The following is a 57,671-nucleotide window of genomic DNA, read 5'->3' as shown; positions in this document are numbered from 1 at the left end:
TTAAACCACCACTGACTGAACGAATACGGTTAGGTGTACCCAAATCATAATCAGGATGCGCAGTTAAAACTTGAATGCTTTCAGCTGTCGCTTTTGGATGTGAAGCTTGCACCATAAACCATTGATCAAGTGCTAAAGCTTCATCTTTAAAACGTGTATAAAAATCTTCCAAAGCTGCTTTGGCTTGCGGTGCATCATTCCATACCAAGACACGCAATGCCCCTAAACGCTCAGACATATTTCGAGTTGTTTGATATTGCTGCTGTGCCAGCTCAAACGCTTCGGCATCGCCCTGACGCGCAATTAATGCCAACATGATATTTTTTAACGCACGTACACCCATCGCCTGAGAGAACTCTGGCTGCATATCAGGGTCTAACGCCAAATAGCTTTCTTTGCAGAATGTTCCCAATTCACGCGCTAAGGTATCTAACAGTGCATTACGTTGTTCCTGAATTTTTTCAGGCTGATAGTCCTGATCAATACGGCTGCCTAAGTAACCTTCTGATGGTACATCAAAAAGCCGTGAAGCTAACAACGGATCTTTTTCAATCAATGCAGGCATCGTATTTTTCATAGCTTGCAAATAAGTATCTGCCGCATAGCCATTTAACAAAATACGTTCCAACAGTGTCTGTGCCGCTTGCCACTGGTTAAAACCATTGGTTTCATATTGCATCAGGAATGCCAATTCTTCATTGGAATAATTAAATTCCAAATTCACAGGTGCTGAGAAGTTTCGTAGCAAAGAGACAATCGGTTTTGCTGTTACGCCGCTAAACTCAATATTTGCTTGCATCTGATCAAATAAATACACGCCATCTTGTACATCATTTTCAACCAAAGCATCTGAGTGCAAAGTATATCGCTCACCAGTTTCAGCATTAAATAAGGCTAACGCTACAGGAATAGGCAATGCTTTTAAGTTTGGATATTTAGCATTGCTTTTAAGACTTTGTTTCAGGTTTAAACGATAGACTTGTTTGGTTGCATCATATTCGCCTTGAACTTCTAACTTTGGTGTGCCCGGCTGATTGTACCAAGTCAAGAAATTGGATAAATCCACACCTGAACCTGCACTTAGAGCATTTACCCAATCTTCAACCGTGACCGCCTGACCATCGTGACGACGGAAATATTCATCACTACCTTTACGGAATTTTTCTTTGCCTAACAAAGTAGACATCATGCGATTAATTTCCGCGCCTTTTTCATACACGGTTGCCGTATAGAAGTTATTAATTTCCACAAAATGGTCTGGACGTGGTGGATGTGAAAGTGGGCTAGAATCTTCAGGGAATTGATGCGCTTTTAGTACTGCTACATCATCAATACGCTGTACTGCCGCAGACTGTAAATCTTCAGAGAAAGATTGATCACGGAAAACGGTTAAACCTTCTTTCAAACATAGTTGGAACCAGTCACGACAAGTAATACGGTTCCCTGTCCAGTTATGAAAATATTCATGTGCAATGACAGACTGCACACGCATAATTGCGGCATCTGTGGTGTATTCTTCATCTGCCAACACACATGAGGTATTGAAAATATTCAGACCTTTATTTTCCATTGCGCCCATATTAAAAGCACTGGTCGCCACGATCATATAATTGTCTAAATCATACGGTAGGCCATAATGCTCTTCATCCCAACGCATCGAATGTTTTAACGCTTGCATGGCAATTTTGCATTTTGGAATGTCTTTTTCTTCTGCATAAATTTCCAATGCAACATTACGGCCTTCTGAGGTCACATAATGGTCTTTCAATACAGCTAAGTCACCAATCACGCAGGCAAACAAATAACTCGGTTTTTTGGTAGGATCTTGCCATACCGCATAATGGCGTCCCTCGCCCGCTTCACCTGTTTCGAGCAAGTTACCATTGGCCAGTAATACAGGAAATTTTTTGTCAGCTTCGACACGTGTAGTAAATACCGACAACACATCTGGACGGTCAGGGTAAAAGGTAATTTTACGAAAACCTTCTGGCTCATTTTGGGTCACAAATAAATCTGAGCTCGCCTGATACAAACCTTCAAGTTGCGTATTACTTTCAGGGTGAATAATAACCACTGTTTCCAAAGTGAGCTGATCCGGTGCATGACTAATGGTTAATTGCTCACTATCTAACTCATAGTCACTATCAGTAAGTAACTTTCCATTTATACGAATTGATTGTAATTCAAGATCACGACCAAGTAAGACTAAATCACCCGCTGTTTGGCGTTGCATCACTAATTTAGCACTCACTTGAGTGTGTGCATCATAGACCTGAATATCTAATTCAACTGAATCGACCAAGAATGAAGGCTTTTGATAATCTTTTAAATAAATGGTCTGGTTGGCTTCCACGACTGGATTTGCTGCAATATTCATTCTGTCCTCATTCTTTGTCGCAATGCGCTTGTTTTTGTGAAGTTTGTTCGATCATACGACAACTTTCAGCATCTGTCTGTGCATAATCGCTCTAAATCATATCTGCTTATATGGGCACACACGCTGAACTTTTCAATCTTGAATGGATTAATGCTGAGCAATCAATAAAGGATCATGCAGTCACTTAAACTGAATAGCTCAGAATGATACAAACGGCATATTTGTTTACAGTGGCTTAAGAGCTTATAGAAAGAAAAAAACATACATTTTTTGCATATCACTACATTTTGTGCACAGTTCTTGCTTTGATAAATATCAAACTTGGCAGCATACTTATTTCTTACTTTATGCTTGAGTTCAAGTTTGAACACAGATCAACATGACCTGTAAATCAAACAAACCACAATGCAGAGGTGTATCATGTATTTGAAAGAACAATTGATTCGTGTAGAAAACATCAAAACCATTCACGCACTTGCACAGGCAGATATTGATCCTAAAGTTATTGCCCTTTTTATGTGCAGTGAAGGTATTGACATGCAAGCCCATGAAGTCACAGCCATTACAAATACCTACGATGCTTTGGGTACACGTAAAATTCCATCTAAAAAAGTCAAAGCGCTGATTGCAGCCAAAGCCTTAGGCGAGCAAGATGAAAGCCTACCTTGCCCTGTTTAAATTTCTTAGCTTTGCCTAATCACCTACTCACCTTTCTCCTCTATAAAAAATACGGCTAAAAAGCCGTAATTTTTATGCATTAGAAAGGCAAAGACAAGCAGCAACTTTCGTGTAGCAAGCGATGTATAATGAAGTATATTCTATACAATGAGTGTACACATCATAATGCTACAAATTCTTCAAAAACAATTAGATGAAAGCACACTATGCCCTTTGTGTCAGGCATCTATGTATTGGATTGAAGCAGAACAGTATGATCAGGAACTACATTTCCATGAATGTAGCCATTGTGAACACCGCATTTATCAAAATAGCCAGCAAAACTGCCATTGCCCGAGTTGTACCCAACAGCGCAAAAAAATCATGGCAGAAACCCGCTTACAGGAACAGCAAAAGTTTAAAAAGCAGGATGTGCCTGAGCGTGAATTAAACCAATTACGTTTTATTGATAAATTATTTTTACTCAGTATTTTAGATCAGCATGCACAAGAACATATACCGCATGAAGAATTTATAGATTGGGAAAAAATTAAGTATTTGAATATTACACCTAACTATTTTTTTCAGCACGGCATGATCAAACACTTGCTGAAAGAACAAATTCTGATTGCTAAAGATTTTGCCGAAAATGCACAACAATATTACATTAATGTCCGATTAGATGGATATTCAGAACCCAGTTTGTTCAGTATCGCCCAGCAACTCCGCAACTGGTTTTATGAAAACCTAAGCATGGGCACACCGTTTAAAACGGCAGATGAAGTTAAAGATGCGCTGTACTTATTATTGTATCAAGAAATTGTGCAGTTCATGCAGTTTTATTGTCGGACTTGGGGCATACAAATTGCGGGAAACCATAGTTTTCAAACTTTTTGCTACCGCTTACTAGACGTTCTTGCGGTTGGACAAATTTATTACTTAATCCAAACTGCACTGGAATATTTGTACCAACAAAAAGCACTTAAACCGCGCAACGAAAACTTTATTAATACCAACTTGCTAAAAAAAACCTTACAGCAGTATCGTGAACGTGCAGTAAATGAAAAATGGGAAACCTCGACACTGCCACGTCCACCTAATTTACCGTTCAGTTATATGAGCGAAATTTTGTTCTTCCGATTTTTAGGATATGACGAGCGAATTTTCTTCCAACCCGTTTGGCGTTCATGGAAAAAAATTGAAGCGCGACTTAAATTTTATTCACTCAAACGCTGCATGCATTGTGGTTCTGATGAACTGACAGTCGATTATGACGCAGAAAATTACGTGTCATTATTTTGTCGTAACTGTAAACACCAAGACCATTACTTTACGCAATAAGTTGCAGCTATAAACGAGAAAGAAATGTCATCATGTGATGTCAGATTACTGCATGGCATTGAATGTTGTGTTTGTTTATAGATGCTGTTCCTTAAAATGTAGTCAAACATAGTAAAGGACTAATTCGCACTCTGTTAATGTCTTGTTGCCAAGCGTGTAACTAGAGCCTGAGTCGGTCAGTTCCGACTTGTAGCGGTCAGTCCGTTCTTGCAATATACGCTTTACAGTTTTGTAAGGCGTATAACGACTTATCTCATTGTCGTTTAATCTTGCAAGCACGTTTCTCGCAGCATTCCAATCAGCTTGCACAACTTCCCCATTGAAACGGTGAAAACGATCTCCCTTACGTGTACCTATTAAAAGGCCATGCAAGAAAGAATCACTTTGCGAAGTATATGCAGAATTGACTAGATGCACCGTAGAACCTCTACGGTGAGATATAGAAGTTAGGGCATTAGCTAACAAACCTTTAGCCCATGTATTTAAGCGTCTATTGGTGTTTTTGCCATAGTTGCGTTTACTTTGAATTGGGGATGTTAAATCTTCCGCAACAATCACTTTGGCTTTATCAACCAACTTGTGAGTTGCTGTAAATATTAATGTTTTGAGCTTTGCTTTTTGAGTATCTTGTCGCTTATCTAGTTTTTTTCGACCTAGATTATTTAACTCAATTTTCTGTTTCTTGTGTGGTTTGGCTTTAGCAATCGCTCTGAGCTTGTTTCTGTGCTTGTACTTTTGATTTAAATAATCTGATTCACTTGAGATCAGCTTGCCTAGACCACTCCCATATACATCGCCATCAGAGTCCACAAAAGCTTCTGAGTACCCTTTATCAACACCTACTGTTTCCTGACCACAATCTTGTGTTTCAACTGCATCATAGGTTGAATGAACTTCAATATTGCCATTTTTTAGAATAATTCTTAATGTGCCTTGCGGTGCAAAATCAACAGTCGTATTTAATGGGATTTTAATGGTTTGTCGAGGGATTAGGCTTGGTACTTTAAGCCAACATTGACCATTTAACTCAAAGGTTTTACACATATCCGCACGAACAATAATTTGATTATGTGTGTGATTAACACCATGCTTAAAGTGATTACGCATTTGACGATGGAGGAAATTATCTGTTGTCCATTCATCTTTTTTTAGCAGCGTATAGAGTCTTTTACGTTCATTGTCGCAAGTCGTACGTTTGCGAATAGCTTGTTTGACCTTTTCCTTGGCAGCTTCACGATAGGCTTTAATATCACCCATACAGTCACGCAGGGTTTCTTTCCACGCATTTGCAGATACACCGAAGTTGCGACCTTCTTTCATCCACGCATCACGAATAGCCCTGTCACTGATATTTAAGCCTGCAACAGCACCATATTTAGCCCAAACTTCACTGCGAACACGACCAAGTAAAACAGCTTGTTTTTCAAGTTGCTTATACTTTTCTCGATTCAAGTTTTTACAGTGATGAATGCGTGTTAATTTCACAAAGTCATGCCTAGGTTAAGGGATTGGATAATCAATAGATATGGATGCTAATATACCAAGACACTCACCTAAAATACAAAAGATAATCATTTAAATCTCTAATAAATACCCACCTTGCCACTACTGAATCGACATAGACAAAATGAGCACTTATGCAAATATTTGTCTATATTTTTAGTTATAGTTAATTACTCTTTTACTTTAGATGCTACACCAGTTGAGCAATATGCAAACCTTCAAATTTTATATTTTCTAGCAATTAACTAACTTTACGATTTAGCGCTAAATTCATAGCCGTTTCTGATAATGTGCGACTGTCTAACTTACAAATGCACATAATCCCCCAACCATCAAAATAGTCAGGTGCATGTTGTAAAAAGAAATTGCAGTGCACATCTTGATGCGCTCTTAAGCTCTCCAATTGCGCTACATTTCGCATTGGAGACGTAGTTTCATGCACATAAACACCATTGCAGCGTTTTTGCACTTCTGGATAACGCGCCGCCATAATCTTTAAGATTTCACAGTATTCTTTAGGTGTACTTTTCCCCACCCTTGGGAAAAAATTTTGTGAACGTGAGGCAAATAAAGAATATATTTTAGGCTGATTAATCGTAATGACGAACCATAAAGGAATAAATGGATGTTTAAAACGTCTATTCAACATCGCTTTAACCGCACTTTGAATAGTGAGATTTTGCTTTTGGTATTCTGGCAAAAAACCTGCACGTGAATTCACGACATGCATAGTTTGGTTATTACACTGAATCTGAAGAATAGGAATGACGTTTTGCCCAACTAACTCTCCCTTACAGTGATAATGAATAATCGTTACTGCAATCGCATCTGGCGCATAAACGAATGCTTTGAATTCATCTAAGCTAGAATTAGGGAAAATGATTTGGTCAAATTGATATATTTTTTCAAAAAAATAGTGCTGTTGCTGCGTTGAAAGCGCTTTAAAATCAAAAACTGTTTCAATTATATTCATGTGAACATCTCAGTTTTATATTTTGGCGTCTGAAATCTTAAAAGCTGCGTACAGATGAGAAGTTAACTAAAAATTTCAAAAAACATACAATTTCTTATTTTATTATAGTAAGTTACTAAAAAATAAACAATTTTTTAAAAAATTAAAAATAAATGTTTAATTTAATTGATTTTTTTACCAAAAATTATATTTATTCTTTAATTATATATCAAAATTTATATATTTTGTGAGGTACATCTCATTATTTTAAGATGAGTGGTAATTTTACAAAAAAAAATAAGGGCTGAATCATCAGCCCTTACCTTACTTATTGCTCAACACTCAAGCAAATCATAAATTTGCTCTTGTGTTAAAGCAAAGCTTATTCAGCTTTGCTTTTTCTGACTTAGGTCAACTGAGCAGCAGCAATTTTTTTAGTGTCTACATTCGAAGCAGCGTCTGTGTAGCTTTCCATCTTGTCAAAGTTCAAGTACTTGTAGATGTCAGCAGACATGCTGTCGATTTGAGAAGCGTACTGTTGGTATTCTTCTGGTGTTGGTAACTTACCAAGTACCGCAGCAACAGATGCAAGCTCAGCAGAAGCTAAGTATACGTTTGCACCTTGACCTAAACGGTTCGGGAAGTTACGTGTAGAAGTTGATACGACAGTTGTGTTCGGCGCTACACGTGCTTGGTTACCCATACACAATGAACAACCTGGCATTTCTGTACGTGCACCAGCTTTACCATAAGTGTTGTAGAAGCCTTCTTCCATCAATTGACGCTCATCCATACGAGTTGGAGGCGCTAACCATAGACGAGTAGATAAAGAACCACCAGGAACTTTGTCTAATAACTTACCAGCAGCACGGAAGTGACCGATGTTTGTCATACAAGAACCGATGAATACTTCATCAATTTTGTCGCCTTGAACGTCAGAAAGAAGTTTTGCATCATCTGGATCGTTCGGGCAGCAAAGGATAGGTTCTTTGATGTCTGCAAGGTCAATTTCATACACTTTCGTGTATTCAGCGTCAGCATCAGCTTTAAGAAGTGATGGGTTCGCTAACCATTTTTCCATGTTCTCAACACGACGAGCCATAGTACGCGCATCGCCATAACCTTCAGAAATCATCCACTTAAGCATAGTGATGTTTGAACGAAGGTATTCAGCAACTTTCTCTTCAGAAAGTGTGATAGAACAACCAGCAGCTGAACGTTCAGCAGAAGCATCAGATAATTCAAATGCTTGCTCAACAGTCAAGTCAGTTTCCATTTCTGTTAAGTCGATTTCTAAGATACGACCAGAGAAGATGTTTTTCTTACCTTTCTTCTCTACAGTTAAGTCACCTTCTTTAATTGCGTAGTAAGGAATCGCATGTACAAGGTCACGAAGCGTGATACCAGGCTGCATTTTACCTTTGAACTTCACAAGTACAGACTCAGGCATGTCAAGTGGCATAACACCAGTTGCTGCAGCAAACGCTACAAGACCAGAACCCGCTGGGAATGAAATACCAATTGGGAAACGAGTATGCGAGTCACCACCAGTACCTACTGTATCTGGAAGAAGCATACGGTTTAACCAAGAGTGGATAATACCGTCACCTGGACGTAAAGAAACACCACCACGGTTCATGATGAAGTCAGGAAGCGAGTGTTGCATTTGTACGTCAACTGGTTTTGGATACGCAGCTGTGTGACAGAAAGATTGCATAACGAGGTCTGCAGAGAAACCTAAGCATGCTAAGTCTTTTAATTCGTCACGCGTCATCGGACCTGTTGTATCTTGAGAACCAACAGTTGTCATCTTAGGTTCGCAGTAAGTACCTGGACGAACACCTTGACCTTCTGGAAGACCACAAGCGCGACCTACCATTTTTTGAGCTTGAGTGAAGCCTTTACCTGTGTTTTCAGGTTGTACTGGCGTACGGAACAATGTAGATGGTGTAAGACCTAAAGCTTCACGCGCTTTAGCAGTCAAACCACGACCAACGATCAAGTTAATACGACCACCAGCACGTACTTCGTCTAGAAGCACTGGAGTTTTAAGTTCAGATTCAGCGATTTGCGCGCCGTCTTTGAACGCTGTTACTTTAGCAGCAGCATGGTCGATCTTAAGAGTGATTTCATCACCCATGTTCATGTTAGAAACGTCGATTTCTACAGGTAAAGCACCCGCATCTTCCATTGTGTTAAAGAAGATTGGCGCGATTTTACCGCCTAAGCAGTAGCCGCCATCTTTTTTGTTTGGAATGTGCGCAATTTCGTCACCGAAGAACCAAAGTACAGAGTTAGTTGCAGACTTACGAGAAGAACCTGTACCTACAACGTCACCCACGTAAGCAACTTGGTTGCCTTTCGCGATTAAGTCTTTGATTTGGTTTAATGGACCAACTTCACCAGGAACTTCTGGGTTGATACCATCACGTACGTTTTTCAACATTGCATTTGCGTGCAATGGAATGTCTGGACGGCTCCATGCGTCTTGTGCAGGTGACAAGTCGTCAGTGTTAGTTTCGCCAGTTACTTTGAAAACTGTAAGTTTGATTTCTTCAGGTACATCTTTACGGCTAGTGAACCATTCAGCATCAGCCCAAGATTGTAAAACTGCTTTCGCGTTTTCGTTACCTGCTTTTGCTTTGTCTGCTACGTCATGGAACGCATCAAATACAAGCAAAGTGTTTTTCAATGCATCAGCAGCTAAGCCAGATAATTCTGCATTGTCTAAAAGCTCAACTAAAGGTGCTACGTTGTAACCACCAAGCATAGTACCTAGTAAGTAAACAGCACGCTCTTTAGACACGAGTGGAGAGGTTGCTTCACCTTTTGCTACAGCAGCTAAGAAAGCAGCTTTAACGTATGCCGCTTGGTCAACACCTGCTGGTACGCGGTTTTCAAGCAAATCAACTAAATAAGCTTCTTCGCCTGCTGGTGGATTTTTTAATAATTCAACTAATGCAGCTGTTTGCACATCATCAAGTGGCTTCGGTGGGACTCCGAGTGCGGCACGTTCTTCAACGTGTTGGCGGTAAGCTTCTAGCACGGTGTTATTCCTCTTTTTTAAAAAATTATTTGCGAATTCCTGCTTTTGCAAAGCATCACAAATAATATGGACTGCAAAATTTTACTAAACTTCCAGTTAAAAGTTAATGCAACTAAAGTGTTTCTTTGTGATGCCCATTATTTTATAACTAAATGATGCGCATATTGTTCAATTTACAGGCAAAACATGACTTAATTTTGACTTAAACTGCATTCACTTTAACTTTTGCCTAAAGTTTAACTCGTAAAAAAGGCAACCCAATGTTGCCTTCTATCTAAAATGAAAGATATTCCACCTTAGTGTACTGTAGTAGCTTGAAGATAGTGCTGTAATTGTTCACGGCTACCTTCAAACTTGAGCTGAATTTCATCTTCATGCAGCATACAATGCGCTGCACTAGCAAATGAAATCTGTACTTGATAAATCTTTGCGGGCTCATCTATTTGCTGACGTAAAAAAACCCGATCACCTAAACTTAAAACATAGTGACTACCACCAACAATGGCGACACCCTGTTCATCTTCTAAGAGCAAATCTGCATTATGCAGGTAAGCAACCACTTCCATTTCCATTATGCGCTCCTACTGTTTTTGTTATAAATTCATTATTCAGTAAAAAGATAAGTATTGCTAGTTTTAAGATTAAGAACTTGTCACAATTTATTTGTGGGAAATTTTAATGGCCTGACAACGAATACTAGACACTGTTTAGGCTATTTAAGTTTTGAAATTACTGTTGGTAGAATAATAAATATTCATAAAAAAACCGTTCTTTTAGAACGGTTTGTAATCTGGCATTTTATCATGCGGTGTAGCAATACATTTTTCAGTAAACTGAGCACGGATTTTTTCACGTGCGGCATCTGCATCGCCCTTAATTTCATCTATTGGCAAAGCATAAATTTGCTCAATAATCTCTAAAATAAAAGTACGGGTCGTATCATCTTCAATTTTGTTGGCATGCTCAATAGCTCGTTCTTTTTCAATTGCATTTTGACGATCTAGCATAATGGTACGTGCTGCATTTCCAACACTTCTGCAGTAACCTTGCCATTGCTCTTCTGGGGTTAGAGGTTTTTTTTCTGCACAGCCCATTAATGCAAGCACGGCAGTAACAACCAAAATCTTTTTCATTCACGCTCTCCTATTAGGCTTATGATAATCAATGTTCAACAAAATAAGAAATTTCATTGAAAAAATGCGCTCATGTAGAGCGCATTTTTTATCTGACTTAGCTGCGGTTAGAAACGCCAATTATAAAAAATATCCACCGCACGTTCTAAAGCCTGACTGGCTTCCAAATACAAGCGCTTATTCATTTGATAACGCAAGGTCAGTTTATTCACTGGGGTAAATACGCCCACACCATAACGAATAAATAAGTCTGGAGTAATGTAACCCGTCACACTAACTTGCGTGTCATCCCCCGTACCTTGGGCATCAAGCGCTAAACCACTTAAACCGAATGTACGTCCAATTTGGTTGGTCAAGGCACGTGTGCCACCCAAGCCCATACTGATCCCTGCTGCTGCAATGGTATTGTTTACATCCGACTTAAAGCTTTCAGTTTGACTCAGACCGCTAGTACCTTCATTGATACGTCCTGTAATCAAAGCATTTAATGCTTCCTGTTCAGATAAACCCGCATCGTTATAAACCTGAATATTTGGGCTGCTGGCTGTACCTGTAACCCTAAAGCCCACCATACTGCCTTGTACGTTTTTATTGGCATCCATATCTAGAGTTGGGTTTGAAATCGGGCCATTAAAACGTGCAATCGCACGGTTTAAGTCCAGACTCTGTCCGTATGCTTCAATTTTTACACGCTGACTAACACCAATTGCACCATTGGCACGCATGGCAGTTTCCAAACCACGTTGAGAAAGATACAAACGTCCAATAAGTGGAATACGGCTGTCAAAACCTTGGAAAATCACTTGATCACCCAAGTTTAGCTCTAAATCTGCTCGGATATCCCATGGACGTGCTGAACGTAGTAATGCGAGCTGATCTTGACCTTCATGTACTACACGTACATCAGAAGACACATTCACCACGGGTGCAGAAACTTCAGGCATAGAAATTAACGCACGTGGTACATCTACTTTCCCTTTTAAACTCAGTTTTTTCTGGAACGGTAAAACATCCAAAGAGACATCAGGCGTAATCATTGCAGTAATTAACGGCGCCTGACGTATTAATAAATCTTTACCATTTAAATTTAACTGAATTCGAGGATCATTTTTCCAATCCACACTACCTGTTAAACGTCCTACACCACCACCGCTATTAAATGCACCATTAATAGAGGCTTGATCTTGCCGAATTGATGAGTACAGCTGCACATTGGTCAAATTCACAGGTAAGGAAATCATGCTAATTGCGCCATCTTTCAGTCGCATTTCACCAGTGACCAAAGGTGAGGTTAAAGTGCCATTGACCTTACCAGCAAAAGATAGAGTGCCCGCCATGGAACGCACATCGGCAATAAACGGTTTAAAGACTTTTAGTTGCACTTGATCGAAGGCGATTTCACCACGCATTGGCATATTTTTGCTGTAAGGATCTATCACCACATTGGCATAACCTGCACCAATTTCAGGCGTTTTGACATCCATGCGTAACTGTAAACCATCGGCAATGCTTTTCGCCACCAAAGCGACTTGTTCATAGCGTAAAGTAGAGCCAATATCTTGCGGGTCATCTGCTGCAATACCTATCACACCATTACGTGTAATCAGATGCGCATCAATTTTAGGTTTCTGCCCTTTGGCCCAAGCTGCTTTGGCATGACCATTGACCTTACCTGTAATGGCAAGACCTTCAGGCATAAAGGCAGCAAAATCGTTTAAGTCTAGGTTTTGTGTCACAAACGATGCATTGGCTTTGGTTTTACTGACTCGAATCGGCTGATCAAAACACAACTGACTTTGTTGGCTCATCCAGCAATGTGCACCCACATACAGCTCACTGTTTTTATGCTGATAAATTACCGCTGCATTTTGACGCTGCGCCAAATGGGTTCTTAATGAGTCAAAATCACCTTTCTGGATTTGTCCAATCCAATCGTTTTGCGCATTCAAGCCACCTGCGAGTTGCACATAAAACTTACTCAGTTTATTTTCTGCTTCAAGTTTTAATACATGTGCCTGACGTGTGCCTGCCAGCGCAATTTGACCTTGTTCAATGCCACGATTGCCACTGCGGAGATGTTCCAGCGATGCGGTCATCAATGTTGCGGTATTTTCAGACGTTGGCAATTCACCCTGTATGCGCAATTTGCGTACACTGAAAATATTATTAAAACTGAACTGATCAACCGCTAAATTGGCGGTTGCTTTCAAACGTGGTTGCGACTGCACATTTAAATAACCATAGGCACGCCCACGTAAGCCCGAATATACTTCGTATAAGGCGGGTGCATTGACTTTAATGCGTAGGTTTTGTGCATTGCCAGTGGCTTGTAGCTGGTTTTTGGCATAAGACAGATACAAATTATTGGCTTCAAACTGTTGTGGCAAGAAACCTTTTTGATTGGAATCAATCACCATCGCCAAATTACCTGTACCACGTACAGGTTTATTATTCAGCATACCAGCTAAATTTAGACGCTCAATGTTAATACGCTTCTGCTTTTCTGACCAAATGCCTTGTGTGCGGATGTTTCCTGATAATTCACCACGTACACTCGATACAAAATAATGTGGTTTAAAACGAATTAAAGAAGCATTTAAATTCCAGCCCATCCCATTGTTCAGATGTAATAAACCATCTGCCACAATTTGCCCCGCGACTCCGTTATGACGTAAATCACTAATTTTGATCAGCTCAGGTGTGCCCGAAACTTTCAGCTTTAAACTGCCTTGACTGCCCTGAATTGCGCTGGCATTTAGGTCACCATCATAATTCACCGCAAAACTTTTAAAACCACCGCCTGCTTTGGCATCATGGAACAGTAAAGCAATCGTGCTTTGCCCTGTTAAATGTACACTTTCATTTTGGTTGGCCAGTCGCCCAGTTAAATTCACACCATTTAAATGAATAATTTGCTGATTCGGCAATGCAAAACCATTAGCTTTTAACTGCCCATTCAGCACATTTACTGGTGCTGCCGCTACCACAGTTTGTGGATTAAAATCTTTGGCTGCCAACACCGCATTCCATTTCAACTGACGTTTGTCAGAAGGTAAATCAATTACGGCGCTGCCTGCCAAGTGACTATTGCCCGTATCTAGCTTAAAGTTTGGAATATTTAAACGGTTGTTTTTAAGGTTTAATTTGGCTTGATACATACCTGCAGGCAAAGCCGTCTGCTCATGCGCACTGACTTTGGTCGCCACAAAAATATCTTGCTGTCCCTCAACCAATGCTAACTGTACATCCCCCGATTCACTTTTTAGCCAACCCACATAAGGCACTGCACGGTCAATATTATTCCAGCGCACATCCAACAACATTGGATTGACCGCTTTGTCCTGTGCTGGGTTTTGATCTAATTTTAAGTTCCATGTTTCAAATCGGTCAAAATCAACTTGTGCAGTTAAATGCATCCCTTTTTCCAAATGGCCTTTAGAAGTCAAATTGGCATCAAGGCTTGGCGGTAAAAAGTCTTTGACTACTTGTGGAATTAGGGGGTCTTTCGGATTAATTTTGTCCAAACGCCCAGTTAAGTCCCAACTCACTCGATCTTTCCAGCTCACTACACCTGCAACATTGGCAGCACCTTGCATAAGTTGTGCATTTAAATTACTAATGTTGAGCTGATTCACCAAGTCGGTGTACATCAAGCCTGTATATTGCCCTTGTGGAATATTCTTTCCACTTAAATCGGTCGCAATATCAATATCCAGACGTTTAATACCCCCTTTAAATTTGGCTGCACCTGCTTGGGTAAACAACTGCTGTTCCGTCAAAATAGGCCAGTGATATTGTTTAAATTGTAGTTCACCAAACATCGGCACTTGCTTGCGCATTGGATGTAACACGACCCAACCTGTTAATAAATCAGGCGTATTGGTTGCCACACCAGCTTGAATGGTATCTAAAGTGCCTTTCGCCACGACTTTAATGTCATGGATATTCAGACTATTGTGCAAGGATGGCAGATTTAGATCACCCGTCACGTTTAGTGGATATTTGCCCTCAAACTTCATATCGCCTGTTGCATTACGCACATTCAAATAGCCCATGTCCATGTGCGAGTCTTCAAATTTGAGCTCTGTGCCTGACCATAAAGCGTTATTTAAATGAATGTCGTAAAAATCGACCTGAGTGCCAGAAGCCGTTTGAATTAATAAATGATCGACATCTGCAGTGTCTAAGCGCAGTACAAATGGCAGACGAATTTCATTGAATTTGAATGGATCGTCACTCGGTGGGCCTTTAGGATAAATTCGCAGATTACGCACGTCGGTACGATTTAAATGAATTTCTTTATCTAAAATAGCACGCCAACCAAGAACGACATCGGCACGGTCAATTTTGACATCTACAGGTTTTAAGCTGACGATGATATTGCGCAGAATAATACCGCGCCATAAATTACCACCTTCATATTCATAATGAATAATTTCCTGACGTTGCAAGACACTATCAAGTAAAAACTTAGAACCACGGTCTGTTGAGAACATCACCACCAAAGCAGATACCAATAGAATCAGCATAAACAGTAGTGACAGTAAAACACTCCTGAGTATTCGACGCTTTTTGGGCAGCATCTCTGGGGTTTCTGGTTGCTGTTCAACTTCAGCCATAATGATCTCTAAGTCTTAAATTTATAGTTGAGAGCCAATAAAGAAATGTAGACGGATTGGATGGTTGTCATCTGAAATACCCGATGCCACATCTATCCGAATTGGACCAATTGGAGATGCCCAACGCACACCCAAGCCTACGCTATATTCGGTGTCATTACTAAAATCTGTATCGTAGGCATTACCAAAGTCACTAAATACCGCAGCACGCCAGCCCTCTTTAAATTGATAGTTATATTCCAAAGAGCCTACAGCCAAAGCCTGACCACCAATTTTAAAGCCATCAATCTGTGGTGCTAAAGATTTATAGTCAAAGCCACGCAGACTCTGGTCGCCCCCCGTAAAATAACGCAAGTTATAAGGTACTTTTTTAAAGTCTTCGGTGTAGATATAACCTAAGTCACTACGCCCCACAAACTGGTGATTGTCATTTTCACCCATGGAATAAATAAAGCGCCAGCCTGCATTAAATATGGCTAAATCAGCATCACTAAGTAATGATTCGCTGCCCAGTTCTACTTTATAAATTTGTCTAAATCCCTTGCTTGGGTTTACTCGTCGGTTGCTGTCTGTTCTGGAAATTTCATAGCCAAGCAATAACGATTGCTGCTCAACATCTCCATTCGCAATAAAGGCATCAGGGACATTATCTAAAAATACATCGCCTGTTTCAGTTAAGCGGTCTAAACGGTAGCGCAGGCCAAAGGTATGCTGCCAGCTCCCCATTGGGTTTTTAATCACACGGTCTGCACCTGCAACCGCAGATTCGATTAATAAGCCACTACCTTGTGCAACATCATCACGCTCTTCACGCTCATAACCACCAACTAAGGCCACATAGTCATTTAATGGATGGTTATACGGAATGTTATAGCGCCCATCTATGGCTTGACGAATTTCAGATAGCTCCAAGTTGGCATCGAATGAATGACCTCGTTTATTGACAATGGCACGGCGATACTGCCCACGTAAACGGACACCCGTGTCTGTACCATAACCTGTACCAACTTCAGCACTGTTTAAACGGTCTGCATTTAAGGTCACAATGACAGGAATTTTTTTATCTATACGCGCTTGTTCTTTAAAGCGCTCTTCTTCAGTTTGCTTATTTTCTTGTTGAACTTGCAGGGTGCGTAGGTTTTCATTGGCAGGTCCTTCTTCTGTACCCGCAAATTCCGCTTCATTCACCACAGACTGTGTAACTTCTTGCGAAGAAGCCACCTGCTTTTTATCTGTAACCGTAGCATCACCCAAAGACAGCTTTTGCTGATCGACCAAGGCCTGAATATCAGGTGGCAATTCTAAAGGATGCTCTACAGGATCAGGACGAATTGTATCAACCAAAGTGTAGTTAAAATAACGTGAGTTGGTTAAGTTGTTGGCTAAACCATTGACACGCCAAAAGGTATAGTCAGCATTTTCCTGCCAAGTCACCATACTTTGTAAGATGTCCATATCAAGCGGGAATTCCTGATTTGGATCGCTCATACGGAATTCCACTGCACCAAGTTTGTAACGCTCGCCCGTTTCATAGCGTAAATTTATATCTGCTGTATTTTGCGGCTGTGCGACTTTAACATCATGCAAACGCCAATAACTGTCGAAATATCCATTGTCTGTGGCAGCATCGGTAATTCGCTTTTTGGTTTGCTCGTACAAACCATGATTGAACACGTCATCTACTTCTTGATCTGGCAATACGCCAATGACCTGAAATTGTGCCTCGTATTGCCCTTCGCCCGTAAACTCTATATTTTGTTGTTTAATCGCCACAGGTGGATTAGGCACTACATTTACACGTACGCGACTGTCACTAAGTTTTTCAAATTTAAATTCGGCATTGTAAAACCCCACCGCCTGCGCTGCCTGATTGGATAAGGTGCGCAACTGTGGCAAGGCCACTGGAAAGTCTGCAAACGATTCTTGGGTAAAACTTGAGAGTTTTGCCTTAATGTTGGCACTTAAATTATCTACCGCTGTGCGATAAGCTTCTGGTGAAACTTCTCCAATGGCGTTTTGTGTTCCATTTTGAGCACTGTTTGCGCTAATCACAACATCGGCACTAATCCTTGGCACTTTGGCAGTATTGAGTTCACGCGGTGGGCGGACTTTATGTAATAGCCGTCTGAAAAAACCCGGTTGATCTGCATTTTCAGCCTGTGTCATCCAGCCCAATTCGGTCATGGTACTGTCTGCTGGGTTAGCTTCGACTACAATTTTGCTGTCTGCCTGAATGCTCGACATTAATGCATCTACATTAACGGGTGCTTGGTTAATTTGTAGCAACTCCTCTTGAGTTGCATCTTGCACCAAGGTTTCAGGAACCTGACCATTACGATCTAGCATCGCTTCTTGCTTGGCTTGTTCTGCCATCTGAAAAATTTCATTGGCAAGATTTTGATCTACAGGTGCGACAGGTAAATCTTCCAGGTCTTCAAATTCAATAGGTTGAAATTCGGGAAATGTCATGCCAGCTTGTTGTTGCTGTTGCAACATTTGCAAACTATCAACTTCTGGCGCTTGCGCCTGCTGCATTGCTTCTTCTATTTTTTGTAACTCTTCGGCGCTATCTTTACCTTGTGCTGCAGCCAGTTGCTTAATTTCGGCTTCGAGGCTCTGTGCTTCTTCTGCCACAGGTGTTTGGATCGTTGCAGTATTAATTTCACCTGTTGCTTGTTGCACTGTATTTGCCGCTGGAATACTTTCAGCAAAACTTGAAGATGCAACAAAACCCAAAAACAGACCAAGCCCGATATTTTTTGGCATATTCCAACACAAAATAGCGTGCATACTGGAACAAAGTACTGATTTTTTAAAGTTTGTATTGACAGGCATAAACAACTCTAAACTGATTTAATTTTTATGGAAAAACCCCAATGAACGCGCGTGCAAACACCAATTTATTTGATTTTTTCATCAGTGAAAAGACTTGAAACATCATACATGATTTTCTGTACTATTATATCAAGCGGTCACATTTCTTAATAAAACTAAACGAAGTTAATCACGCATGGAAAAAAATGAACAGTTAATGAAAAGTCGGCGCTTTTTGCCGATGTTTCTCACTCAGTTTTTTGGCGCACTCAATGATAATGTTTATAAACAAGCGCTGCTTTTGGTCTTTACCTATGGCTGGATTAGTCAGCAGTCTGCAAATGTCAGTACGCTAAATAACTTAGCTGCTCTACTGTTTATTTTGCCTTATTTCATTTTTTCAGCGACTGCGGGGCAACTGGCAGACAAATACGAGCGAGCGCAACTGGTACGTGCCATTAAATTGCTCGAAATTATCATCATGCTCATTGGTACTGCAGGTTTCCTGTTGGGAAATTTATGGTTGCTATTGATTGCTTTATTTTTAATGGGCGCTCAATCGACTTTCTTTGGCCCAATTAAATATGCCATTTTACCCGAAGTGCTCAAACCGCATGAACTGATGTCGGGCAATGCTATTTTCCAGTCAGGGACTTCAATTGCCATTTTACTGGGTATGATTTTAGGTGGTGCTGTCATTTCTGTTTCTGCGGGAAATTTACTGTGGATTAGCCTGACCGTCATTGTAATTGCACTGATTGGCTATGCGTCCAGTCGTTTTGTATTAACCCAGCGTGTGACTGCACCCGAGATTGAAATTGACTGGAATTTTTTCCGTACCAGTTTCCAGACTTTAAAATATGCCAAAAGCCTGCCGATGATTTTTTTGATCTTACTTGGAAACTCTTGGTATTGGTTTTATGGGGCAACTTATTTGACCCAAATTCCACAACTGACTCAGCAGAACCTACATGCTTCTGAAAACGTGGTGAGTTTATTACTCACCCTATTTTCAGTTGGCATTGGTGCAGGTTCTTTGCTGTGCCGCAAATTAGGTGGCTCAGAAGTCAATATAAAAATGGTTCCAATTGGTGCAGTAGGTCTAACCATTTTCGCTTTTTATTTAGCAGGTGCATTGGCCTTTGTACCGCCTCAAACAGGTGAACTACTTGGCTTATCAGCCGTGTTTCAGCAAGGCTGGAGCTATTATCACGTGATGCTTGCAGTTACTTTATTGGGGATTAGTGGCGGTTTTTACATTGTACCCTTATATGCCATGATGCAGGCTTATTCTCCTCGCTCACACCGTGCACGTGTGGTTGCCGCCAATAATATTTTAAATGCCATTTTTATGGTGTCGTCTGCGGTTTTCTCGATTTTAATTTTAAGTGTTTTAAAAATTGATTTAAAAATTCTGTTTAGTATCACAGCGGTTTTAAGTGCCATTTTCACGATTTGGCTCTTGTTAAAGCTCAAGCCAATGTTAGATACTGCACAAGACTCTTTGGAGGATTAAGTTCATGCGTCATTACACAGGTATAGACAAGTTTATTCACTCATTTGACCAAGCCTTGCGCAGCTTAGTGCCAGGTACAACTTCGGCACAACGCGAAAACCCAGGCAATGCGGTTGAAACCAAATTGGCTGTGAGTGAAGCGCGTCATGTTGCTGGGTTAATGCGTGTTAATCACAGTGGCGAAGTATGTGCCCAAGCCTTGTATCACGGTCAGGCTTTAACCGCCAAATTACCCAATGTACGTCGTGAAATGGAACAGGCTGCAATTGAGGAACAAGACCATTTGGCATGGTGTGAAGACCGTTTAAAAGAATTAGACAGCCATACCAGCCTGCTCAACCCTGTATGGTACGGCCTTTCATTTGGAATGGGTGCAATTGCAGGCATTGCAGGCGACAAATACAGTTTGGGCTTTGTGGCAGAAACCGAGCGTCAAGTGAGCTTGCATTTACAGCATCATATTAGTCAGCTACCTGAACAAGATGACCGTTCACGTAAAATTTTGGTGCAAATGAATGAAGATGAATTACACCATCGCGATACAGCGCTTAATGCAGGTGGTGTAGATTTACCTGTGCCTGTACGCTTGACCATGACCGCTATTTCCAAGCTGATGACCAAGACCAGTTATTATATTTAATGAATTGATGACACTTAAACGCTCACGATTGTGGGCGTTTTATATGTCAATGAAATAGAAAACATCTCGATTAAAACAATCAAGAAATAACAGAGAAAGAGCCGATTTTAAGTTATCCCAAGATTTATCCGCAGATTTTGTGGATAGTTTTCTGACTGTAGCCTGTATGTATACAGCAACGATATGGTTTTCGATGGTTTTTTATACAAAAATATTCACAGAATATGACATGCTGATGTCTGCAATCTAAGATCATGCATCTTAGTCAAAATGCTAAAGATTGATCACGAATCAATAACTCTAATTGCCTGATTTACTCTTCACAACGCACCACTGGATAATGATGCTCAGGATGCATAAATGCTTGATCTTGCCAAATTTCCCACATTGGAATTTTAACATCTAAAGCCAAAGGCAGTTTTTTCGGATTTAATTGCATGTGGGCTAAATCTGCTCCCCACGCAATAATATCAATATCCAGTGGGATATCGTGCGATGGACGCACACGCCCTGCTGCAACTTCCATTTCCTTGAGAATGACATTCAACTGTGCATAGCTCAAACGACTTTTGATTAAGCAAGCAGAATTCCAGTAATCTGCACCGATCCCATCACGGCAAGGAATGAGATAAATTTGCGAAAACTGTGTTTCACCCAAGGCAGCAATTTGCTGATAGGCCTGTTTAAACTGGCGTGAAGCTTCACAGTTACTCGCCAGAGCGAGGGCAAAAATCGTGTCGGTGGCGTTCAAGACGAATTCCTACAGAATGTGCTTCTGGAATAATGGCAGGTTTACGAATCGTGATGGTAATAGATTCAATTGCTGCAAAGGTAGTAAAAAGTGCATCGAGCACCAATTTTGCTGCATGTTCGATTAATTTAGGCGCAGCATTTTGAATGACCTGTGCAGAAATGCTGCAGATTTCAGCATAATTTAGAGTGTCCTGTAACTCATCTGAAGTGGCGGCCTGATCTAAATTGGTCGTAATAATTAAATCCAACATCAAAGGCTGTTGAATCTGACGCTCCCATGCAAAACAGCCAACCACTGTCTCTACCTTTAAGCCTTCAATGATAATTGCGTCCATTTAAAACCTGCAAAATTCGTGTGTCATTGCTATCTCAGTGAGTAGCTATTATGAATCGTCACGATCAATATGAGAAAAACCCTCTTGGCGAAGAGGGATTTTAAATCTACTAAATTAAGTACCGTTTGACCCTTAATGTTTCAACAAAAGGTTGGGGTCCATGCTTTGCACCATCTGCAATCGTTGATCTGCATAAATGTCAGTATAAGGTGCCAACACGCGCATGAAACGATCGAAATACAACATTTGCTTGAACAGCAAAGCAAAATCACGTGGGAAGCGAATCCCATGACGCTCACCTACCGCGACCATGTCCATCATAATGTCGTTTAAATCGGCAGGATTAGAAGTTAGTAATTCTTGAGGGTCGGCCAATAATACACCGCTGAATAAACGCTCTAAGTCCGCAGCCAAAACTTGTGTATCAATTTGAGTATCGGTCATGCCCATTTTCAGCATATTCTCTGCCATGAGCGTGTAATTGGTATTTTGCAAGGCATCCATAAAGGCCATACAAGCCGTCCACACTTCAGGGTTGAGCTGTCCAACAATACCAAAATCAATAAAGCCCACCCGACCATCTTCAAGCAACATCAGGTTGCCTGCGTGTAGGTCTGCATGGAAACTGTTACACATCATCAAACTACCAAACCAAGTATTCATGGCTGTAATCAGTACTTGTGATGGATCATTAGATACTTTTTTGACTACTTCAAAATCAGTCAAGGGCACACCATACAAGCGCTGCATGGTTAGTACCCGACGGGTTGAATACTGATGATATACTTTAGGTGCAGTAGCTTTATTGTTTTGAGTCAAATTCAGGTAGTTGATAAAATCATCAAGGTTACGTGCTTCTTCAATAAAGTCTACTTCACGCACCATGCGGGTTTTGATTTCTTCTACAATATCGGCCAAAGACGCAAATTTGACCTTAGGTACTGCTTTTTCAAGTATTTTGGTGGCCCAGTGCAGGACGTTTAAATCGGTATAAAGAATTGTCTCTACACCTGGCTTTTGCACTTTAATCACCACATCTTCGCCACTGACCAATTTAGCCGCATGCACTTGCGCAATAGACGCAGATGCCAATGGTGTTTCATCAATAGAGGCAAAAATTTCATCTAGGTTGCGCCCTGCAAATTCAGACGCTAACACTTGCTGCACATAACTAAATGGCAAGCTTGGTGTCTGGTCTAAACAACCTTGAAATTCTTCGACATATTCACGTGGGAACAAAGACGGCGTACTGGCAATAAATTGGCCCAGCTTAATATAGGTTGAACCCAAAGATTCAAATGTTTCGCGCATGAGTTTGGCGTTACTTGGTTTTTCAGTTGCGTATTTAATGCCAGCCTTGGCCGCCACCACTGCAGTTTCACCCATACGGGCAACTGAACGTAAACCATCTAACCAGATATTATTTTTCATCATGTCTGAGTCATATTAAAGTAGTGTGAGTTTAACAAATAATGATAAGAGAGAAAGTCTATCTTGCCTGACAAACTGGGCAGTCTGTATCTTTTTCGAAAGCCAATATGCGTTGTTTCATGCTTAGACCATCCCAAAGCAATAATTTTTGCTTGAGTGCAGTAATGCCTAAACCTAAATACAACAACGCATGGTGTGCTTGTAAGCTCGCCATTACATTTGGGGTACTGGCCAGCACCCCGCTGTCTGCGCAGCGTAAACTCTCGTTAGCATGTTCTTCTTTGGGAAACAGGCACGCATAGCAAGCCGAATCGCCTTCTACCATAAACATTTGCCCTTGAAAGCCAATTGCTGATGCACTGAGCAAAGGCACATTGAATTTTTGACAAATTTGATTGACCAAATAACGGGTGCTGAAATTGTCACAGCCATCTAACACCAAATCTTGTTGAGCAATTAAATCACCTGCATTTTGCTCATCCAGCAAGGTAGTTAAACTAACAATCTCGATAAACGGATTAATTTCTGCAAGACGTTTCGCTAACACTTCGGCCTTATAAAAGCCTAAATCTGCAGGGCTATAAGCAATTTGGCGTTGCAGATTACTGGTTTCAATCACATCGGCATCAATCAGGGTAATTTTACCCACGCCTGCCCGAGCCAGTAATTCTGCACTTAAACAGCCAATCCCACCGCAGCCCACAATCAGTACATTGGCGAGTTTTAATTTTTCTTGTGCTTCAATGTCCCAGCCATCCAATAAAATTTGACGACTATACAAATGCATTTCTGCATCACTCAATTCAAACTGAGCATCGAATATGCTATCCAAGAAAATATCCTATTCTATACGGCCAAAACGCCAAGTATAACGGTTATTTAAAGCAAACCACTACGATCGTACTTTGAATGTTTTGCATTTAAACAATACACCAAGCACATCATTTAAAGCTGCGGCAGCTTAATTAAAAATGCATACGCATACCGACATTGTAAGTCACACCATCGGCATCACCTAAATATTCATTGTATTGACATACTCCCACCACTTTCACGATGTTCAAGTGGGGGATTCTAAAAGCAAAAGCTCTTAGGTGACTTCCTCACGGATTTCACTTGCTTTCTGCTTCGCAAGGCGACCTTTACCGCATCCACCCTCCACAGACAAAACGGTGTGTCCCACCGCCAAAATGTTGCGAGAAGCATTAATATCTGCATTCTCGCCAAAGCCACACTCGACACAACTAAAGTTTGCTTGAGTAAGCCTATTTTCTTTTGCAACATGACCACATGAACTACAAGTTTGACTTGTATATCTAGGGTCAACTTTAACAAGCAAACCACCTCGCCATTGCTGTTTGTACTCCAACATACCAACAAGCATTGACCAACCTTGATCCAGGATTGATTTATTTAAGCTGGACTTGGCTTTAACATTCTTTCCTTTTTTCTCGATTGAGCCTTTCGCTGACTTCGACATATTGGCTACTTTTAAGTCCTCAACTACGATCATTGCGTGGTTTTTGCTGAGCGTTGTGGTGACTTTGTGCAAGTAGTCATGCCGAATATTGGCAATATGATGATGTAATGTATTGATCTTGAGATTCAGCTTTTTCCAATTTTGACTGAACTTGTTTTTCTTTCTCAGCTTGCGCTGAAGCCTAGCCAATTTTACTTGATTGGCCTTGAAACTATTGATCGGGTCGAATACTTGACCACTAGACGTTGTAATTAACTTTTTAATACCTAAATCAATGCCAATGGCTGATTTCGATGGATGGACTGGTGCTTCTACCGTATTTTCAGCACCAAATGACACATACCATCTCCCGACATGCTTGGAGATTGTGACGTTCTTAATCTCACCCACAATATTTTGTGATTTTCTGAATTTCACAACGCCAATGTCATTAGGTAACTTAACTTGGTTGCCTTTAACCCAACAGTATCTATTGAATTGAACAATACGAATGGAATCATAGCCATTAGATTTCTTTTTGAATCGTGGCATGAGTGGTCTAAGTTGGACTTCACGACCATCAGGCAATTTAAAGAATCTTGGTTTTTTGGCTTTAAATGGTTTTTGCTTTAACTTGGCTTGTTCTTTCGGGTCAAAGAACTTCCCCCAAGCATCACCAAGATCACGCACTTTTTGTTGAAGTGAAACGCCATTTGAACTATTTTCTAGAAAAGCACACTCAGGTTTTTTTCGTAATTCAGGAATTTTATTGACTAAATTAACTTTGTTGATTCGCTCATTATTAGCAAGCATCTCGAACGATACAGCTAAAATTTGATTCCAAACAAAACGTGCAGAGCCAAGCAACTTGTTTAAAACAAGCTCCTGCTCTGCATTAGGCTCAAGCCTAAATTTATACGCTTTGTTGATTTTCATAAATGAGTATGTATGTGTTAATATAATCAAATGCTATCATTAGGCTCTAGACTAGCAGATTTGCACTTAGTTTTACCTAATGAGGTCCCACAACTCTGTTGCTAGCTCATTAGGCTCCCTCATCCAACGCCATTCTGTTTCTTTAAGATGATAATCAAAATACTCTTTTGATATACCGTTGAACTTTGCTAGCCTTCTTTTACAAAAGCTCCAGAATGATTCTATTCCATTTATATGACATTGTCCTCTGGCAAATTCATTCGCTCCATGATTTACTCTAAAATGCTTTGAGTAACCAACATCTACCAAACCATTGTATCCACGCCAACCATCACTATAAATTACACTTTCAAGTGCAACTTTACCTAAGATAACTTGTTGTAATGTAGTCTTTTTACAATCAGGGACTATTTCTGTATAAACTCGACCATTCCTTTCAAATATTCCAAATACAGGTTGTTTTAAAGTACCTCGACCTCGCTTCAATTTCCCATGAAAACCACGTTGTCTTTTTGCTCCAAAATAGCTCTCATCAACTTCAATAGAACCTACAAACTTTGCTCTTAAATCTGTTTGATGATCGTAGATTGCTTCTCTAAAAAGCATGTACCAATAGTTGATGGTATTACGGTTCAAGTTAAGCAATAAGGCTGTTTTAGAAGCAGGAATATCAATGCAAAAGCACTGAATAATTTTTTTAATCTTATAGTGACTTAATTTACTGTTTTCTATCATGATTCTAGACTAACATATCTATTCTGCTAGTCTAGAGCCAAAATTATTGGCTGGGGCTTAATGGCATGGAGTGGTTTTACCGCACTCAATGCAGCAGCATGGAATTTTGTTTCGTTTTTCTTAGTCCGTATGGGTGTAGGTGTGGGAGAAGCAAGCTATGCTCCTGCCGCAAACTCGTTAATTGGTGATTTATTTCCTGCCGAAAAACGCGCACGCGCCATGGGTATTTTTATGCTCGGTCTGCCACTCGGTTTAATTTTAGCGTTTTTTACAGTTGGGGCAATTGCAGAAGCCTTTGACAGCTGGCGTGCACCCTTTATTGTGGCAGCCATTCCCGGTTTTATACTGGCGCTGTTCTTCTTTAAAATGAAAGAACCACCACGTGGTGCAAGCGAAGGTGAAAACTACACGGCAAAGACTGTTCAAAACCCGATTCGCACGCTTTTAAAAATTAAAACCCTACGTTGGATTATTCTGTCAGGCTTAAGCGTGAACTTTGCCGTGTATGCAGGTAACTCCTTCTTTGTACCACTGTTTCAACGCTATTTTGGCTTGAGTTTGACACAATCTGCTGTTATCACAGGCTGTATTGTTGGGATTACAGGTTTAATTGGTCTAACGCTAGGCGGTGTCATCGCAGATAAGATTCATCAACGCTTTGCCCGTGGCCGTTTGGTTTTTGGTGCGATTTGCTTGTTTATTTCTGCAATATTTATTGGTATCGCACTGTATTTGGGTAACGATTCTCTAACAGCTGTGGTTATTCTGCTCAGTTTGGGCTGGTTGGCTTCTTATAACTACTACACTACGGTTTACCCTGCCATTCAGGATGTAGTCGAGCCCAATTTACGTGCGACTGCAATGGCTGTGTATTTTGCCTGCATGTATATTTTAGGCGGTGCGTTTGGCCCAATCGTGGTTGGGGCATTGTCAGATCATTTTTCACAAGCAGCAATGCTAGCTTCAGGCAGTGCGGTAATGACAGAACACTTTAAAGCTGTTGGTCTACACAATGCGTTGTTTGTAATTCCTGTGGCATTATTCTTTATAGCAGTGTTTGTTTACCTAAGCTCACGCAGCTTTGTTCAAGATACACGACGCTTGCAATAACCATTTAAGTGCATATAACAACAAAACGCCAATCTAAATGATTGGCGTTTTTGATTTAAGAGCACTTTAAAACTATATACCCAATTTAACTTACTTTTTTCAAAGCCGTTTGTTTGGTAATTTCCTGTTGTTTCAGTAAATTACGCTGAATTTTCCCACTCGATGTTTTAGGCAAACCATTTACAAATTCTATTTCTTTAGGATAGGCATGTTTCGATAAACGTGAACGAACATATTGCTGTAACTTTTCCTGCAAGGCACTACTGGCTTGATATTGATTTTTTAGCACCACAAATGCTTTTACGATTTCTGTACGTTCTAGGTCTGGCTTACCAATCACTGCAGATTCAAGTACTTCTTCACATTCAAGTAAAGTACTTTCTACATCAAAAGGCCCTACCCGATAACCCGATGTTGTAATGACATCGTCTGCACGACCTATAAAATCAATGCCGCCAAATTCATTTAAACGCACAGTATCACCCGTGAGATAATACTGTCCGACAAATGATTTACGATCATGTCCTTCGTAGCCTTTAAACCACATTAACGGCGATTGCGATTCATCTAAGGCCAAAGTACCAATTTCACCGCATGCTACTTCCTGATGCTCAGCATTCAAGACTGCAAAACGATGCCCTGGAATAGCGTATCCTGCAGAACCAATTTTTTTATGATGTTCCAATGCGTGATGATTCGCGATTACCATGCCCAGTTCAGTTTGCCCATATTGGTCATAAATATTGACGTTTAATTCATGATTAAACCAATGAATCACTTCGGGTGTGAGTGGTTCACCTGCGCTGCTGACCACACGCAAATGATTTTTTATTTCTGCATCAAATTTTTCTTTAAAACCAAAGAACATTCTAAATGCCGTTGGTGAACCTGTTAAGTTGCTTACCCGATATTTACGGATAATCTCTAATGCATGATCGACACTAAATGGGCGCTCATCCATAATAATACTGTGCCCCAAACTTAGTGGCCCAGTAATGCCATAGTACAAACCATAGGCCCAACCTGGATCTGCCAAATTCCAGAATGAATCCTCTACACGTAAATCTACCGCAAACTGCATATACCCCTTAAAGGCCAAAATTGCTTTTAAAGGCACAGGCACCGACTTGGCTAAACCAGTCGTGCCCGAAGTAAACATCATTAAAAAGTCATCATCAAAACTACGATATACTGTTTCAAAATGGCTATTTTGTGCATTTAAGACTTGCCAAAAATCAGCATCAGTATTATTGGCTGTGGCATTCGCATCAACGGTTAAAATACCTACATCATTCAGTAAATCTAATTTAGGACGCTGTTCGCTGTTGGTTACAATTAACTGTGTTTTGGCTGTCAGAATCCGATGCTCAATGGCCTTAGACTCAAATGCGGTAAACAAGGGTTGATACACCGCACCAATGCGCCAAGTGGCTAAAATTGTAATGAGTAGCTCTGCAGTACGCGGCAGTAAACCCGCAATACAATCGCCTGCTTTTAGACCAATTTTGACAAAATAGTTGGCCAGTTTACCTGATGCTTCTGCGAGCTGATCAAATGTCCATGTTACAGATTCACCATGTTTGCCTTCCCAGATTAAAGCAGTGCGCTGAGCACCTATATAGCGCCCGCAACATTCTTCATAAGCATTTATAGCCGTAGGTGTACCCACCAATTCTGTTTGAATGAGCCGTTCTAGGTTAAAAGCCTGATATGCATCTTGCAAAGTTTTCATTATGTGAAGCTCCGTCTTGTACTGATTCATCTGCAATTCTTTTGCAGCAATGTATTTTGTTGTTTTAACCGTTTTAAAAAATTTAAATCTAGGGTGAATTAGGTCTGTATTAAAATTTATGGCATGTCGTGGCTACTGCATGCCAAATTCTTAAATACTAATCAACGGATTCCGTTGATTATCTTGCTTTAGCTAAACATGATTCAGGTGATAGCTCAATTTCCACTCACCTCAACCTGCATGCTAGATTTGAACATTCAATAAAATGAGATACAGCGAATATTTGTCAGTGCATTAGCGCTTGGTCACTTCACGTGCAATGACTAAACGCTGAATGTCTGATGCCCCTTCGTAAATTTGACTGACACGTACATCACGATAAATACGTTCAACTGGAAAATCAGAGACATAGCCATAGCCACCATGAATTTGAATCGCATCTGAACAGACACGCTCAGCCATGGTCGAAGCAAAGAGTTTAGCCATAGAGGCTTCTTTCAAGCATGGTAAACCTGCATCTTTCAGGCTTGCAGCATGTAAAATAAGTTGTCGTGCAGCTTCGATTTGAGTCGCCATATCGGCTAGACGAAATGCCACCGCTTGATGTTGCACAATTTCAACACCAAAGGCTTTACGTTCATTGGCATAATCCACTGCAGCCTCTAAAGCTGCACGCGCCATGCCAACCGATTGTGCTGCAATACCAATGCGGCCTGACTCCAAATTTGACAATGCAATCTTGTAACCTTCACCTTCTTGCCCTAGCAAGTTTTCGGCAGGAATACGGCAGTTATCCAAAACAATTGTGGCAGTATCTGAACAATGCTGCCCCATTTTGTCTTCTAAACGCGCCACAATATATCCAGGGGTATTCGTCGGCACTAAAAAGCAGGAAATACCTTTTTTACCTGCAGTTTTGTCTGTAACAGCGAAAACCAAAGCGACATCGGCATATTTACCTGTGGTAATAAATTGTTTGGTACCATTTAAAACCCAACTATCACCATCCTTTTCTGCTTTACATTCAATGGCGCTGGCATCTGAACCGACTTGCGGCTCGGTTAAACAAAAACAGCCCAACCATTCACCTGTAGCCAATTTGCTTAGATATTTCTGTTTTTGTGCTTCCGTGCCGTAGCGTTGAGTGATCCCACAAGGTAATGAGTTCTGTACACTAACAATCGTTGAAATCGCACCATCGCCTGCGGCAATTTCTTCCAAGGCTAAAACCAACGACACATAATCCAAACCTGCGCCGCCCCATTCTTCTGAAACAGTCATACCCAATGCACCCAACGCACCGAGTTCCTTTAATTCCTGTGCTGGAAATTCGGCAGTTTTATCACGTGCGGCTGCAGTAGGTTTCAGCTTTTCCTGGGCATAACTCCGCAGCATATCCTGAATCATTTTTTGTTCATGGCTTAAAATCATAATGGCTCTCTGTCTCTATTTATGTTGTTCAGTCAGGGAATGTACGCAACATCCTTGTTCTATATTGCGATGATTTTTCGGTTGCTTTGCTTGTGCTTACTTAGGCTATTTTATGATGCAGCTTATTTCGGCTGCATACGAATCGCACCATCTAAACGAATTACTTCGCCATTCAAATAGCCATTTTCAAAAATGTGACCGACTAACTGTGCAAACTCTTCCGGTTTTGCCAAACGTGGTGGAAATGGCACCATTTGCCCCAAAGCATCTTGCACATGCTGCGGAAAAGCTTTGAGCATTGGTGTTTCCATAATGCCTGGGGCAATAGTCATCACCCGAATGGCTTCACGTGCGAATTCACGTGCTAAAGGTAGCGTCATTCCTACAATTGCGCCCTTAGAAGCAGAATAAGCACTTTGGCCAATTTGCCCATCAAATGCAGCAACTGATGCTGTATTCACAATTACACCGCGCTCTTCTTCGTTTGCTTGCAAGTCATATTTCGCCATCAACTGTGCAGCGAAACGAATCATATTAAAACTGCCCGTGACATTGATATTCAAAACTTTCTGGAACATCGCCAAATCATGCAAACCATCACGCCCTAAAACTTTGGCAGAAGGTGCAATTCCCGCACAATTCACCAAGCCATTTAACTGACCATATTTTTGCTCAATATGGCTAAAAAGCTGCTGTACTTGGTTTTCATCGGTTACATCTACAGCCAAAAACTCAGACTGGCTACCCAATTGCTGTTGTAGCTGCTGCCCAAGCTCCTGATTCATATCGACCATAATCACGCGAGCACCCTGCGAGACCAAGTATTGTGCCGTAGCTGCACCCAGACCAGATGCACCACCCGTGACCACACAGACTTTTCCTTGAATTTTCATATTATTTTCCTTATAAATTTCTACAGTTCTACAACTTAAGATGCAGATTAATCACACTCTGGCTAGAGTACAATTTCCAAACCCTGCATCCTCCATGATGTCTTTGGACAGCCAACTTGTAAATGGATACCTTGACTGCCACATGAAAGCCGCTCCACTCACCTACAGTAAAGATACAATTTCAATTGCTTTGGTACACGAAGCTTTGGCTGCTGCACAACAACATACTGTAGACACCGCCGCCATATTAGAAACTGCGGGTATTCCACAGGAATTGCTGGACTCCAACAAAGCACGTGTTTCCATTCTACAATTTGGTCAATTATGGATTGCACTTGCAGATGCAATGAATGATGAGTTTTTTGGTATGGACAGCCATGCTTTACGTCGTGGCAGCTATCAGCTTTTATCTAAATGGGTGTATCAAGCCGATCACTTACAACTCGCTTTGCAAGATATGCTCGTTTTTTTAAATTTAGTACTGGACGATTTTGTCGGTGAGTTACGTATTGAAAATGATTACGCCATCTTGATCATTCATGATAAAGATCAAGTGAAACCGATGTTTAGTTATGCCACCTATTTAATGCTCATTCACAGCCTGATGTGTTGGCTGACTGGGCAACGTATTGCTATTTTAAACATGCAACTTAAATGCAATGCCCCTGTGGATGATACTGACTACCGCATCCGTTTTTGTGATCAAATTGAATACACCTGTACAGACAATAAAATTTATTTTGAAGCACAACATCTCGCACTAAAAATTAAGCAAGATGAAAAAAGCTGGAAACGTTTTTTAAAGCAAACGCCTTATAACCTTTTAGTACGTTATAAAAACCCGCATGCACTAAGTCATCAAATCCGTAAACAATTGGTCAAACTTCCTCCAAGCCAATGGCTTGAGTTAAGTGAACTTACACAACATTTCAATATGTCTGAAGCAACTTTTCAGCGGCGTTTAAAACAAGAAGGCACCAGTTATCAACAATTAAAAAATGAAGTCCGTCGTGATACTGCAATCGAACTACTCAGCAAAACTCAGCAATCCTTACAAGAAATTAGCGACCAGCTAAATTTTCACGATCCAAGTGCGTTTCATCGTGCTTTTAAAAAGTGGACAGGTTTAAACCCAGGTGCATATCGGCAATATACTGAAAACACATAAGCAAGCACTTTATTAAGTGACTTATCAAGTAATTATATTGCATTAAGCCTATTATTTAATTTTCAACTAAAGATACAAGCACTTATATTACAACACCCAATTGAACTGATCGTTCATCGGCACGGCATTGCCAAAGCCCAGTATTTAGTTTACTTTTCAATCAATTTAAAGCATAAATTTTATGCAATTTGGCTGTAATACTCCCCCTGTAATATTTAAATGTACCAACATCTCTGGAGGTCCCCCATGCTTAAGATGGTCGATGTACTTGAACAAAATGTAGTTCAAAATTTCACTCACTCTCTCAACCAAGCTTCTGACCAATTAGATGAATTACTGAATCAAAGTATTCTGAATACCTCAGAAGAGCAATTACGCACAGCAATTTCTGCATTCTTTAAACGTGAAGATGCAATGCAAGCTGCTGCTGCGTTAGATATTTGCCAAGAAGATTTACACGCTTTACAGGCAGGTTTAGCACTGAAAGAAGAACACTTAAGCGATACTGCAAAAATTGTCGCACTGTGTTTGGCTTTAGAAACTGATAGTTTGACCCAAGTCGAAGTGTCGGATTGCTTACAAGACTATCCTATGTAAATGTGGCAAAGACTTAAGCTTAAAGTGTTAACTAAAATTTAAGTTTACACATTGCATCAGTAAATCCGAAAGTGATATCTGAAATCAGGCATCACTTTTTTTGTTTTCGTCGTTGACTGACTGCCTAACTACACTGCACTTTTACAATCTATAAAGCAGCAGTGCATGAGTAGATATTCTCATAGCTTTGATTCACAGGAAAAACCATCACTGCAATACCTAAAGCGACTTGCCAAGCGCTATTTGTCTATGGAACACTAGCAACAGTTTACAGGATTGCTTTAAGATGATTATTCGCAATAAAAACAATAGTTTTACTCTACTTTTTGCATGGTACGGTACGATTTTACCCACCGTCTTACCTGCGCTTGCAATTGTGGTATTTCTTTCTACGGTCTTGGTCTATTTATCTTCGCAGCACTTTTTTCAAGCACCGAGCGTCCCCGCAATTGGCTTTACCATTTTCGGGATTATCTTGTCTATTTTCTTAAGTTTTAGAAATACAGCCTGTTATGAACGCTGGTGGGAAGGACGCAAACTCTGGGGAACTTTAATTGCCACGTCACGGCATATTTCTCGTGACTCGCATGTGCTTTCTGAGCCTCATCGACAAGTCTTGATGTATCGGGTAATGCTCTTTAGCAATTTATTGCGTGACCGTTTACGTAATCAAAACCAACCGATTGAATTTTATGAAAACAAAGTGAAGTTGACCACAAACGATTATCAGGCGTTATTTCAACATATCAATGCTTCACAATATATTTTAGAAAGTATTCAAAAAGATTTAGTAATTGCCCTAAAAACTGGCGAAATATCAGACATTATTTACCAAGGGCTGAATCAGCACATTGTAGAATTGGGCAATGTACAGGCAGGCTGTGATCGTATTTTAAGTACGCCTTTGCCTTTTTCTTATTCGGTCTTGTTACACCGTACTGTGTACTGCTTCTGCTTTATTTTACCGTTTAGCCTAGAAGCCAGTTTAGGTATTTGGACACCTATTTTAGTCGGGTTAATTGCTTATCTGTTTTTAGGTCTGGATGCTTTAAGTGAGCAACTTGAAGAACCCTTTGGGCTACAAGACAATGATTTGCCATTGAATTCTATGGTACGTTTGATTGAGCGTGAAATGCTGAGTTCACTTGGCGAAAAACTGCCACCTGCGATTCAGCCACACCTTGGTAAGTTAAGTTAAATTAAGCGTAGAGACTCAAAGCATTACATCAAACACGCCAAAGTCACTCGATCATTGCCAGCATAATCTTTGACTGTGCGTATTTCAGAAAAACCGTGCTCTGCAAAAATTCCCTGCACTGCTAAAGCTTGGTCATAGCCGTGCTCAAGGGCAATCCAGCCGTGCTGTTTTAACCAATATTTGCCCTGCGAGATAATCTGCACAATATCTGCCATGCCATGATCTGCCGCGACCAAAGCCCGTTCAGGTTCTGCTGCTAATGCAGGCATGTGCTCATCATGAGCATCTATATACGGTGGATTGGACACAATTAAATCAAACCTTGGTTCAGCTTCTAAGCCCAGTGCGTCAAACCATGCACCACATGCAAATTGCACCTCATTCAAACCATGCTTTATAGCATTTTCTTTCGCAACTGCAAGCGTTGGCGGGTAAATATCTGTTGCGGTGATTTGCCAATTTGGACGCTCAGAAGCTAAAGCCAACGCAATAGCGCCTGTGCCCGTACCTAAATCCACCACCATAGCATTACTTTGTAATGACAAAGAGAGTACGGTTTCAACCAAAACCTCGGTATCAGGACGTGGCACCAAAGTATCAGGCGTAACTTTTAAATCTAAAGTCCAAAATGGCTGAGAACCCGTGATATAAGCCAAAGGTTCGCCTGCAGCAATACGCGCTAAGGCCTGCGTATAGGCCTGCTCTTCTGCTGATGTTAATTCCTGACTTGCACGATACTTTAATTCAAGTGCACTCAGCCCTAAAAAATGCTCAAGCAACCAGATATTTTCCTGACGCTCGTAGCTATCGGCTTCACCACGTAGTGCCAAGGCTTGTGCAATATTCATTAGCCACCGTTTTGCTGGGCAAGCATAGCCAACTGATCTGCCTGATATTCACGATGCAGACTGTCTAGCAACTCGGTTAAATCACCTTCCATAACCGCATCTAACTTATATAAAGTCAGGTTAATGCGGTGGTCTGTCATACGCCCTTGCGGATAGTTATAGGTACGGATACGTTCAGAACGATCTCCCGAACCGACCAAGTCACGACGCATTTCTGAGGTTGCCGCATCTGCCGCAGCACGTTTGGCATTTTCCAAACGAGATGCCAACAATGCCATGGCCTTGGCCTTATTCTTATGTTGCGAACGCTCTTCCTGACATTCCACCACCGTTCCTGTTGGAATGTGGGTAATACGTACCGCAGAATCAGTTTTGTTAACGTGCTGACCACCCGCGCCTGAAGCACGGTATGTATCAATACGCAAATCTGCAGGGTTAATGTCTACCGTGGTATCAACATCTACCTCTGGCAGAATTGCCACGGTACATGCAGACGTATGCACACGCCCTTGTGATTCTGTTGCAGGCACACGTTGTACACGGTGTGCACCACTTTCAAACTTCAAACGACCATAAACACCATCGCCATTGACCAAGCAAATGACTTCTTTATAGCCACCGTGTTCGCCTTCATTTTCAGAAAGAATTTCAATCCGCCAGCCTTGGCTTTCTGCATATTTGCTATACATGCGGAATAAATCACCTGAGAAAATTGCAGCTTCATCACCACCCGTTCCTGCACGAATCTCTAAATAAGCAGAGTTAGCATCGTTCGGGTCTTTCGGAATCATTAAAATATTTAAATCTGACTCAAGTTGCTGAATCAGTGCTTTATTCTCTTTAATTTCTTCTTGCGCCATTTCCTTAAAGTCAGGATCAGTCAACATGGCTTCAGCAGTTTCTATATCGGCTTCTGCTTGTTTGTATTGTGTCCATACGGCGGTAATTTCATCTAAATCACTGTGCTCGCGTGACAGTTGACGAAAACGCTTATTATCGGAAATCACTTCAACATCGGCCAATAATGCCGTGAGCTCTTCGTGTCGGTCTGAGAGCTGGTCTAATCGTAAACGTAACGATTCTTTCATTGTTTAAAAAATCTCAATACAAAGGCTGTCGCATACATCACGCAGCACAGCGAAATAAAAAATTGCGCATAGTTTACCGATTCTAAGCACTAAATGACATCATTATTACAGCACAGTGGCACGGTATTAAAGCTCACCTAAGTTATCGAGCACATTGTAAACAAGACGACCCAGAATCATCATTGCAGTAAAACTGTTGAATCTTCATACAAGGATTGCGCATTTTTTTAGCAATTTTAATCAAACTTATACAAAGGCCACACCAAAGCACACCAATCTCGTGCGCACTCTCCACATTTTGACAGAGACTCTTTGATAGATTTAGCCCATCAAAATTGATCATAAAATAAGTCCTGAAAATGGACATGGAGTGCAATCATGAAACTTAATGCAATGTTATTTAGTGCAGCTTTAGCCGCAGGTTCAATGCTTAGTGCTAATGTTTACGCAGACAATACCACACGTGTAGCTGCTGCAAGTGCTTTAGGCAGCGTGGCAGGTACAGCTATTGGTAAAAATATGGGCGGCACAACAGGTGCAACTATTGGTGCTGCACTCGGTGGTGCAGGTGGTGCTGCGGTTGCGAGCAATAAACGTCATCGTACCGAATCTGCTATTGGTGGTGCTTTAGGTGGTGGCGCTGGTTATACCGTAGGTAAAAATATGGGTGGAACCAATGGTGGATATATTGGTTCGGCACTCGGTGCTGCCGGTGGTGCAGCTTTGGGGAATAAAATCTCAAAAGATAAAGAATACGACCGCTACCAAGAACGTAAATGGAAGAAAAAACGTAACCGACGTTAATTTATACGTCTGAATCAGTCTTAATGATTCACCTAAAAGCATCGACATTAGCTCGGTGCTTTTTTGATCCTGTTTAGAAATATCATAAATACCAAAAAGCGATGAAATATGTAGAAATAATGTGGGGTAATTACAGTGTATTTATCAAACTTTACAACATGTTCTATCTGGCCTTCACGATTCTTTCTACAAGCTTTTATACATTAATTACATATATAAATACCCAAGCGCATAAGTTATTGATACGGAGCATCCTCATGAAACTGAATTATTTTTTATTAAGTGGTGTCATCGCGAGTTCTGCCTTAATCATGGGAACTGCACATGCAAATGACACACGTGTTGCTGCAAGTTCTGCGCTTGGTGGTGCAGTCGGCGCAGCCATTGGTCAGCACATGGGTGGACAAACAGGTGCAATGATTGGCTCTGCAATTGGTGGCGCAGGTGGTGCGGCGGCTTCTGCCAGTAAACGTGACCGTAACGGTGCCATGATTGGTGCAGCGCTAGGTGGTGCGGGTGGTTATAGTGTCGGTCGCAACATGGCAGGCAATACGGGTGGCTATGTTGGCGCTGGACTCGGTTCTGCAGGTGGTGCTGTACTGGGTAAAAAAGTGAGCGAAGACCGTCGAGATGATCGCTATGACAACAAACGCTATGATGACCGTTACGACCGACGCTATGACAGCCGTGGCTATCGTTATAATGATGTGCGTTACAATAACCGTTACAGTAAAGACAATGGCTTGCATTTAGGTCATTACAAAAATGGAAAACGTCGTTAATTGTTAATTCATCTCCGCCACGCTCTCTACAATCTCTTTAATATTGCAAAAGCACCTTCGGGTGCTTTTTCTTATACAGACAATAATCTCACTATATTAAATCACTGCTTAAACACACATCCGCTAAATCTAGCGCACTGAACACCCTTATATCGAAAATTATCGATATACAATCCACTCAATGCATCGTATGATAAAACTCTCTTTATCAAGCTGGAATAAATGATGCGTTCCCTGCAAGACACAAAATTTGCCATTCTTGAACTTGCACCTGTCCGTGATGATCAATCAGTTCAATTTTCACTGCATCACGCACTCGAATTGGCACAACATGCAGAACAACTTGGTTATGACCGTTTATGGTTGGCTGAACATCATAATATGGATGGCATTGCCAGCTCTGCAACCGCAGTACTTTTAGGCTATTTATTAGCAAATACCAGACACCTGAAACTGGGTTCAGGCGGTATTATGTTACCTAACCATGCGCCTTTAGTTGTGGCAGAACAGTTCGGTACTTTAGCAACTTTATATCCAAATCGTATTGAATTAGGTTTGGGACGTGCACCAGGTACAGATCAAGTTACTATGCGTGCCCTGCGTCGTGGCCGTCAGGAAACTGAAGACCAGTTCCCACAAGATGTGCTCGAAATTCTTCATTATTTTAAAGATGCTGAACCACAACAACGTATTGTGGCCACCCCTGGTCAAGGCACGCACGTTCCTGTCTGGTTACTTGGTTCAAGCTTATTTAGCGCACAACTGGCTGCAAAATTAGGATTGCCCTATTCATTTGCCTCACACTTTGCCCCACGCATGCTTGGTCAAGCAATTCAGTTATACCGTGACAACTTTGAACCCTCAGAATATTTAGACCGCCCGTATGTGTCTATGGGTGTACCAACTGTAGTTGCAGACAGCGATGCAGAAGCACAATATCTCGCCACAAGTTCCTATCAACGGGTATTGGGCTTAATTCGTGGGCAGAGTTTGAAACTCAAAGCTCCTATAAACAGCATGGATGGTTTGTGGTCACCTGCTGAAAAAATGTCAGTCGATAGTTTTTATGGCATGGCGCAAATTGGCTCTGTAGCAACAGTAAAAGCTGGACTGGAAAACTTATTGGCAAAGTATGATGTAGATGAGTTCATTTTCACTTGTGACATTTATGATACGCAAAAACGCCTACGCAACTTCGATTTGCTCATGCAAATAAAAAATGGAATTTAAGTAACTGAACGCTTAACAACACTCAAAAGGTCTTGCAGTGACTTTGTGTAAACACGGTTATTGCGAGGCCTTTTTAACTTTAGATACTCAAATTTGCATTTTTTGAACTTTCAATCTGCAGAAATGACTGGTTCGCCTGCACAAAAGACTTTACCAAACAGTACTGCCCTCACAAAATAGAGTAAATGTTCTAATTTATAAAATGAATAAAATAAGGGATTCAGCATGGTCAGTCCTAAACATGACATACATAGACACGCCTTCCAAAACTGCCTGATAGATTTTCAAGAGTTTCAAGGTAAGTGTATTCCTGCTACCGAAGTCAAACCGTCTGATTTTGATGGTTTACATGTGGCTGTAATTGGTGCCAATCAAGACAGCGTGGCACAGCTTGATAAAATTTGTCAACAAGCGGCTTCGGTCAAGGTGTTCCAGATTGCCCCGCATTTTGTTTTGCCTGCCACAGAACGTGGCATACATCGCCTGATTAGCCATCCATTGGTATTTAAAAATCGGCGTTTGTTTAACAACCGCGTTAAAAATATTTTGGCTTTACGTTTTTTAGATGCGCAGGTAAAAGACACTTGGCTCAAACGTCAGCTCACCCCAAACATTGCCGATACACATCAACATTATTTTAAATCTGATCATTATTATGCGGCTTTGCAGCGTGAAAATTGCACTCTGATTACTTGGCCTATTGTAAAAGTCTGTGCGCATAGTGTGCATAGCATCGACGGTCAAAGCCACCCTGTGGATACCATTATCACTACATTTTAAGTCACATCAAAAGCATTATCATTTAAATAAATAATAGCTTAATTTTTATTCTATTTATATCCAATAAAAAAGGGTCAGAATAATATTTTGACCCTTTTAATGATATTAATTTGATTATCCAATTCGACGTTTCAAACCTGTCATTTGTAATACACGAGTTGAAATTTCTTCAATCGACATTTCAGATACATTTAAATACTTAATACCTTCTGAAATATAAATACCTTCAATAGCACGTAATTCCATTTGGCATTGGTTAAAGCTCGCATAACGACTGTTAGCCTTGCGTTCAGTACGGATTGCAACCAGACGTTCTGCATCAATCATTAAGCCAAACAACTTGTGTTTATGTGGTTTTAAGACTGCTGGCAAGCGGTTGTCATCTAGGTCTTCTTCGGTTAATGGATAGTTCGCAACACGAATACCAAACTGCAAAGATAAGTAGATAGATGTCGGTGTTTTACCTGAGCGTGACACCCCAATTAGAATCAGATCGGCCTTGTCGTAATGGCGTGTACGTGCGCCATCATCATTGTCTAAGGCAAAATGCACCGCATCAATACGTGCCTTATATGACTCAGAATCTGTCACTGCGTGAGTTTGTCCAACCAAGGTGGTTGGTGGTGTACCCAATTCCTCTGAAAGCTTGCTAATTAAGCCTTCGAACACATCTAGGTTAATCGCTTTTGCAGTGTTAATAATGTCACGCACATATTGATCTACTAGCGTGTCAAAAACCAAAGGCAGTTGACCATCTTGCTGTGCACGCGCATTAATCTCAGTCACCACATTCATTGCCGCTTCTTCAGACGTAATATAAGGATGAATGTGAATATCAAAGTCTACATTTGGAAATTGCGCTAAGAGTGAATGCCCAAGGGTTTCAGCTGTAATTGCAGTTCCATCGGAAATAAAAAAAACACTCCGCTTAATTTGTTTACCATCTGACATTAAAATTCTCCTTAAACATTTGTCTTAGTGCTATATAATCTTTATAGTAAACCGATCTTACATGACTGTCGCTTAGTAAAATCATATTGCTAAGTAGATTTATTATAATTTCATGACAAGATAGTGATTAATACTGCAAAAGTGGAGTAATAACTTTGGAAGCGCGCGTAATTGGTCTGGAAAAATTAGGGAAGCACGATGTTGAGCTTGTGGGTGGGAAAAACTCATCTCTAGGCGAAATGATCAGCCACTTATCAAACGCTGGTGTATCTGTACCAGGTGGCTTTGCAACAACAGCTGCTGCTTATCGTGAATTTCTCGAGCAAAGTGGCCTAAACGCTAAAATTCAAGCAGAGCTAAAAACGCTCAATGTAGATGACGTGAATGCGCTTGCTGAAACTGGTGCAAAAATTCGTCAATGGATTGTCGACACTCCGCTTACCGCAGCCCTAGAACAAGAAATTCGCGTTGCTTTTGACGCACTCTCTAACGGCAACCCTAATATCGCGGTTGCCGTTCGTTCATCTGCAACTGCAGAAGATTTACCAGACGCATCTTTTGCAGGTCAGCAAGAAACATTCCTCAACATCCGTGGCATCGACAACGTGTTAATTGCCATTAAAGAAGTTTTTGCCTCTTTGTACAACGACCGCGCGATTTCTTACCGTGTACATCAAAACTTCGATCATGATGTTGTTGCATTGTCTGCTGGCGTACAACGTATGGTCCGTTCAGAAACTGGTGCTGCTGGTGTAATGTTCACCCTAGACACAGAATCTGGTTTCCGTGATGCAGTATTTATTACCGCTTCTTATGGCTTGGGTGAAATGGTCGTTCAGGGTGCAGTTAACCCAGATGAGTTCTACATTTCTAAACCACTATTAAAAGCGGGTAGACATGCGGTTTTACGTCGTAACCTTGGCTCTAAACACCAAAAAATGGTGTATGGCGAAGAAGGTGCTGCAGGTAAATCTGTTGTAGTGGTAGATGTAGAAAAACAAGATCGTCAACAGTTCTCTTTAAACGATCACGAACTTCAAGAACTAGCAAAACAAGCTTTAATTATTGAAGAACACTATCAAGCACCTATGGACATTGAATGGGCGAAAGATGGTGACGACGGTCAAATTTACATTGTTCAAGCACGTCCTGAAACAGTAAAAAGCCGTGAAAATGTTGGCACAATGGAACGCTATCTGCTTAAACAAAAAGGTACTGTAATTTGTGAAGGCCGTTCAATTGGTCAGCGTATCGGTTCTGGTAAAGTTCGTGTGGTAACGTCTATTAAAGAAATGGACAAAGTACAAGAAGGCGACGTTTTAGTTTCTGACATGACTGACCCAGACTGGGAACCAGTAATGAAACGTGCTGCTGCCATTGTTACTAACCGTGGTGGTCGTACCTGTCACGCTGCAATTATTGCACGTGAATTAGGCGTACCTGCAATTGTGGGTTGTGGTAATGCAACTGAAGTATTAGCAGATGGTCAAGAAGTCACTGTCTCTTGTGCCGAAGGCGATACAGGCTTCATTTATGAAGGTGCTTTAGATTTTGAAGTTCAAAAGAACTCTATCGAATCTATGCCAAAACTTCCGTTCAAAATTATGATGAACGTGGGTAACCCAGACCGCGCATTTGACTTTGCTCAAATTCCAAACGAAGGGATTGGCCTTGCACGTTTAGAATTCATCATCAACCGTATGATTGGTGTGCACCCGAAAGCATTACTGAACATTGACAGCTTACCACGTGAAACACGTGCAGCTGTAATGGCACGTACTGCGGGCTATTCTTCACCAATCGAATTCTATGTAGAAAAATTGGTTGAAGGTATTTCTACCCTTGCTGCTGCTTTCGCTGAAAAACCAGTGATTGTACGTATGTCTGACTTCAAATCGAATGAATATGCCAACCTTATTGGTGGTAAGTTATACGAACCTGAAGAAGAAAACCCAATGTTGGGCTTCCGTGGTGCAAGCCGCTATGTGTCTGACAACTTCCGTGATTGCTTTGAGCTTGAATGCCGTGCCTTGAAAAAAGTACGTGATGAAATGGGCTTAACTAACGTGCAAATTATGATTCCATTTGTGCGTACAGTTGCTGAAGCAAAACGTGTGATTGAGTTACTTGCACAAAATGGCTTAAAACGTGGCGAAAACGGTCTAAAAGTGATCATGATGTGTGAATTACCAACCAACGCATTGTTGGCTGAACAATTCCTTGAGCACTTCGATGGTTTCTCTATCGGTTCTAATGACTTGACTCAGTTAACCCTTGGTTTAGACCGTGACTCAGGTATTGTTTCTCACTTGTTTGACGAACGTGATCCTGCGGTTAAAGCATTGCTTTCTATGGCAATTCATGCCTGCCGTAAAGCTGGTAAATACGTAGGTATCTGTGGTCAAGGCCCTTCAGATCACCCTGACCTTGCGCAATGGCTCATGGAACAAGGTATCGAATCTGTATCTTTAAACCCAGACTCAGTTTTAGACACTTGGTTCTTCCTTTCTGAAGAAAAAGCTCAACAAGCTTAATAAAACGTGTTAAAAGAAAACCCATGCACCTGCGTGGGTTTTTTTTCAAATTATTATTTTGAGATTTTATATTTATGCAAATTTACTTGGCACGAAATAATCAACAAGCTGGGCCATACACCTTAGAGCAGCTCAACCAAATGCTCGCCAGCCAACAAGTGTTGCTGACAGATTTGGCTTGGCACCAAGGCATGAGCGAGTGGAAAGCTTTAGGTGAACTCACCCAAGGGAAACTTGTATATGAACCACAAGGCTATGTAGCACCGACTTCTGAAGCATCTCCTTTTCAGCAGCCTGAACAGAACTATAGTGCAACTGCAGCACAATATAGCCAATCACAAAATACAAAAACCAAAACAACGCAAACTGAGTTAGCCAGTATCAACAGTCGTGCGCTAGCAAAAATTATTGATATGCTGCTTTGGCTACCAGCAGCAGCTATTCCCTCTTTTTTCTTAAATGCAGATCAATTTGAACAATTGTCTGGCTTACAACAAAAGATGCAAGCGGCAACCACTTCAGATCAAGCCATTCAATTACAAACTGAGTTATTTCAGCTGATTCCTATGCAAGCATGGCAAGCCATTGCAATTTATTTACTCATTATGCTGGGCTTGCAAGCATTCTTACTGGCTAAAAATGGTCAAAGTATTGGTAAGCGTTTAACCAAAATTAAAATTGTAGATGCAGAAAGCAATGAAAAAGTGAGCCTAATGCGAGTCTTTACGATTCGCTCTATCATTTTCATCATTTTGAATATGATGTTTATGCCATTCATCACAATTTTAGATTATGCCTTTGCATTTGGAGCAAAACGCCAAGCTTTACACGATAAATTAGCCAAAACCAAAGTCGTAAAGCAATAATTTTGATTTTTTGACATACAGGGATGATTTATCATCCCTTTTTATTTAGTACTTTGATAAATAATAATAAATTTTCAACATTGCAAATAATTCCGAGTATCAAAATCGGTTTTTATTACAGGCATTTAAAGCGGCTTTATATATAGCTTAGTTTGTCGATATCAGGCATAATGCCCTACAACGTAGCGGTGTCCGATGATTAAGAAGAGTTTTTCGTGTCTAACGAGGTCTTTTTAATCATGCGACACTTTAATCGCTATCCCATATTAAATTAGGGAATGGGACTCTTCACCGAGGTTGTAAAATGAGACAAACGATTTTAGCTGTATTGTCTTTATCTACGATGGCTGCACTTTTAACAGGGTGTGGTGGTGATTTAGTACTTCTGAACTCAAAAGGTCCAGTTGCTTCAGGTCAAAGTAACCTGATGATGACTGCGATTTACCTAATGCTATTGGTGGTTATTCCATCTGCAATTATGGCATTGTGGTTCGGTTGGAAATATCGTGCATCGAATAAAGACGCAGACTATCAACCAACATGGTCACACTCAACTGCAATTGAAATTGTAGTTTGGGGTATACCTGTTATTATTATTTGTATTTTAGCTTGGTTAACTTGGTGGGGTTCCCACAAGTACGACCCTTACCGTCCGCTAGAATCCGACAAAGCTCCTTTAACTGTTCAAGTTATTGCTGAACAATTTAAATGGATCTTTATCTACCCAGAACAGAACATTGCGACTGTTAACGAATTACGCTTCCCAGAGCAAACGCCTGTAAGCTTACGTTTAACATCTAACTTCACAATGAACTCGTTCTTTATCCCTGCATTATCTGGTCAGATTTATGCAATGGCGGGTATGCAAACTCACTTGAACGTTTTAGCAGATAACACGGGCGAATTCCGTGGTTTCTCATCTAACTATTCAGGTTATGGTTTCTCGCAAATGCGCTTTAAAGCTCACTCTGTAACTCAAGCTGATTTTGAGCAATGGGTAACAGCTGTTAAAGCAGGTCAAGGTACGACGATTAATCCTCAAGCTGTTCAAAAAACAGTTTTAGATCAAGCTGAATTTGCTTCTTTACGTGACGGTAACCGTTCGCAGAAACAAATTGATGCAATGGTTCGTAATGCCAAAACTGAATTAGAGAAAGAACTTGCTGCAACGGCTTTAAAAGAAGGTCCATATAAGACTCAGCCACATCCTGTGACTTATTACTCTTCTGTTGAGCAAGGCTTGTTTGAATCAGTGATCAATAACTATATGAGTAACTACCATGGTGCTGACCATTCAGCTCCTGTAGTGGCTGGTGAAGCGCCTGCTTCTGAAACTCATGTAGCAGTTGAACATGCGACTGCTTCTCAAGGGGAATAAGACATGAGCTTATTAGGTAAGTTAGGTCCAGATGCAATTCCTTACGATCCAATCGTATTGGTTACTGTTGCAGCGATGATCTTAGGTGGCCTTGCAGTTGTTGCTGGTATTACCTACTTCAAAAAATGGGGCTACTTGTGGAACGAATGGTTCACATCTGTAGACCATAAAAAAATTGGTATCATGTATATCTTTGTATCTGTAGTCATGCTTCTTCGTGGCTTTGCAGATGCGATCATGATGCGTCTTCAGCAGTTCCTTGCAAAAGGTGGTGGTGAAGGTTATTTACACCCAGAACACTATGACCAGATTTTCACCGCTCACGGTGTGATCATGATCTTCTTCGTGGCAATGGGTCTTGTTGTTGGCTTAATGAACATCTCTGTACCATTACAGATTGGTGCTCGTGACGTAGCCTTCCCATTATTGAACTCTTTAAGCTTCTGGTTATTTGCTGGTGCTGCGGGTCTAGTAATGGTTTCACTTGCATTAGGTGAATTCGCTGCAACTGGTTGGATGGCTTATCCTCCACTTTCAGGTATCGAATACTCTCCAGGTGTTGGTGTTGACTACTATATTTGGGCACTACAGGTTTCTGGTCTAGGTACGCTATTAACGGGTGTTAACTTCTTCGTTACCATCATCAAAATGCGTGCGCCTGGCATGAAACTTATGGACATGCCTATTTTCACTTGGACATCATTAGTTACTTCGGTACTTATCATTGCAACTTTCCCAGTTTTAACTGCGACAATTGCGATGTTAACGCTTGACCGTTACTTCGGTTTCCACTTCTTTACCAACGACATGGGTGGTAGCCCAATGTTGTATGTAAACTTGATTTGGACATGGGGTCACCCAGAAGTATATATCTTAGTATTACCAGCATTTGGTATTTACTCTGAAGTAACTGCGACTTTTGCGCGCAAAACTTTGTTCGGTTACAAATCAATGGTGTACGCAACCGTTGCAATTGGTGTGTTATCACTTGTTGTATGGGTTCACCACTTCTTTACCATGGGTGCAGGTGCCAACGTTAACGCGTTCTTCGGTATCATGACCATGATTATTGCGATTCCTACTGGTGTGAAAATCTTCTCTTGGTTATTCACTATGTACAAGGGTCGTATTACCTACACTACCCCAATGCTATGGACACTTGGCTTCCTTGTGACTTTCGGTATCGGTGGTTTAACAGGTGTATTAATGGCAGTTCCACCAGCGGACTTCCTTGTACACAACTCTTTATTCTTGATTGCTCACTTCCATAACGTAATTATTGGTGGTGTTGTATTCGCGATGTTCGCAGGTATCATTTTCTACTGGCCAAAAATGTTTGGTTGGAGACTGAATGAGACTTGGGGTAAAGCAGCATTCTGGTTCTGGTTCTTCGGTTTCTACTTTGCATTCATGCCGTTGTATATCCTTGGTTTCATGGGTATGACACGTCGTTTGAATACTTATGACAACCCTGAATGGGATCCGTACTTGTCAATCGCGTTCTTCGGTTCTGTGTTAATTGCTATCGGTTTATTCTGCTTCGTTATGCAGATCGTGGTTGGTTTCTTACAACGTAACCAACGTTTAGACCTTACAGGCGATCCATGGGATGGTCGTACGCTTGAATGGGCGACTTCTTCTCCAGCACCGTTCTATAACTTTGCTCACCTTCCAAAGATCAATGGTATTGATACTTTCTGGACTGACAAAGAAAATGGTGTTGCATACGCGCGTCCAACGAAGTATGAAGACATCCACATGCCAACCAACCGTGCAGCTGGTTTCATTATTGCAATGTTTATTACAGTAATGGGCTTCGCGTTAATCTGGCATATTTGGTGGTTAGTATTCGTTACCTTTATCGCTGCAATCATCAGCTTCATCGTGAGTTCATTCACGAAGAAAGTGGACTACTATGTTCCTGCTGCTGAAGTTGAGCGTATTGAAAACGAACGCTATGCGATCCTTGAAAAACACTTGAAGAAGGACTAAGACATGGCTGAAGTACTTCATCACGACAACCACGGACACGATGAGCATCATCACCACGATGATACCGACATCACCGTCTTTGGTTTCTGGACCTACTTGATGAGTGACCTTGTAATTTTCGGTACACTCTTCATCGCGTTCGCTGTATTAAGTAGCCACGTTCCAGTAGGCACTCCAACAGCTCAAGATTTGTTTGGCGAGTCATTAGGCTTCGTTCTTACAGAAACTTTTGCCCTGTTGATTTCTTCTGTAACTTTCGGTTTTGCCGTTTTAGCTGCTTACAAGAAAGATGTTGCTAAGGTTTTAACTTGGTTAGGTATTACCTGGATTTTCGGTGCGATCTTTATTGGTATGGAACTTTATGAGTTCAACCATTTAGTTCATGCTGGTCATGGTCCAAGTGTAAGTGCGTTCTTATCTGCGTTCTTTACTTTGGTTGGTACGCACGGTATTCACGTAACTTCAGGTTTAGTTTGGATGATCGTGTTAATGATTCAAATCAAGAAATATGGTTTGACTCTTCCTAACATGCGTCGTTTAGCTTGCCTAAGCTTGTTCTGGCACTTCCTTGACATCGTTTGGATCTGTGTATTCAGCGTAGTTTACTTGATGGGAGTTCTCTAATGAGTCACGATCACAACTCTGCTGGTGCATCACACGGTAACACTAAGCAATATACGATTGGCTTTATCCTATCTGTTATTCTTACCATTATTCCTTTTGGTATGGTAATGGCAGGTGGTTTTGGCCGTGGTATTTTGATCACTGTTATTTCGATTACAGCAGTTGCTCAGATTCTTATTCAATTAATTTATTTCTTGCATATGAATTCTTCTTCAGAGCAACGTTGGAACGTGATTGCATTCGTGTATACCATTCTGACCATTGCCATCCTTTTGGTTGGTTCTGTATGGATCATGAACTACCTACACTACAACATGATGATCTAAACTGGTTGTCATGCTGAAAAAGTATTTATTCCTGACAAAGCCAGGAATTCTCTTTGGTAATTTCATTACCACTTTGGGTGGCTACTTTGTAGCTGCCCAAGGTTCTGTAGATTTCCTTCTCCTACTGCTTACTCTGCTTGGTACAACACTTGTTGTCGCCTCAGGATGTGTGGTCAACAATATTATTGACCAAGACATCGACCAAAAAATGCAACGCACACAAAACCGTGCATTAGTGAAAAAAACTGTTTCTGTTCCAATTGCGCTGATTTATTCGGTTGTATTGGGCTTAATCGGTTTTAGTATTTTATGGTTTGGAGTTAATGCATACGCTTTTCTTTTTGCGCTGATTGGTTTTGTCGTATATGTGGGCTTTTATAGCCTATGGACAAAGCGCACAACAATTCATCAAACCATTGTTGGCAGTATTTCAGGCGCAAGCCCACCTGTCATTGGTTATACTGCGGTTGCAAACCAGTTTGACTTAGCTGCACTGCTGATCTTTCTAGGCTATGCACTTTGGCAAATGCCCCACTCCTGGGCAATTGCAATTTACCGCTTTGATGATTACAAAAATGCCAATATTCCAATTTTGCCAGTAGCGCGTTCCATACTGCGTACCAAAATTGAATCACTGATTTATGTCATGTTGTTTACTATTGCCATGAACGGACTGTTTGTATTTGGTTATGCAAACTGGCTGTATTTGGTTATTTTAAATGCGTTCTGCATCTATTGGTTGTATTTGGGCATTATTGGTTTTAAAGCAGAAAATGATCAATTATGGGCAAAACGCTTTTTCCTATTTTCGGTTATTTTAATTACTGTTGTGAGCCTATGTTTTAGCTTTACGGCAACTGCGCCAACCACGCAAATCATACTTTTTTAAAAGATAGAGTTCCGCTCTATCTTTTAATGGAGTACCTGCCCTCTTTTCACACGCTGTACTTTTCTAGAATTTTTTCATTTTCTTCAATAAAATTTTCAATATACCAACTTTATAAAAGTTAGCTACATACTATTATTCATTTATTTCATCCATTAAACCAATAGATTCTGCTAATAAACAAATCTCGCGATCATTACTCACACAAAGTCTTGTATTTACTTGGCAAAAGCACTAAAATTCACGCTTCGCAATTTTGCGACACAACTTCGGTTGTGACTCCTTGCTTCTGATTAAATTAGTCAGGGGCTGCATAAACCGTAAGGAGCTGACAATGCGTCACTACGAAATCGTACTTTTGGTACACCCAGACCAAAGCGATCAAGTTGTGGGTATGGTAGAACGTTACCTAACTCACATCAAAGAAGCTGAAGGTCAAATTCACCGTTTAGAAGATTGGGGCCGTCGTCAATTGGCTTACCCAATTAACAAAATTCACAAAGCGCACTACATTCTTATGAACGTTGAATGTGGTCAAACTACGCTTGATGAGTTAGAAGAATTGTTCCGTTATAACGACGCGATCCTTCGTAGCTTAATCATCCGTCGTGAAAACGCTATCACTGAAGAGTCATTATTGGCTAAGAGTGCTGAAGAAAAACGTGCGCGTAAAGCTCAACGTGAAGAAGCACAACAAGCTAACCAAGACTCTGCTGAAGCTTAAGGAGAACATCAATGGCACGTTTTTACCGTCGTCGCAAGTTCTGCCGCTTTACAGCTGAGAACGTTACGTACATCGACTACAAAGATATCGATACACTAAAACAGTACATCACTGAAAATGGCAAGATTGTTCCTAGCCGTATTACAGGTACTAAAGCTCGTTACCAACGTCAATTAGCGCTTGCTATTAAACAAGCTCGCTACTTAGCGTTGATCCCTTACACTGACAATCATAAGTGAGGTTGAGCTGTGGATATTATCTTATTACAACGCATTAAGAACCTTGGTAAATTAGGCGATAAAGTTTCAGTTAAAGCTGGTTACGGCCGTAACTACTTAATCCCTCAAGGTAAAGCAGTTGCTGCTACTGAAGCGAACACTGCTGCTTTTGAAGCTCGTCGTGCTGAACTTGAGAAGCAAGAAGCTGAAATTTTAGCTGCTGCTCAAGCACGTGCTGACCAATTGAACGAAGTTAACATCGTAATCACTGCTAAAGCTGGTGATGAAGGTAAACTATTCGGTTCTATCGGTACTCGTGACATCGCAGACGCGTTAACGAATGCTGGTCTTGAAGTTGACCGTGCAGAAGTTCGTTTACCAAACGGTGCGCTTCGTCACACTGGTGAATTCAACATCGCAATCCAATTGCACCATGATGTTGTTGCTGAAGTTCTCGTTACTATCGTATCTGAGTAATTTTACGCAAAAAGAAAGAGCATGCTTAACGCATGCTCTTTTTTTGTCTTTCATATTTACCCCGCCTTTTCTAATTCGCATTTGACTTATCCTTCGCCAAAATCTACTCGCTTTTTTTTCTAGAGGGCGTATCATCGTGAAGTGGAAAGTAGCTTGAGTTTTAAGTTCTCTCCCCCATGTATTATTCAGCGATTTACTGTTTTAAAAATCAGGGATTTATATGTCACAGGCGAATGCCAGCGCAAAGCAACATACTACAAAGTCTGATCTAAAACCGAATGAGAACAGCCCCTTAAAAGAGTTCCGCACACCACCGCACAACCTAGCCATTGAGCAAGCTGTTTTAGCGGCATTAATGACTGTGGCCGAATCTTTTGAGCAAGTGGGTGATGTCTTACAAGAATCTGATTTTTATGCAACGCGCCACAAATATATTTTCCGTGCGATTGATTCTCTTTCTAAAGAAAACTCGCCTTATGATGCCGTATTGGTAAATGACTGGCTCATTAAACAGAATTTGCTTGAAGCCGCAGGTGGCGAAGAATACTTGATGCAACTCATGGCAGATTCACCTTCTAGTTTTTATAACCTAGAAACCTATGCCACGAAAATTAAAGAATTCTCTACTCTTAGAAATATGATTAAAGTTAGTTCTGAAATTTTACAAAATGCCTATGACACCAAAGGCCGTAGTGTCAGTGAAATTTTAGACTTAGCCGAAACTAATATTTTCCAGATTGCTGAACAACACAATAACAATGCCAAAGCGCAAGGCCCTAAAGCAATTTCCAGTGTTGTTGCCGATGTATTTGACAAGCTAGATGAGCTTTCCAAAATGGAAGGCAACATTACAGGCTTAACTACGGGCTTTGTAGAGTTAGACAATAAGACCTCAGGGATGCAAGCGGGTGACTTGATTATTGTTGCTGCACGTCCATCTATGGGTAAAACCACTTTTGCTATGAACTTGGTCGAAAGTGTCTTGTTCAATAATGACTTACCTGCCCTTGTGTACTCAATGGAAATGCCTGCTGATTCAATTGCGATGCGTTTGATTTCTGCTTACGGTAAAGTGCATCAAGGCAATTTACGTTCAGGTAAACTCAGTGGCGATGAATGGTCCAAAGTCACAGGTACGATTTTGCAACTGCAAGAAAAGCATTTGTATATTGATGACTCTTCTGCCCTACCACCAACGGAAGTTCGTGCACGTGCACGGCGTATAGCCAAACAACATGGCGGTAAAATCGGTTGTATCATGGTCGATTACTTACAATTAATGAAAGTCCCTGGCATGGGTGATAACCGTGTTGGTGAGATTTCAGAAATTTCACGTAGCTTAAAAGCTTTGGCCAAAGAAATGAACTGCCCTGTGATTGCTTTGTCGCAGTTGAACCGTTCTTTAGAAAATCGACCAAATAAACGCCCCGTGATGTCTGACTTACGTGAATCTGGTGCGATTGAGCAGGATGCTGACTTGATCATGTTTATTTACCGTGATGAAGTCTACAATAAAGAATCTAAAGAAGCAGGTACAGCCGAAATTATTATTGGTAAACAGCGTAACGGCCCAATTGGTACGGTACGTTTGGCATTTGAAGGCCAATATACCCGTTTTAGTAACTTATCCCCTGAGTATTATGCTCAGTACGATGATGAGGAATAATCCCCAGCATCATTATTTTCACAGACCCTGTAGGAGTATTTAGGGTGCGCCAAGCAACAGTTTATATTGACAGTCAGGCACTGCAATATAATTTAAACCGTGTCAAACAACTTGCCCCAACAGCGAAAATTGTCAGCATGGTCAAGGCCAATGCTTACGGACATGGTGTAAAAGACTGCTTAGCAGCCTTAAAAGACAGCGATGCCTTTGGTGTCGCTTGTGTGGAAGAAGCTTTAGAAATCCGTGAATTAGGATATACACAGCCCATTACCCTCATTGAAGGCGTTTTTGCCAAACATGAAATGCAGCAAGTCTTGGCACACAAACTTGAATGTGTGGTGCACCATCAAGCCCAGCTAGATTGGTTACTGCAGCACAAAGCCGATTATATTGCACAAGGCTTAAAGGTTTGGGTCAAACTCAACAGCGGTATGAATCGTTTAGGTTTCAAAATTCCAGAAATTATAGATGTAATTCAGATGCTGAAAGCTGAAGGGTTTACTTGTGTATTGACCATGCACTTTGCCAATGCCGATGGTGATCATGCATTAAATGATCAACAGGTCGCCCAATTTTTGCATGTCAAAGACAATTGTCATCCAATTTTAGCTTCATGCTGTAATTCTGCTGCAATCTATCGTTACCCTGAGTTGCATTTTGACTATGTACGCCCTGGCATCATGCTATATGGCGCAACGCCTTTTGCTGCCCACAATGTGCATGCTCTCGATTTAAAACCAGTGATGACGCTCAGTGCAGAAATTATTGCTCTGAATCAAATAGATGCTGGCGAGCATGTGGGCTACGGCTCAACCTTTACCGCAGAACAAAGCATGCAGATTGCCATTGTTTCAATTGGTTATGGCGATGGCTATCCACGCACATTTACGCAGCCGAATTTTGTGGCGATCGGCTCAAAACTTACACCTGTCCTTGGGCGTGTGTCTATGGACATGATTGCCATTGATGTGACTGGTTTAAATGTCGATTTAGGCACGCAAGTTGAGTTATGGGGCAAGCACCGTTTAGTAGATGATGTTGCTACAGCCAATGGTACGATTGGTTATGAACTCCTCTGTCGTTTAAGCCCACGTCCGCAACGTAAAACAACTGCACTTTAAATATTCTTTATATAGCTTTGTTAAATGGCATGTAGCTAGATCGCTACATGCCATTTCATTTTAATATGTCTATCTAAGTGAATAATTCAACTTTAAATCCATCCTCAACATTACAACGCACTTCAAGCACAACAACTATTAATTGCACATATTAAAAAATCTAAATCCAAATAATCTGCTCGCAGTATGTATTTTAACTGTCATATATCTACAACTTATAGCAAACCCTTATTTGCACCAGTTCTCTGAACTTTGCTGCGTCCTGCACGATGAATCAATAACTTCACTGTAGCTGCTTGTTCAAATCCTTACATGCTGCCGTTTCTTCCTTAAGATATTTCCAATATTTGTTTACTTTTGACTTTAAAGCATCATCAAACTGCAGTCTGTTCGCAATATAAAACGCTTAATTTCTAAACAAGAATAAAGAGGAAAAACTTCTTATTTTTTATAACCTTATTCTGCTTAGGAAAACAACATGTCTGAACAAAAAGTAGCTTTAGTGACGGGTGCATTAGGTGGTATTGGCAGTGAGATTTGCCGTCAACTGGTTACAGCAGGCTATAAAATTATCGCAACGGTTGTACCACGTGAAGAAGACCGCGAAAAACAATGGCTTCAAAGTGAAGGATTTCAAGACAGCGATGTACGCTTTGTCTTAACGGATTTAAATAACCACGAAGCGGCAACAGCAGCTATTCAAGAAGCAATTGCTGCTGAAGGTCGTGTCGATGTGCTGGTCAATAATGCAGGCATCACCCGTGATGCAACTTTTAAAAAGATGAGCTATGAACAGTGGTCACAAGTCATTGATACCAACTTAAAAACATTGTTCACAGTGACTCAGCCCGTGTTTAACAAAATGTTAGAACAAAAGTCGGGACGTATTGTCAATATCAGCTCAGTCAACGGTTTAAAAGGTCAGTTTGGACAAGCCAACTACTCTGCGACCAAAGCCGGCATTATCGGTTTTACCAAAGCCTTAGCTCAAGAAGGTGCACGTTCAAATATTTGTGTAAACGTGGTTGCGCCTGGCTATACCGCAACACCAATGGTTACTGCCATGCGTGAAGATGTGATTAAAAGCATTGAAGCACAAATTCCTCTACAACGTCTTGCTGCGCCAGCTGAAATTGCCGCTGCTGTTATGTACTTGGTCAGCGAGCACGGTGCGTACGTGACAGGCGAAACCTTATCGATTAATGGCGGTTTATACATGCACTAAACCGTGCAGCCCCTATTTTCATTTACAAGTTTATTTACTGGAGTTACACCATGCTATACGGCGACTTATTCTCAAATATGAATGCACAATACAAAAACGTATTTGAACCGTACACAAAATTCAACAGCTTAGTGGCTAAAAACTTTGCTGACTTAACCAACCTACAATTAGAAGCAGCACGCAACTATGCCAACATTGGTCTAGCGCAAATGTTTGCCAATAGTGAAGTTAAAGACATGCAAAGCATGGTGAATTGCACCACCAAGCAATTAGAAACCATGAACAAACTTAGTCAGCAAATGATTGAAGATGGCAAAAAGTTGGCAACACTAACGACTGAATTCAAATCGGAATTTGAAAAGTTAGTTAGCGAATCTATGCCTAACAATAAATAACACTGCTCTGAAAACCATGCGTTATCAGGACGAATGTTACGGGGAAGTGTGAAAATTTCCCCGTTTTAGTTTCAGCCCTGCACTCAATTTGATTGCTAAAAGCCATGTGCTATGGAGCGATGAAATGAACCCGAACTCATTTCAATTCAAAGAAAACATACTACAATTTTTTTCTGTACATGATGACATCTGGAAAAAATTACAAGAATTTTATTATGGGCAAAGCCCAATTAATGAGGCTTTGGCGCAGCTCAACAAAGAAGATATGTCTTTGTTCTTTGAAGCACTATCTAAAAACCCAGCTCGCATGATGGAAATGCAATGGAGCTGGTGGCAAGGTCAAATGCAAATCTACCAAAATGTGTTGATGCGCAGCGTGGCCAAAGATGTAGCACCATTTATTCAGCCTGAAAGTGGTGATCGTCGTTTTAACAGCCCATTATGGCAAGAACACCCAAATTTTGATCTGTTATCACAGTCTTATTTACTGTTTAGCCAGTTAGTGCAAAACATGGTAGATGTGGTCGAAGGCGTTCCAGACAAAGTTCGCTATCGCATTCACTTCTTTACCCGTCAAATGATCAATGCGTTATCTCCAAGTAACTTTCTGTGGACTAACCCAGAAGTGATTCAGCAAACCGTCGCTGAACAAGGTGAAAACTTAGTCCGTGGCATGCAGGTTTTCCATGATGATGTCATGAACAGCGGCAAGTATTTATCTATTCGTATGGTGAATAGCGACTCTTTCAGCTTGGGCAAAGATTTGGCGTATACCCCTGGTGCAGTCGTCTTTGAAAATGACTTTTTCCAATTATTGCAATATGAAGCAACTACTGAAAATGTATATCAAACCCCTATTCTAGTCGTACCACCGTTTATCAATAAATATTATGTGCTGGATTTACGCGAACAAAACTCTTTAGTAAACTGGTTGCGTCAGCAAGGTCATACGGTCTTTTTAATGTCTTGGTGTAACCCAAATGCCGAACAGAAAGAACTGACTTTTGCTGATCTCATTACACAAGGTGCAGTAGAAGCTTTGCGTGTAATTGAAGAAATTACCGGTGAAAAAGAGGCCAACTGCATTGGCTACTGTATTGGCGGTACGTTACTTGCTGCGACTCAAGCCTATTACGTAGCAAAACGCCTGAAAAATCACGTAAAGTCTGCGACCTATATGGCCACCATTATCGACTTTGAAAACCCAGGCAGCTTAGGTGTATTTATTAATGAGCCTGTGGTGAGTGGTTTGGAAAACCTGAACAATCAATTGGGTTATTTCGATGGTCGTCAGTTGGCAGTTACCTTCAGTTTACTGCGTGAAAATACGCTGTACTGGAATTACTACATCGAAAACTACTTAAAAGGTAAAGAACCTTCTGATTTTGATATTTTATATTGGAACAGCGATGGTACGAATATCCCTGCCAAAATTCATAATTTCTTATTGCGCAATTTGTATTTGAACAATGAATTGATTTCACCAAATGCCGTTAAGGTTAACGGTGTGGGCTTGAATCTATCTCGTGTAAAAACACCAAGCTTCTTTATTGCAACGCAGGAAGACCATATCGCACTTTGGGATACTTGTTTCCGTGGCGCAGATTACTTGGGTGGTGAATCTACCTTGGTTTTAGGTGAATCTGGACACGTAGCAGGTATTGTTAATCCTCCAAGCCGTAATAAATACGGTTGCTACACCAATGCTGCCAAGTTTGAAAATACCAAACAATGGCTAGACGGCGCAGAATATCACCCTGAATCTTGGTGGTTGCGCTGGCAGGCATGGGTCACACCGTACACTGGTGAACAAGTCCCTGCCCGCAGCTTGGGTAATGCGCAGTATCCAATCATTGAAGCGGCACCAGGTCGCTATGTTTTGGTAAATTTATTCTAATCGGTCATATAACAACAGCCATGCACATGCTATATATCATGTGCATCCACAGAAACATGAACACAAAATTTAAGGATATAAAATGAAAGATGTTGTGATTGTTGCAGCAAAACGTACTGCGATTGGTAGCTTTTTAGGTAGTCTTGCATCTTTATCTGCACCACAGTTGGGGCAAACAGCAATTCGTGCGGTTTTAGACAGCGCCAATGTAAAACCTGAACAAGTTGATCAGGTGATTATGGGCAACGTACTCACGACAGGCGTGGGACAAAACCCTGCACGTCAGGCAGCAATTGCTGCTGGCATTCCAGTACAAGTGCCTGCATCTACCCTGAATGTAGTCTGTGGTTCAGGTTTGCGTGCGGTACATTTGGCAGCACAAGCCATTCAATGCGATGAAGCCGAGATTGTGGTCGCAGGTGGTCAAGAATCTATGTCACAAAGCGCACACTATATGCAGCTGCGTAATGGGCAAAAAATGGG

Annotated in this window: 48 protein-coding genes (2 of these 48 cut by a window edge); 28 read left to right on the top strand and 20 right to left on the bottom strand. The window is 41.0% G+C overall.

Annotated features, from left to right (window positions below; all coding sequences use genetic code 11):
• On the bottom strand, positions 1-2,377 hold the 5' portion of the coding sequence (gene pepN / locus ACNS8M_RS05630; RefSeq protein ID WP_168525348.1) for an aminopeptidase N. It extends 233 nt beyond the left edge of the window; 2,377 of the gene's 2,610 nt are visible here — the first part of the coding sequence; the start codon lies at positions 2,375-2,377; its stop codon lies beyond the left edge, outside the window.
• Between the two features lie 420 nt (positions 2,378-2,797).
• Here pepN and ACNS8M_RS05625 point away from each other — a divergent pair, with 420 nt between their 5' ends.
• Positions 2,798-3,055 (top strand): hypothetical protein, encoded by a 258-nt coding sequence (locus tag ACNS8M_RS05625; protein WP_168417441.1) that lies wholly within the window; start codon positions 2,798-2,800, stop codon positions 3,053-3,055.
• 162 nt (positions 3,056-3,217) lie between these two features.
• The gene (locus ACNS8M_RS05620; RefSeq protein WP_171525559.1) at positions 3,218-4,375 is read left to right on the top strand and encodes a hypothetical protein; all 1,158 of its coding nucleotides are present in this window, start codon (positions 3,218-3,220) and stop codon (positions 4,373-4,375) included.
• Positions 4,376-4,477: 102 nt separating this feature from the next.
• Here ACNS8M_RS05620 and ACNS8M_RS05615 read toward each other — a convergent pair whose 3' ends face one another.
• The 7 genes from ACNS8M_RS05615 to ACNS8M_RS05585 all read right to left on the bottom strand — a co-directional run bounded on the left by ACNS8M_RS05615 (position 4,478) and on the right by ACNS8M_RS05585 (position 18,463).
• The gene (locus ACNS8M_RS05615) at positions 4,478-5,860 is read right to left on the bottom strand and encodes an IS200/IS605 family accessory protein TnpB-related protein (RefSeq protein WP_419225258.1); all 1,383 of its coding nucleotides are present in this window, start codon (positions 5,858-5,860) and stop codon (positions 4,478-4,480) included.
• Between the two features lie 259 nt (positions 5,861-6,119).
• On the bottom strand, positions 6,120-6,851 hold the full coding sequence (locus ACNS8M_RS05610; RefSeq protein WP_168417442.1) for a hypothetical protein: 732 nt from the start codon (positions 6,849-6,851) through the stop codon (positions 6,120-6,122).
• Positions 6,852-7,236: 385 nt separating this feature from the next.
• Positions 7,237-9,876, bottom strand: a complete 2,640-nt coding sequence (locus tag ACNS8M_RS05605; RefSeq protein ID WP_419225257.1) for a bifunctional aconitate hydratase 2/2-methylisocitrate dehydratase — start codon at positions 9,874-9,876, stop codon at positions 7,237-7,239.
• Positions 9,877-10,172: 296 nt separating this feature from the next.
• Positions 10,173-10,442: a hypothetical protein gene (locus ACNS8M_RS05600; protein WP_168417444.1), complete on the bottom strand. Its 270-nt coding sequence runs from the start codon at positions 10,440-10,442 to the stop codon at positions 10,173-10,175.
• Positions 10,443-10,649: 207 nt separating this feature from the next.
• Positions 10,650-11,009: a hypothetical protein gene (locus ACNS8M_RS05595; RefSeq protein ID WP_168417445.1), complete on the bottom strand. Its 360-nt coding sequence runs from the start codon at positions 11,007-11,009 to the stop codon at positions 10,650-10,652.
• A 107-nt stretch (positions 11,010-11,116) separates the two neighbouring features.
• Complete coding sequence (locus ACNS8M_RS05590; RefSeq protein ID WP_419225256.1) at positions 11,117-15,628, bottom strand: translocation/assembly module TamB domain-containing protein; 4,512 nt, start codon at positions 15,626-15,628, stop codon at positions 11,117-11,119.
• Between the two features lie 21 nt (positions 15,629-15,649).
• Positions 15,650-18,463, bottom strand: a complete 2,814-nt coding sequence (locus ACNS8M_RS05585; protein ID WP_168417447.1) for an autotransporter assembly complex protein TamA — start codon at positions 18,461-18,463, stop codon at positions 15,650-15,652.
• Between the two features lie 175 nt (positions 18,464-18,638).
• Here ACNS8M_RS05585 and ACNS8M_RS05580 point away from each other — a divergent pair, with 175 nt between their 5' ends.
• Both ACNS8M_RS05580 and coq7 read left to right on the top strand, forming a co-directional pair.
• Positions 18,639-19,958, top strand: a complete 1,320-nt coding sequence (locus ACNS8M_RS05580; RefSeq protein ID WP_168526486.1) for an MFS transporter — start codon at positions 18,639-18,641, stop codon at positions 19,956-19,958.
• Positions 19,959-19,962: 4 nt separating this feature from the next.
• A complete protein-coding gene (gene coq7, locus ACNS8M_RS05575) occupies positions 19,963-20,598 on the top strand; it encodes a 2-polyprenyl-3-methyl-6-methoxy-1,4-benzoquinone monooxygenase (RefSeq protein ID WP_419225255.1) in 636 nt (211 codons plus the stop codon).
• 313 nt (positions 20,599-20,911) lie between these two features.
• Here coq7 and ACNS8M_RS05570 read toward each other — a convergent pair whose 3' ends face one another.
• From ACNS8M_RS05570 to ACNS8M_RS05545, 6 genes are all read right to left on the bottom strand, one after another.
• Positions 20,912-21,349, bottom strand: a complete 438-nt coding sequence (locus ACNS8M_RS05570; protein ID WP_168526482.1) for a 2-amino-4-hydroxy-6-hydroxymethyldihydropteridine diphosphokinase — start codon at positions 21,347-21,349, stop codon at positions 20,912-20,914.
• Positions 21,306-21,686 (bottom strand): dihydroneopterin aldolase, encoded by a 381-nt coding sequence (gene folB, locus ACNS8M_RS05565; protein ID WP_168526480.1) that lies wholly within the window; start codon positions 21,684-21,686, stop codon positions 21,306-21,308. The genes ACNS8M_RS05570 and folB overlap by 44 nt, the downstream gene beginning before the upstream one ends.
• A 132-nt stretch (positions 21,687-21,818) precedes the next feature.
• Positions 21,819-23,117, bottom strand: a complete 1,299-nt coding sequence (locus ACNS8M_RS05560; protein ID WP_168417504.1) for an ABC1 kinase family protein — start codon at positions 23,115-23,117, stop codon at positions 21,819-21,821.
• Positions 23,118-23,175: 58 nt separating this feature from the next.
• Positions 23,176-23,904 carry a HesA/MoeB/ThiF family protein gene (locus ACNS8M_RS05555; RefSeq protein ID WP_168417505.1) on the bottom strand — a complete coding sequence of 243 codons (729 nt, stop codon included), beginning with the start codon at positions 23,902-23,904 and terminating at the stop codon, positions 23,176-23,178.
• A 303-nt stretch (positions 23,905-24,207) separates the two neighbouring features.
• The gene (locus tag ACNS8M_RS05550) at positions 24,208-25,512 is read right to left on the bottom strand and encodes an RNA-guided endonuclease InsQ/TnpB family protein (RefSeq protein WP_168417452.1); all 1,305 of its coding nucleotides are present in this window, start codon (positions 25,510-25,512) and stop codon (positions 24,208-24,210) included.
• 72 nt (positions 25,513-25,584) lie between these two features.
• Positions 25,585-26,247 (bottom strand): IS1595 family transposase, encoded by a 663-nt coding sequence (locus tag ACNS8M_RS05545; protein ID WP_152875444.1) that lies wholly within the window; start codon positions 26,245-26,247, stop codon positions 25,585-25,587.
• 60 nt (positions 26,248-26,307) lie between these two features.
• Between ACNS8M_RS05545 and ACNS8M_RS05540 the strand changes: the two genes are divergently transcribed.
• Positions 26,308-27,357 carry a spinster family MFS transporter gene (locus ACNS8M_RS05540; protein ID WP_252726318.1) on the top strand — a complete coding sequence of 350 codons (1,050 nt, stop codon included), beginning with the start codon at positions 26,308-26,310 and terminating at the stop codon, positions 27,355-27,357.
• An 85-nt stretch (positions 27,358-27,442) separates the two neighbouring features.
• Here ACNS8M_RS05540 and ACNS8M_RS05535 read toward each other — a convergent pair whose 3' ends face one another.
• The 3 genes from ACNS8M_RS05535 to ACNS8M_RS05525 form a co-directional block, all read right to left on the bottom strand.
• Positions 27,443-29,089 carry an AMP-binding protein gene (locus tag ACNS8M_RS05535; protein ID WP_419225254.1) on the bottom strand — a complete coding sequence of 549 codons (1,647 nt, stop codon included), beginning with the start codon at positions 29,087-29,089 and terminating at the stop codon, positions 27,443-27,445.
• Between the two features lie 294 nt (positions 29,090-29,383).
• Entirely contained in the window at positions 29,384-30,520 is a 1,137-nt protein-coding gene (locus ACNS8M_RS05530) for an acyl-CoA dehydrogenase family protein (protein WP_168417456.1), read from the bottom strand.
• 122 nt (positions 30,521-30,642) lie between these two features.
• A complete protein-coding gene (locus ACNS8M_RS05525; protein WP_168417457.1) occupies positions 30,643-31,413 on the bottom strand; it encodes a 3-hydroxyacyl-CoA dehydrogenase in 771 nt (256 codons plus the stop codon).
• A gap of 142 nt (positions 31,414-31,555) precedes the next feature.
• Here ACNS8M_RS05525 and ACNS8M_RS05520 point away from each other — a divergent pair, with 142 nt between their 5' ends.
• The 3 genes from ACNS8M_RS05520 to ACNS8M_RS05510 all read left to right on the top strand — a co-directional run bounded on the left by ACNS8M_RS05520 (position 31,556) and on the right by ACNS8M_RS05510 (position 34,376).
• The gene (locus tag ACNS8M_RS05520) at positions 31,556-32,581 is read left to right on the top strand and encodes an AraC family transcriptional regulator (RefSeq protein WP_194558998.1); all 1,026 of its coding nucleotides are present in this window, start codon (positions 31,556-31,558) and stop codon (positions 32,579-32,581) included.
• Between the two features lie 246 nt (positions 32,582-32,827).
• Positions 32,828-33,178 (top strand): hypothetical protein, encoded by a 351-nt coding sequence (locus tag ACNS8M_RS05515; protein ID WP_168417459.1) that lies wholly within the window; start codon positions 32,828-32,830, stop codon positions 33,176-33,178.
• 286 nt (positions 33,179-33,464) lie between these two features.
• Positions 33,465-34,376, top strand: a complete 912-nt coding sequence (locus ACNS8M_RS05510) for a bestrophin family protein (protein WP_168526297.1) — start codon at positions 33,465-33,467, stop codon at positions 34,374-34,376.
• 23 nt (positions 34,377-34,399) lie between these two features.
• Here the strand turns inward: ACNS8M_RS05510 and prmC are convergent, their stop codons facing one another.
• Positions 34,400-35,224 (bottom strand): peptide chain release factor N(5)-glutamine methyltransferase, encoded by an 825-nt coding sequence (gene prmC / locus ACNS8M_RS05505; RefSeq protein WP_168526299.1) that lies wholly within the window; start codon positions 35,222-35,224, stop codon positions 34,400-34,402.
• Positions 35,224-36,312: a peptide chain release factor 1 gene (gene prfA / locus ACNS8M_RS05500; RefSeq protein WP_168461907.1), complete on the bottom strand. Its 1,089-nt coding sequence runs from the start codon at positions 36,310-36,312 to the stop codon at positions 35,224-35,226. The genes prmC and prfA overlap by 1 nt, the downstream gene beginning before the upstream one ends.
• 378 nt (positions 36,313-36,690) lie before the next feature.
• Here prfA and ACNS8M_RS05495 point away from each other — a divergent pair, with 378 nt between their 5' ends.
• From ACNS8M_RS05495 to ACNS8M_RS05480, 4 genes are all read left to right on the top strand, one after another.
• Positions 36,691-37,116 (top strand): glycine zipper domain-containing protein, encoded by a 426-nt coding sequence (locus tag ACNS8M_RS05495; protein ID WP_168417463.1) that lies wholly within the window; start codon positions 36,691-36,693, stop codon positions 37,114-37,116.
• A gap of 257 nt (positions 37,117-37,373) precedes the next feature.
• Positions 37,374-37,898: a hypothetical protein gene (locus ACNS8M_RS05490; RefSeq protein ID WP_168461909.1), complete on the top strand. Its 525-nt coding sequence runs from the start codon at positions 37,374-37,376 to the stop codon at positions 37,896-37,898.
• A gap of 225 nt (positions 37,899-38,123) precedes the next feature.
• Positions 38,124-39,128, top strand: coding sequence for an LLM class flavin-dependent oxidoreductase (locus ACNS8M_RS05485; protein ID WP_168461911.1), 1,005 nt, complete (start codon positions 38,124-38,126; stop codon positions 39,126-39,128).
• Positions 39,129-39,353: 225 nt separating this feature from the next.
• The gene (locus tag ACNS8M_RS05480) at positions 39,354-39,908 is read left to right on the top strand and encodes a flavoprotein (protein ID WP_168461401.1); all 555 of its coding nucleotides are present in this window, start codon (positions 39,354-39,356) and stop codon (positions 39,906-39,908) included.
• A 114-nt stretch (positions 39,909-40,022) separates the two neighbouring features.
• Here the strand turns inward: ACNS8M_RS05480 and ACNS8M_RS05475 are convergent, their stop codons facing one another.
• Complete coding sequence (locus ACNS8M_RS05475; RefSeq protein ID WP_168417467.1) at positions 40,023-40,859, bottom strand: pyruvate, water dikinase regulatory protein; 837 nt, start codon at positions 40,857-40,859, stop codon at positions 40,023-40,025.
• Positions 40,860-41,014: 155 nt separating this feature from the next.
• Between ACNS8M_RS05475 and ppsA the strand changes: the two genes are divergently transcribed.
• The 16 genes from ppsA to ACNS8M_RS05395 form a co-directional block, all read left to right on the top strand.
• A complete protein-coding gene (gene ppsA, locus ACNS8M_RS05470) occupies positions 41,015-43,393 on the top strand; it encodes a phosphoenolpyruvate synthase (protein WP_168417468.1) in 2,379 nt (792 codons plus the stop codon).
• 74 nt (positions 43,394-43,467) lie between these two features.
• Complete coding sequence (locus tag ACNS8M_RS05465) at positions 43,468-44,259, top strand: RDD family protein (RefSeq protein WP_168417469.1); 792 nt, start codon at positions 43,468-43,470, stop codon at positions 44,257-44,259.
• Positions 44,260-44,563: 304 nt separating this feature from the next.
• Complete coding sequence (gene cyoA / locus ACNS8M_RS05460; RefSeq protein WP_168417470.1) at positions 44,564-45,637, top strand: ubiquinol oxidase subunit II; 1,074 nt, start codon at positions 44,564-44,566, stop codon at positions 45,635-45,637.
• 3 nt (positions 45,638-45,640) lie between these two features.
• Positions 45,641-47,629: a cytochrome o ubiquinol oxidase subunit I gene (gene cyoB, locus ACNS8M_RS05455; protein ID WP_168461399.1), complete on the top strand. Its 1,989-nt coding sequence runs from the start codon at positions 45,641-45,643 to the stop codon at positions 47,627-47,629.
• A 3-nt stretch (positions 47,630-47,632) separates the two neighbouring features.
• Positions 47,633-48,253 (top strand): cytochrome o ubiquinol oxidase subunit III, encoded by a 621-nt coding sequence (gene cyoC, locus ACNS8M_RS05450; protein ID WP_168417472.1) that lies wholly within the window; start codon positions 47,633-47,635, stop codon positions 48,251-48,253.
• A complete protein-coding gene (locus tag ACNS8M_RS05445) occupies positions 48,253-48,579 on the top strand; it encodes a cytochrome o ubiquinol oxidase subunit IV (RefSeq protein ID WP_004973158.1) in 327 nt (108 codons plus the stop codon). The genes cyoC and ACNS8M_RS05445 overlap by 1 nt, the downstream gene beginning before the upstream one ends.
• A gap of 10 nt (positions 48,580-48,589) precedes the next feature.
• Positions 48,590-49,468 carry a heme o synthase gene (cyoE, locus tag ACNS8M_RS05440; protein ID WP_419225253.1) on the top strand — a complete coding sequence of 293 codons (879 nt, stop codon included), beginning with the start codon at positions 48,590-48,592 and terminating at the stop codon, positions 49,466-49,468.
• Positions 49,469-49,799: 331 nt separating this feature from the next.
• On the top strand, positions 49,800-50,189 hold the full coding sequence (gene rpsF / locus ACNS8M_RS05435) for a 30S ribosomal protein S6 (protein ID WP_168417474.1): 390 nt from the start codon (positions 49,800-49,802) through the stop codon (positions 50,187-50,189).
• Between the two features lie 11 nt (positions 50,190-50,200).
• On the top strand, positions 50,201-50,428 hold the full coding sequence (gene rpsR / locus ACNS8M_RS05430) for a 30S ribosomal protein S18 (RefSeq protein WP_004719336.1): 228 nt from the start codon (positions 50,201-50,203) through the stop codon (positions 50,426-50,428).
• Between the two features lie 9 nt (positions 50,429-50,437).
• Positions 50,438-50,884, top strand: a complete 447-nt coding sequence (rplI, locus tag ACNS8M_RS05425) for a 50S ribosomal protein L9 (RefSeq protein ID WP_004973150.1) — start codon at positions 50,438-50,440, stop codon at positions 50,882-50,884.
• A 220-nt stretch (positions 50,885-51,104) separates the two neighbouring features.
• Positions 51,105-52,550 (top strand): replicative DNA helicase, encoded by a 1,446-nt coding sequence (gene dnaB / locus ACNS8M_RS05420; protein ID WP_168417475.1) that lies wholly within the window; start codon positions 51,105-51,107, stop codon positions 52,548-52,550.
• Between the two features lie 44 nt (positions 52,551-52,594).
• The gene (alr, locus tag ACNS8M_RS05415) at positions 52,595-53,671 is read left to right on the top strand and encodes an alanine racemase (RefSeq protein WP_168417476.1); all 1,077 of its coding nucleotides are present in this window, start codon (positions 52,595-52,597) and stop codon (positions 53,669-53,671) included.
• A gap of 478 nt (positions 53,672-54,149) precedes the next feature.
• Positions 54,150-54,896, top strand: coding sequence for an acetoacetyl-CoA reductase (phbB, locus tag ACNS8M_RS05410; protein ID WP_168461397.1), 747 nt, complete (start codon positions 54,150-54,152; stop codon positions 54,894-54,896).
• Between the two features lie 50 nt (positions 54,897-54,946).
• Complete coding sequence (locus tag ACNS8M_RS05405) at positions 54,947-55,291, top strand: phasin family protein (RefSeq protein WP_019384921.1); 345 nt, start codon at positions 54,947-54,949, stop codon at positions 55,289-55,291.
• Between the two features lie 124 nt (positions 55,292-55,415).
• Positions 55,416-57,188: a class I poly(R)-hydroxyalkanoic acid synthase gene (locus tag ACNS8M_RS05400; RefSeq protein ID WP_168461396.1), complete on the top strand. Its 1,773-nt coding sequence runs from the start codon at positions 55,416-55,418 to the stop codon at positions 57,186-57,188.
• Between the two features lie 82 nt (positions 57,189-57,270).
• On the top strand, positions 57,271-57,671 hold the 5' portion of the coding sequence (locus ACNS8M_RS05395) for an acetyl-CoA C-acetyltransferase (protein ID WP_168417479.1). The gene runs 778 nt beyond the window's last position; the window shows 401 of its 1,179 coding nt (coding positions 1-401); it begins with the start codon at positions 57,271-57,273; its stop codon lies off the right edge, out of view.

This window comes from Acinetobacter sp. A2, from assembly GCF_048537555.1.
Classification (GTDB): Bacteria; Pseudomonadota; Gammaproteobacteria; order Pseudomonadales; family Moraxellaceae; genus Acinetobacter.
Note: the sequence above shows the minus strand (reverse complement) of the source record. Positions and strands in the feature narration are given on the sequence as shown.

Excerpts from the sequence above, each read along its gene's own strand:
- prfA (WP_168461907.1), bottom strand. The coding sequence starts at position 36,312 with ATGAAAGAATCGTTACGTTTACGATTAGACCAGCTCTCAGACCGACAC.
- ACNS8M_RS05595 (WP_168417445.1), bottom strand. The coding sequence starts at position 11,009 with ATGAAAAAGATTTTGGTTGTTACTGCCGTGCTTGCATTAATGGGCTGT.
- ACNS8M_RS05525 (WP_168417457.1), bottom strand. The coding sequence starts at position 31,413 with ATGAAAATTCAAGGAAAAGTCTGTGTGGTCACGGGTGGTGCATCTGGT.
- cyoE (WP_419225253.1), top strand. The coding sequence starts at position 48,590 with ATGCTGAAAAAGTATTTATTCCTGACAAAGCCAGGAATTCTCTTTGGT.
- cyoB (WP_168461399.1), top strand. The coding sequence starts at position 45,641 with ATGAGCTTATTAGGTAAGTTAGGTCCAGATGCAATTCCTTACGATCCA.
- ACNS8M_RS05405 (WP_019384921.1), top strand. The coding sequence starts at position 54,947 with ATGCTATACGGCGACTTATTCTCAAATATGAATGCACAATACAAAAAC.
- ACNS8M_RS05555 (WP_168417505.1), bottom strand. The coding sequence starts at position 23,904 with ATGCATTTGTATAGTCGTCAAATTTTATTGGATGGCTGGGACATTGAA.
- ACNS8M_RS05465 (WP_168417469.1), top strand. The coding sequence starts at position 43,468 with ATGCAAATTTACTTGGCACGAAATAATCAACAAGCTGGGCCATACACC.
- coq7 (WP_419225255.1), top strand. The coding sequence starts at position 19,963 with ATGCGTCATTACACAGGTATAGACAAGTTTATTCACTCATTTGACCAA.
- ACNS8M_RS05480 (WP_168461401.1), top strand. The coding sequence starts at position 39,354 with ATGGTCAGTCCTAAACATGACATACATAGACACGCCTTCCAAAACTGC.
- ACNS8M_RS05495 (WP_168417463.1), top strand. The coding sequence starts at position 36,691 with ATGAAACTTAATGCAATGTTATTTAGTGCAGCTTTAGCCGCAGGTTCA.
- ACNS8M_RS05610 (WP_168417442.1), bottom strand. The coding sequence starts at position 6,851 with ATGAATATAATTGAAACAGTTTTTGATTTTAAAGCGCTTTCAACGCAG.
- phbB (WP_168461397.1), top strand. The coding sequence starts at position 54,150 with ATGTCTGAACAAAAAGTAGCTTTAGTGACGGGTGCATTAGGTGGTATT.
- ACNS8M_RS05585 (WP_168417447.1), bottom strand. The coding sequence starts at position 18,463 with ATGCCTGTCAATACAAACTTTAAAAAATCAGTACTTTGTTCCAGTATG.
- dnaB (WP_168417475.1), top strand. The coding sequence starts at position 51,105 with ATGTCACAGGCGAATGCCAGCGCAAAGCAACATACTACAAAGTCTGAT.
- cyoC (WP_168417472.1), top strand. The coding sequence starts at position 47,633 with ATGGCTGAAGTACTTCATCACGACAACCACGGACACGATGAGCATCAT.
- ACNS8M_RS05600 (WP_168417444.1), bottom strand. The coding sequence starts at position 10,442 with ATGGAAGTGGTTGCTTACCTGCATAATGCAGATTTGCTCTTAGAAGAT.
- ACNS8M_RS05625 (WP_168417441.1), top strand. The coding sequence starts at position 2,798 with ATGTATTTGAAAGAACAATTGATTCGTGTAGAAAACATCAAAACCATT.
- ACNS8M_RS05530 (WP_168417456.1), bottom strand. The coding sequence starts at position 30,520 with ATGATTTTAAGCCATGAACAAAAAATGATTCAGGATATGCTGCGGAGT.
- ACNS8M_RS05520 (WP_194558998.1), top strand. The coding sequence starts at position 31,556 with ATGAAAGCCGCTCCACTCACCTACAGTAAAGATACAATTTCAATTGCT.
- ACNS8M_RS05545 (WP_152875444.1), bottom strand. The coding sequence starts at position 26,247 with ATGATAGAAAACAGTAAATTAAGTCACTATAAGATTAAAAAAATTATT.
- ACNS8M_RS05580 (WP_168526486.1), top strand. The coding sequence starts at position 18,639 with ATGGAAAAAAATGAACAGTTAATGAAAAGTCGGCGCTTTTTGCCGATG.
- ACNS8M_RS05445 (WP_004973158.1), top strand. The coding sequence starts at position 48,253 with ATGAGTCACGATCACAACTCTGCTGGTGCATCACACGGTAACACTAAG.
- ACNS8M_RS05490 (WP_168461909.1), top strand. The coding sequence starts at position 37,374 with ATGAAACTGAATTATTTTTTATTAAGTGGTGTCATCGCGAGTTCTGCC.
- rpsF (WP_168417474.1), top strand. The coding sequence starts at position 49,800 with ATGCGTCACTACGAAATCGTACTTTTGGTACACCCAGACCAAAGCGAT.
- ACNS8M_RS05590 (WP_419225256.1), bottom strand. The coding sequence starts at position 15,628 with ATGGCTGAAGTTGAACAGCAACCAGAAACCCCAGAGATGCTGCCCAAA.
- ACNS8M_RS05400 (WP_168461396.1), top strand. The coding sequence starts at position 55,416 with ATGAACCCGAACTCATTTCAATTCAAAGAAAACATACTACAATTTTTT.
- ACNS8M_RS05550 (WP_168417452.1), bottom strand. The coding sequence starts at position 25,512 with ATGAAAATCAACAAAGCGTATAAATTTAGGCTTGAGCCTAATGCAGAG.
- ACNS8M_RS05515 (WP_168417459.1), top strand. The coding sequence starts at position 32,828 with ATGCTTAAGATGGTCGATGTACTTGAACAAAATGTAGTTCAAAATTTC.
- ACNS8M_RS05485 (WP_168461911.1), top strand. The coding sequence starts at position 38,124 with ATGCGTTCCCTGCAAGACACAAAATTTGCCATTCTTGAACTTGCACCT.
- ACNS8M_RS05535 (WP_419225254.1), bottom strand. The coding sequence starts at position 29,089 with ATGAAAACTTTGCAAGATGCATATCAGGCTTTTAACCTAGAACGGCTC.
- ACNS8M_RS05560 (WP_168417504.1), bottom strand. The coding sequence starts at position 23,117 with ATGAAAAATAATATCTGGTTAGATGGTTTACGTTCAGTTGCCCGTATG.
- cyoA (WP_168417470.1), top strand. The coding sequence starts at position 44,564 with ATGAGACAAACGATTTTAGCTGTATTGTCTTTATCTACGATGGCTGCA.
- folB (WP_168526480.1), bottom strand. The coding sequence starts at position 21,686 with ATGGACGCAATTATCATTGAAGGCTTAAAGGTAGAGACAGTGGTTGGC.
- prmC (WP_168526299.1), bottom strand. The coding sequence starts at position 35,224 with ATGAATATTGCACAAGCCTTGGCACTACGTGGTGAAGCCGATAGCTAC.
- ACNS8M_RS05510 (WP_168526297.1), top strand. The coding sequence starts at position 33,465 with ATGATTATTCGCAATAAAAACAATAGTTTTACTCTACTTTTTGCATGG.
- ACNS8M_RS05475 (WP_168417467.1), bottom strand. The coding sequence starts at position 40,859 with ATGTCAGATGGTAAACAAATTAAGCGGAGTGTTTTTTTTATTTCCGAT.
- rpsR (WP_004719336.1), top strand. The coding sequence starts at position 50,201 with ATGGCACGTTTTTACCGTCGTCGCAAGTTCTGCCGCTTTACAGCTGAG.
- ACNS8M_RS05540 (WP_252726318.1), top strand. The coding sequence starts at position 26,308 with ATGGCATGGAGTGGTTTTACCGCACTCAATGCAGCAGCATGGAATTTT.